Here is a 57,671-nt window from a genome sequence, read left to right as displayed (position 1 = left end):
TGGACACGTTCCCTCAGACCGGAGTCGGAAAGATCTCCAAGAAGGCGCTACGGACCGCCGCGGCCCGGAACGCACCCGTGTCTCCGCCGGCCTGACCCTCCCCGGAACCCTCCGCCGGCCCGACCCTCCCGAGAACCCCTGCCCTGAACGGAATCCCCGCACCATGGCCCTCCCCGCCATCGCCCCGTACCCCATGCCCGCCACCGACGAACTGCCCGCCAACCGGGTCGAGTGGACCGTCGACCCGTCACGCGCAGTGCTCCTCGTCCACGATCTGCAGAACCACTTCCTCTCGGCCTACGATCCCTCCGCCGCACCGATCCCCGAACTTCTGTCACACGTGGCCGAGTTGAAGAAGAAGGCGGCACGCCTCGGCATCCCGGTGCTCTACACCGCGCAAACCCGGCGGCCAGAGCCCGCAAGAGCGCGGACTGCAACAGGACTTCTGGGGCCCGGGCCTGCCGGCCGAACCGCATGCCGCCGCGATCGCGGCGGCCGTCGCACCCGACGAGGGCGACACGGTGCTCACCAAGTGGAAGTACAGCGCCTTCGTCCGCACCGACCTCCTGGAACGCCTGCGCGAGCAGGGCCGCGACCAGATCGTCATCACCGGCGTCTACGCCCACATCGGCGTCCTCATGACCGCGTGCGACGCCTGGATGCAGGACATCCAGGCGTTCGTGGTGGCCGACGCGGTGGCCGACTTCTCCGCCGAGGACCACGCGATGGCCCTGCGCTGGGCAGCCGGCAGATGCGCCGTCGTCACGAGCGCCCGTGCGGTCTTCGAAGGAGACCGGTCGGCACCGTCCTCCGGATACGGCGCGGACGCGCGGACCGGCGCGGCGTAAGCTGCGTTCGACATGGACACGGCGGGGGGGCGCAGCACATGACGGATGAACCGGCACAGAGGTGGGGCTCGACCCTCGATTCGGTCGTGGTGTACGCGCAGGGCGCGATCTGCAGGCGCGTGGCCCGGGGCAGTGTGTCGCCCGACGGCCGGGTGCGGGTGACGGGGCTGCCCCGCTCGCTGGACCCGGGCTCGCTGCGGGCCGGCGTCCTGGGCTCCCCCGGGGTGCGCGTCACCGAGGCCCGGGTGGAAATCGAGGCCGAGCCGGTCGGCTCTCATGCGCCCGACGAGTTGCGGCGCGAGGTCGAGCGGCTGAGCGACGAGCACGCGGCCGCAATGGGACGCCGGGACCGGCAGCTGAGCCTGATCGAGGAGGTCAAGGCTCTCCACCCGGTTCCGCCTGCCCGCAGGCGGGACGATCCGCACCGCCGCACCCCGGTCGACGCCTGGCTGGAGCTCGCCGGCTTCGTGGACGAACGGCTGGCGGGGCTGCACAATCGGCTCGTCGAGCTGGAGGAGGCGCTGCGCAACGTCGAGCACGAGCTCGACGGCGCCGCCGACAGGCTCGCGCGGGCCTCCACCGACGCGCCGTCGGCGCACGTGGAGACCACGGTCTGCGCGGTACTGACCCTCGTCGGCGCCGATACCGGCACCGGTGGCGCGGAGGTTGAGGTGGAGCTGGAGTACGGGGTGCCGGGCGCCGTCTGGACGCCGGCCTACCGTCTCGGTCACCGTCACGGCGAAGGCCGCGGCCGTCTGATGCTGCGCGCCTCGGTCGCCCAGCGGACCGGCGAGGACTGGACCGGGGTGCGCATCGCCCTGGCCACCGCCGATCTCCGGCGCCGCACCGACCTGCCGAGGCTCCGCTCGATCCGGATCGGACGCAGCCAGCCCGCACCCGCGCCCTCCGGCTGGCGCGAGCCCCCGGCCGGGCTCGTCGACCTGTTCTCCGGGTACGACTCGGCAGGTCCCGGCCCGGCCCCGGCCTCCGCAGCCGCGGCTCTCGTGGGCGGCTACGCCCCCGCGGCCGCCGCGGCCGAGCCGGCTCTGCCACCGCCGCCTCCCCCTCCGCCGGCCCCGCAGGGCTACGGCGCTCCCCCGGCCGCGTTCCCGGCGCCCGGCGGCGCTCCCACGGAGGCCTTCGGCGGCGGGATGCCCGCCCCCGCGCAGCCGGCCGGTGCCCGGCCCCGTTCCGCCGGCAGGTCCTTCGCGGGTGCCCCCGGCGCGATGATGCCCGCGGCTCCCGGTGGGGCCGTGCCGACGCTCCCTCCGGCACCGGCAGCCGGTCCGCCGCAGCCGAGCGGCGCCGAACTCGACTACGACGGACTCGTCCTGTGCGGCCCCGAGGAGACGGGCGGTCGCAGGGGCCGGCTGTTTCCCGGCTCCGCCTTCGACCCGGTGGCGGCCGAGTACCGCCGCCGCGCAGAGGCGGTGGCCGCGCTGCCGCTGCCCGGTCAGGCCGTGCGGCCCCGTGAGTCGGCGGGTTCCTTCGACCACCGCTTCGATGCCACCGCTCGCTCCGACATTCCGTCGGACGGCACCTGGCACACCGTCACCGTCGGCGAGATCCCGGTCGGTCTGCGTACCGAGTACCTCTGTGTGCCGTCAGTGGAGCAGACCGTGTACGCGACGCTGGTGCTCTCCAACTCCACCGACCAGGCGCTGCTGGCCGGCCCGGTGGAGATCACCGTCGACGACGACTACCTGCTGACGACGGCGCTGCCCACGCTCGCACCCGGCGGGGTACGCCGGGTGGGGCTCGGGCCGGCCGAGGGCATCCGGGTCACCCGCCGTACGAACCTGCACGAGTCCACCTCGGGCCTGCGCAACAACACCACCGTGCTCGACCACCGCGTCCATGTGGAGCTGGCCAACGGGCTCGCGAGCCCCGTCACCGTGGAGGTCCGCGAGCGGGTGCCGGTCTCCTCCGAGCCGGACGTCCGGATCGAGGAACGGGCCGACTGGACGGCGCCCGAGGAAGGCACCGGGCCCGACCGAGACGCACCGGGCACCCGCGTCTGGCGGCTCGATCTGCCCGCAGGCGCCACCGCCGCCCTGGACGGCGGTTACGAGATACGCATCCCGACCGGCAAGGCCCTGGTCGGCGGCAACCGCAGGAGCTGACACACACCATGTCCACGGCCCCGAAGCCGATCGCCCTCCCCGTCACCGCCGTCACCTGTCTCGAGGACCGCGCCCACGTCGAGCGCGCAGTCGTGCTCGACCTGGCGGCCGGGGTCCAGCGGCTGCGTCTCGGGCCGGTCAGTGCGCTGGCCGTCGACCGGACACTCCATGCCGAGCTGACCGCCGAGCACCCCGCGACCGTGCTCGACGTACGGATCGTCCGCAGCTGGACGCCACGCGCGCCGCTGCCGCCCACCGGGGACGACTCCGCCTTGCGCCACCGCGTACACGACCTCGAAGAGGAGCGGCTGGCCCTGGGGCAGCGACGCGACCGGCTGAAGACCCGGCTCGACCTGCTCGGCCGCCTCGCCACCGATCTGCTGCGGGAAATCGGCGAGGGCGCCGGCTCCGGGGAGACCGAAGGGGCCCGCTGGGCCCGGGAACTGGACCGGGTGGACGCCGAGCGCGACGAGCACGGCGAGCAACTCCGCACCGCGGAGGCCCGGCTGACCGCCCTCGCCGCCGAACTCAGGGCAGCCGAGCGGGCCATGCAGCTCGCCGAGGAGGAGCCCGCCGAGCTGATCGGTCATGTCGAGCTGACCGTGGAGTCCGCGGTCGCCGGGCCGGCCGGACTGCGGCTGAGCCACCTCACCCCGTGCGCGCTGTGGCGCCCCGCCTACCGGGCCGTGCTCGACGGGGACTCCCTGACGCTGGAGACCGACGCGATGGTCTGGCAGCGCACCGGCGAGGACTGGTCGGACGTGCGGCTGACACTTTCGACGGCCCGCTCGGCGCCGGCCACCGTTCCGCCGCGGCTGAGCGAGGACCGGCTGACGCTCAAGGACCGCTCCGCGGCGGAGCGCCGCACGGTCGACGTCGAGCTGCGCGAGGAGGAGATCGGGATCCTCGGCCCGGCCCCGGTGCTCGGTCTGCCGGGGGTCGACGACGGCGGCGAGGCGCGGGTGCTGAGATCACCCGCGCCGGTCTCGGTGTCCGGTGACGGCCGCGCCCACCGGGTGCCGCTCTCCGCGTTCACCACGGCCGCGCCCAGCGAGTACGCCTGCTCACCGGAGTTGTCCCCACTGGTCACCCAGGTGGTGCGGTTCGACAACCTGTCCGGCCACGCGCTGCTCGCCGGGCCCGTGGACCTGGTGCGCGGCAGCGGCTTCAGCGGCCGCGGCACGCTGGTCTTCACCGCCCCCGGCGCCCCCGCCGAACTGGCCTTCGGCAGCTGCGACGACTACCGGGTGGTGCGGCATTCCGAGGAGTCCCGCGACTCCACCGGGATCACCCAGCGGACCGTGGTCACCCGCACGGTCCGGCTGCACCTGTCCCGCTTCTCCGCCCCGGGGGAGCAGGACGAGCGGGTGGTCGTCCTTCGGGAGCGGGTCCCGGTCTCCGAGGTCTCGGCGGTGGAGATCCGGCTGCGGAAGGGTTCGTGCTCCCCGGCGCCCGACGCGGTCGACGCGCAGGGCATCGCCCGCTGGGACGTCCCGCTCCCGCCCGGTGGCCGGCGCACGGTCACCCTGGTCTACGAGGTGTCGGCGAGCGCCAGGGTCACCGGGCTCTGAGTCCGGTGGACGGCTGCTCGCGATGTCACAAAGTGGCCGGGGCGGAACATCCGTGGCCCTTCGCCGATCGCTCGGCGAATGCCCGCAGTGCCGCACGTTCGTAGGCGAGGTCCGCGTCGCTTCTGGGGTAATCGAGGCGCTCGCGCGCATCGGCCGACGGCTGCAGGGTGAACAGGGCCCGGCCGTCGGGGCACTTGGCCGATGTCCAGCTCATCCGGCCGCCGGGGTCACGCTGATGTGCGGGTGTGCCGGAGTCCGGTGCGCCCTCGAAGGAACGCTGCGCGGCGAGGAAAAACTGCTCCTGCGCATAGGGTCCGAAGTCCGCTTCGAGTTCATAGCGCCTCCTGTGGTCGGCGTCGGCGAGCAGGCACGTCTCGTGCGGGGCGCCCCCGCGGGCCGTCTCGGTGGCGATCGCCATGCCGTGTGCGGCGGGAATGCCGGAGCAGGTCCCGTCCGCCGTGCCGAGCGGCTCGTAATCGTCCTCGGTCACCGGCAGGTCGAGGCTGCTGACCGGCTTCCCGAGCTCGGCCCCGCAGTGCCGGGCCTTCGAGACCCTGGACGCGGTGGAGGTGGCGATCCTGGTGAGCTCCGGTCTTTCGGCCGGGTCGTCCAGTGACGTGTGGCCAGTTGTCGTGACGGATACGTACAAGCCCTTGGCACTGCTTGTCCCGGTGCACTTCAGGACCAGACTCGTGGTCACGTCCTCGTACTCGGCGGCACTGAAGAGATCCGCCTCTGCGTCGTCTCCCGGGTCGGCTCCGAAGAGCCCTGTCCACCCGTGGCCGACCGGCACGGCGAACGCCCGCGGAGCGCCCGTGAAGAGGGAGTCCGGGCGCTTCCCGGTCTGTGGGATGTCGAGGATGCGGATCTCGACGGTGCCGCCGTCGTACACGTCCACCTCACAGCCCACCAGGCCCGCGCCGCGTCCTTCGTTCTCGACCTCGACGGCCCCCTCTCCGAGGACGCCGCGCAACACGTTCCGGTCGAGCAGACCGTCGCAGGCTCCGTCGAGCGCCGACTCGTCGCTCCAGCGCTGGAAGTCGCCGTGCACCTGGAGATACCCGGCGACGACGACGGCCGCTGCGACCAGGGCCACGACCGCCCGCAGGACGTTCCGTCTCACCGCCATCCCTCCACCTCTCCCAGGATCCTGGATTCATGACACCCCTGCTGCCGGGGCCAGCCGTCGGGGTCGGCGAGATAGCTGTCCATCAGCTTGCGGGCGTCGTTGGAGTACTTGGTCCGCTCCGTTTCAGTGAGCGTGTACGCACTGAGGTCGTTTGTCTCCATGCGGACGGTGACCCGGTGGTACGTGCTGCCCGCGGCGCACTCCGACCCTGCCCACAGGGCGAGTTCACGCGACCCCGAGTCCGGGATGTCCCTGGTCCGTTTCCCATCGCGGAAGCCGAAGCTGTCACCGGAGTGTTCGTACTGGGCGTCGGCCGACTCCCTGAGCGGCCCGGACCAGCTCGCCGCCGAAACCTCGACGACCGCACCGTCGGGTGGTGTCGGATCGGTTTCCATCGGGTTCATGCGGTCCAGGACGGTGGCGGTGCAGACGCTCACCAGCCGTGAGTCCTGCAGATCACCGCTCGCTGTCCACTTGCCGGGGAAGCCCGCTCGCCTGCCGACCCCACGGCATTTCTTCACGCCCAGACCCGGCTCGTCGATCCCCACGACCTCCATGTTGCCGCCGTCCGCGTCCCTGGTGACATGGGCCTCGTACGTGTCGAGGACCCGCGTGGGCGGCTTCAGCGGGGAGCCGCCGCACTTCTGCGCGGCGGTGATCCCGTTGGCGACCTGGACCGCGGTACGGAAGTCGTAGAGATACCCGGCCGGCTTCCCCTTGCCGGGAACAGGCAGATCGACATCGGCCGTGACGTACATCCCGGACACCTCGCGAGCCCGCCCCGCCAGCCCGCCGGGGCACTCGGCGACGACCCATGTCCGCCCCCGCTCGTCCACCCGGCCGGTGAGTCCGCGCGCCTCGTACCCGTCGTTGTCGACGCCGGGCAGGATGTCCTCGGCCCGCAACGTCATCGGCATCTCGGAAATGAGCGCGACGGCCTGCACCCGCACCGATCCGTGCCCCGGCCAGGTGACGGAGCAGTTCACCAGGGAGTGGCTGTCCTCACCGGGTTCGAGCACGGTGCCGTACTGGCTCACCTCGCCCGCGACGTCGTCGGGCACGAGGCCCCGCAGCTCCTCGTACGGCAGCAGTCCCGCACAGGCACGCTGCAACTGCGCCCGGTTCGCCGCCGAATGGCCGTGCCCGTCCGAACGGTCGACGCCCGAGAAGAACACCACCACCCCGGTGACGAGCAGCAGGAGCGGCAGCCCTATGAACAACGGTTTGCGCAGCCTTGACGGCACCCGGCCCACGGAGCCCCCTCCCCAGTACCACTGGCAGATCCGGTCATCACCGGTGGATCAAAGAAGGGAACCTATCAGAGCCCGTAGCGCCCTACGGCCGGGTGTCCCGGTGGGGGTTCGGACGCCGGGTCGCCGGAGCGCGGGCACGCCGGTCGTCGGGACAGGGCTTCGATCACGTCACCGGTCTGCGCATTGCCACTAAACGACGGCTTAAGGGCCCACCAAGGTTCCGATAAGCGCGCAGTGCGAGTTTGCCGACATGGATTATCCCGAGGTCCGGCTGGCCGGCGTGGGGACTTCCCTGCCCGGGCCGCCGATCGACAACGCCGCTCTCGTCAAACGGTTCGACCTCCCCGCCGTGTGGGAGCAATGGATCGAGACGTTCGTGGGCACCAGCTCCCGATATTTCTCGGTCGACATCACAACCGGAAAGTTGGAACATTCCCTCGCCGACCTCGGTGTGCAGGCCGCCACCAGGGCACTGGCGTCCGCGGGAGCCGCTCCCGGCGACATCGACCTGATCATCATGGGTACCGCTACCCCCGACCTGCTGATGCCCGCCACGGTGAACGTGATCGCGGACCGGCTCGGCATCAACGACGTTCCCAGCTTCCAGCTGCAGTCCGGCTGCACCGGAGCGATCCAGGCCCTGAGCCTGGCCATGAATCTGCTGACTACCGGCCAGGCCCGGACCGCTCTGGTACTGGGCGGCGAGACATGCGCCAAGTTCCTCGACCTGGACATGGACCTGCGGAACGCCTCTTTCAACATGCAGGTCAACGCACTGCTGTTCGGCGACGGCGCAGGCGCCTCGGTGCTGACCACCGCACCGGTCCCGGGTGCCCCGGTACTGCGCCGGGCGTACACCCGGCTGGTGGGCCACAACCGCCCACCGGGCCAAGTGGTGAAGTGGTTCGGCTCGGTGGACCAGGGCGCCGGCGAGGAGCCCGTGGTCGAGGACTTCAAGGCGATCGAGCTCTCGGCGCCGAAGATGGCCACCGAGGTGCTGGACGAGCTGCTCGACGACCTCGACTGGGACCGCTCCGAGCTCGACTACGTTCTGCCGCCGCAGCTGTCCGGTCGGATGACCGACCGGGTGATCGAGGCACTCGCGATCCCGAGTGCCAAGCCGGTCAGCCGGGTTGCGGAGATCGGCAACACCGCCAACGCCATCCCGTTCTTCCAGCTGGAGCAGGTCCTCGGCGGACTTCAGCTGGGCGACCGGGTGGTGGGGGTGAGTGTGGAGGCCAGCAAGTGGATCAAAGCCGGGTACGCGCTGGAGCTGCCCTACGACGGTCGACAGGAGAACTGACATGGCGGTCGACACCGCGGTGGAAGAGGTTGTCAGCATCTACCGGGACGTGCTGGGACTCGACACGATCGGGGCGCACGACCAACTGCCGGACCTGGCCATCGAGTCCATGCAGGTGATCAGGATCGCGACGGCGGTGTACGAGCGGCTCGGCATCGAGGTACCGCTGGAGGTCCTCATCGAGTCCCGTACCCCGATGAGCGTCGCGAACGCGCTCGCCCGGCCGGAAGGGGACGGGTCCCGTTGACCGAGGTGATCACCACGCAGGCGGTCTCCGGACCGGCAGCGGACACCGACCTCCGGCAGATGATGCTGATCCGGCACTTCGAGTGGAAGCTGCTGGAGCTGTTCGAACGCGGCGAACTGAACGGCACCACACACACCTGCCTCGGACAGGAATACGTGCCGGTCGCCCTCACCCCGCTGCTGGACTCGAGGGACTTCGTGTTCAGCAACCATCGCGGCCACGGACACTACCTGGCACGGTTCGACGACCCCCGCGGCCTGCTCGCCGAGATCATGGGCCGGGACGGCGGGGTCTGTCACGGTGTCGGCGGCAGCCAGCACATTCTTCGGGACCGCTATCTGTCCACCGGAGTGCAGGGCCAGAGCCTGCCCGTGGCCACCGGCGTCGCACTCGCCCTCAAACGACTGGAGCCCGGAGCGCTGGCCTGCGTCTACATCGGCGACGGCACCTGGGGGGAGGGTGCCGTCTACGAGGCGCTGAACATGGCCGCGCTGTGGCAGCTGCCCCTCCTGGTCGTCGTGGAGCACAACGGGATCGCCCAGTCGACGCCGACCGAGGCGCAGATGTCCGGCACCATCGCGGGCCGCGCCGAGGCCTTCGGCCTGCGTCACCACCGGGTGGAATCCATGGATGTCGACGAGATCAGGCGGCAGTTGGCGCCGGTGGTCAGCCGCGTCCGCGAGACCTGTTCGCCCGTCGTGATCGAGGTCGAGACCAACCGGGTCGGCCCGCACAGCAAGGGCGACGACTCGCGTCCGCCCGCCATTGTGGAGCGGGCACGGGAACGGGACTGGTACCGCCGGTACGCCGCCGAGTTCCCGGACCGGTGGGCGCACTGGGACAACGCCATGAAGTCCTTCGTGGACAGCGTCGCCGTCGAGGTGGCCGCCCTCCCGCCCGCCGTCTGGAGCGACCGATGACCATGGTGGCGACGAACCAGAGCCCGCGCGTGTCGGCCAATCTCAACCAGGCCCTGCACAGCTACCTCGCGGCCAATCCGGACGCGCACCTGCTCGGCGAGGACGTCGCCGATCCCTACGGAGGCGCCTTCAAGATCACCAAGGGGCTGACCGACCGGTTCGGGGATCGGGTGCTGTCCACGCCGCTGAGCGAGGGCGGAATCGTCGGGGTGGCCGGAGGGCTCGCCCTCAGTGGCATCCCCGCGATCGTGGAGATCATGTTCGCCGACTTCGTCTGCCTGGCCTTCGACCAGATCGTCAACTTCGCCAGCAAGTCGGTCTCGATGTACGGGCGACGCGTACCCATGCCGCTCCTGGTGCGCTGCCCCACGGGCGGGGGCCGAGGTTACGGTCCGACGCACAGCCAGAGTCTGCACAAGCACTTCCTCGGTGTTCCCGGCCTGTCCCTGTACGAGGTCTCGCCCTTCCACGACAACGAAACCCTGCTGCCCCGGATCATGGCCGACGCGCGGCCGGCCATGCTCTTCGAGGACAAGGTGCTCTACACCCGCCGGATGTTCACCGGCGGTGTGGTCGACGATCTGTTCTCCTTCGACCTGCCCACCCCGGACGTGGCGAGGGTCTATGTGGACGACCCGGAGCACTACGACTGTGTGCTCATCGCGCCCGGCGGAATGGCGCATCGGGCCCTCCAGGCCGCGCGCACTCTCCTGCTGACCGAGGAGATCTCCTGCCTGGTGCTCGTCCCCTCACGGCTGTACCCCTTCGACCCGGCATCGCTGCTGCCGCTGCTGCGGCGGACCGATGTGATCGCGGTGGCCGAGGACAGTACGGCCGGTGGCACCTGGGGCAGCGAAGTCGCCCATCAGCTCCACCAGCACCTGTGGGGTGCACTCCGGCGCCCGGTAGTGCTCACACACGGAGCGGACAGTGTGATCCCCACGGCCTCGCATCTCGAACAGCAGGTCATCGTCCGTGACACCACCATCGTCCAGGACCTCGTGGAGGCTGTCCGTGGCTGACGTCCTGGTTCCCAAGCTGAACAACAACGACACCACCTACGTCCTGGTCGAGTGGCTGGTGGAGGACGAGACGGAGGTCGCCGTCGACGACGCGGTGGCCACGGTGGAAACCTCCAAGGCGAGCGAAGAACTGGTCTGCACCGAAGCCGGCGTCCTGCGCCACGTCGTCCCGGCCGGCTCGGAATACGCACCGGGCACGGTGATCGCCCGGGTAGTCCCGCCGGGAACCCCACGAGCCGGCGCGGCGGACACGGCGGGGGCGCTGGACTCGGGGAGCACGGCGACCGCCGAGGTCCGGTCGGCGATCACCGCCCCGGCCCGCGCGATGATGGACGAGCTCGGCATCTCCGAGGCCCAGGTCCACGCGCTCGGCCTGAAGGTCGTACGCAGTTCGGACATCGAGCGGCTCGCGGCGTCCGCGGCGGACGGCACGAAGACGCACAAGCTGCCCGCCGGGCAGCGCGCAGTCGCGCGCAACGTCACCGACTCGCACAGCACGATCCCTGCCGCCTACACCGCGATGCTGGTGGACGTGGGCGCCGCGCTCGACCTGGCCCGTGCCACCGCGAGGCAGCTGCGCAAGCTCGTCGGCGTGCCGGAACTGCTCGTCGCGGCGGTGGCCACGCTGCACAAGCGGTTTCCGCTGTTCTTCGCCCACCCTTCGGACGAGCACACGGCGAGGCTGTCCGGCGCCTGCCACGTCGGCGTCACCATCGACGTGGGCAAGGGGCTCTACGTCCCGGTGGTGCGCAACGCCGACCAGCTCTCGGTCGGCGAGATCGCCGCGGTCACGACCGGCTTCCGTACCAGCGCGCTGCGCGGTTCGTTCCGGGAGCAGGATCTCGCGGACGGCACGATCGCGGTGACCCTGCACAACGATCCGGACGTGACACTGGCCGTCCCGTTCATCTTCCCCGGCCAGACCTGCGCGCTCGCTCTGACGGGTGCGCGCACCGAGGTCGTGGCCGCCGCGCCCGGCGAGTTCACCACCCGGACCGTCACGAACATCGGCCTTGCGTACGACCACCGGTTCATCAACGGACACGACGCGACTCTGTTCCTGCGTGCCGTCAAGGAAGCACTGGAGTCCCCCGATTGCCTCGCTGAAGGGTCATGATGACAACCGAGCCGATAGCTGAGCGGACGTCCTCGCCGATCGCAGTGATCGGTGTCTCCTGCCGCTTGCCGATGGCCCCGGATCCGGTGAGCTTCTGGCGGCTGCTGCACGACGGCGTCAGCGCGGTCGGCGAAGTGCCTGATGGCCGGCCGTGGGCCGGGGCGATACGGCACGGGGCGTTCCTCGACTCGGTGGACGAGTTCGACGCACCGTTCTTCGGCATCTCGCCACGCGAGGCGACGACGATGGATCCGCAGCAGCGTCTGATGCTGCAGCTCGGGTGGGAGGCCGCCGAGGACGCCCGGATCCTGCCCGGGGACTTGCGGGGCAGCCGGACCGGGGTGTTCGTCGGCGCCATCTGGGACGACTACGCGCGGCTGCTGAGCCGTTCCGGGGAGCCCGTCACCCCGCAGACGCTCACCGGGACCAGCCGGGGCGTCATCGCCAACCGCCTCTCGTACGCGCTGGGTGTCCACGGGCCGAGCCTGACCGTCGACACGGCCCAGTCGTCCTCGCTCGTGGCCGTGCACCTCGCGGTCGAGAGCCTGCGCCGGGGAGAGTGCACGCTGGCCATCGCCGGAGGCGTGAACCTGAACATCCTTCCGGAAAGCGCCGGGCTCGCGGAGAAGTTCGGCGGTCTGTCCCCTGACGGGCGCTGCTACACCTTCGACCAGCGCGCCAACGGGTATGTCCGCGGTGAGGGCGGCGGCGCGGTCCTGCTGAAGCCGCTGTCCCGGGCTCTCGCCGACGGCGACCCGGTCTACTGCACGATCCTCGGCAGTGCGATGAACAGCGACGGCACCACGGACGGGCTGACGGTACCGAGCCCGGCAGCGCAGGCCGCGGTGATCCGCGCCGCGTACCGGCGGTCCGCTGTGGACGTCTCGGACGTGGGGTATGTGGAGCTGCACGGCACGGGGACGCGGCGCGGCGACCCGGTCGAGGCCGAGGCGCTGGGCACTGCGATCGGCCGCGACCGGCATCCGGACCGGCCACTGCTCGTAGGGTCCGCCAAGACCAACGTCGGCCACCTCGAAGGGGCCGCGGGCATCGTGGGTCTGCTGAAGACCGTGCTGAGCCTCGAGAAGAGGCAGCTGCCCGCGAGCCTGAACTTCTCCGCGCCACCGCCCACCATTGCGCTGGCGCAGCTGGGGCTGCGCGTGCAGTGTTCCCGGGGTGACTGGCCCCGGCTGGACGAGCGGCCGCTCGTCGCGGGGGTCAGCTCGTTCGGCATGGGCGGCACCAATTGCCATGTCGTCCTGGCCGAGGCCCCGCGGGCGGCGGAACAGCCGGCGCGGGAGGAGCCGCTGGTCCCGGTCTGGCTGCTGTCCGCCAAGACCGCGGCCGCGCTGGGCGGGCAGGCCGGCCGGCTGCTGGAGACGGCCGGGAGCGCACCCGTGCCGGACATCGCCTGGTCGCTGGCGAACACCCGGACCGCATTCGAGCACCGGGCCGCGGTCGTCGGCACGGACCGGGCCGAACTGGTGGCCGGACTGACCGCGCTGGCGACGGGTATGCCGTCGGCGGCGGCCGTGCAGGGTGTGGCGGACGGCGGACGCACCGCGTTCCTGTTCTCGGGGCAGGGCGCGCAGCGGGCCGGGGCGGGACGCGAGCTGTACGAGCGGATTCCGGCGTTCGCGACGGCGATGGACGAGATCCTCGGCCACTTCGACCCGAGGTTGCGGGAGGTGATGTTCGCGGCGGCGGACAGCCCTGACGCCGCGTTGCTCCACGAGACCGCGTTCACCCAGGCGGCCCTGTTCTCCCTGGAGGTCGCGCTCTTCCGGGTGCTGGAGAGCTGGGGCGTGCGGCCCGACTACCTGTTGGGGCACTCGATCGGGGAGCTGGCCGCCGCCCACGTCGCCGGGGTGCTGTCGCTGGCCGACGCCTGCGTGCTGGTGGCGGCTCGTGGCCGGCTGATGCAGGCCGCCCGCGCCGACGGCGCCATGGTCTCGCTCGCCGTGCCCGAGGCGGACGTGCGGTCCTCCCTCCCGCCCGGCGTGGACATCGCCGCCGTGAACGGCCCGGCCGCCACCGTCATCGCGGGCGACGCGGACGCGGTCGTCGCCTGCGCGCAGTCGTGGGCCGAGCGGGGCCACAAGACACGGCGGCTACGGGTCAGCCACGCCTTCCACTCCGCGCACATGGACTCCGTACCGGACGAACTGAGCAGGATCGCGGCCGAATTGACCTACCGGGAACCACAGATCCCGGTGATCTCCAATGTGACGGGGGCCCTCGCGGGCCCGTATCAGCTGTGCTCGCCTGACTACTGGGCCCGGCACGTGCGGGAAGCGGTCCGGTTCCACGACGGCGTCGGCACACTGCGGGAAGAAGGCGTCACACGCTATCTGGAGCTCGGTCCCGACGCGGTCCTCGCGCCGATGGCGCACACCGCACTCGACGACGCGGACTCCCTGTTCGCCGCTACGATGCGCCGCGACCGCCCCGAACCCACCACGCTGTTCACCGCGCTCGCCCAGGCGCACACCCGGGGCCTGCCGGTCGACTGGGCGACACTGCTGCCGGGCAATCCCGTCGCCCTTCCCACCTACGCCTTCGAGCGCCACCGCTACTGGCCGGGCACGAGCGCTCCGTCCGCCACCGCGGAGGAAGCGCCGCGGGACCTGCTCGGCGTCGTCCGGGCGCACACCGCGGCCGTCGCGGGACTGCCGACCGGGCAGGCGGTTGATCCCGAGCAGTCCTTCCGCGACCTGGGATTCGACTCGATGATGGCTGTGGAGCTCGCCGGACGGCTGACCGCGGCCGTTGGGGTACGGCTGCCCGACACGCTCGTCTACGACTGTCCGACACCGGCGGCGGTCGCCGCGCATGTCTCCGGCGAACTCGGCGGAGACACCGGACTCCGCGGGGTCGCGGGGACTTCGGGCCTTCGACCCGCGGCGGCGCCGGACGAGCCGATCGCGATCGTCGGGATGGCCTGCCGCTACCCGGGCGGGCTGCGCTCGCCGGAGGATCTGTGGAAGCTGGCCGCGTCCGGGACCGACGCGATCGGCGCGTTCCCCCGCGACCGCGGCTGGGACCTGGCCGGGCTGTACGACCCCGATCCCGGGCGGCCGGGGCACAGCCATGTCCAGGAGGGGGGGTTCTTGGACGCGGCCGCCGAGTTCGACGCCGACTTCTTCGGGATCAGCCCCCGTGAGGCGGCGGCGATGGATCCTCAGCAGCGGCTGCTGCTGGAGACCGCATGGGAGGCTGTGGAACACGCGGGCATCGCCCCGGACACCCTGCGCGGTTCCCAGGTCGGCGTCTTCGTCGGGGCCACCGCCCAGGACTACGGCCCGCGTCTGCACGAACCCGCCTCGGGACACGACGGCTATCTGCTCACGGGCAGCACGCCGAGTGTCGCGTCCGGCCGGATCGCGTACGCACTCGGTCTTTCGGGTCCGGCTGTCTCCGTGGACACCGCCTGTTCGTCGTCATTGGTCGCGATGCATCTTGCCGGGCAGTCGATCCGGCAGGGCGAGTGCTCGATGGCGATCGTCGGGGGTGCGACCGTGCTGGCCACGCCCGGCATGTTCGTGGAGTTCAGCACCCAGCGCGGTCTGTCGCCGGACGGCCGGTGCCGCGCGTTCGCCGCGGGCGCCAACGGGACGGGCTGGGCCGAGGGCGTCGGTGTCGTACTGGCGGAGCGGCTGTCCGACGCGGTGCGCCTCGGCCACCCCGTGCTCGCCGTGATCCGGGGGTCCGCGGTCAACCAGGACGGGGCGAGCAATGGCCTGACGGCGCCCAGCGGCCCCGCCCAGCAGCGGGTCATCCGGGCCGCACTGGCCAACGCCGGACTCCGGCCCGCCGACGTCGACGCCGTGGAGGCACACGGCACCGGAACCACCCTCGGCGACCCGATCGAAGCACAAGCACTCCTGGCCACCTACGGCCAGGACCGCGAAACCCCCCTCTGGCTGGGATCGCTGAAATCAAACATCGGCCACACCCAGGCCGCCGCGGGAATCGGCGGCGTGATCAAGATGGTGCAGGCCATGCGGCACGAGCTGCTGCCGCGCACCTTGCACGTGGACGAGCCGACTCCGCGGGTCGACTGGTCCTCCGGCGGGGTCAGGCTGCTCACCGAGGCGGTGCCCTGGCCGGCCCGCACCGATCGGCCGCGACGTGCCGCGGTGTCGTCCTTCGGGATCAGCGGCACGAACGCCCACCTGATCCTGGAGGAGCCGTCCGCCGCGGAGGAATCCACGGCGAGCACGACGGCCGGGCCTGTGCCGTGGAAGCTGAGTGCGCGCACGCCGGAAGCGCTGCGTGCGCAGGCACGGCGGCTGCACGACTGGGTCGCCGGCAGCGCCGAGCGCCCGGTGGACATCGCCTACAGCCTCGCCTCCGGGCGGACGCAGTTCACGCACGGTGCCGTGGTGCTGGGCAGCGAACGGGAGGACTTCCTGCCGGGCCTGGCGGCGCTGGCCGACGGCACCCCTGCCTCCGATGTGTTCCAGGGCACCCAGCGGACCGGGCGCACGGTGTTCGTGTTCCCGGGTCAGGGATCCCAGTGGACCGGCATGGCCCTGGAACTCGCCGAACAATCGGACGTCTTCGCCACCGCCCTCGACGAATGCGCCCAAGCCCTGGAAACCTTCGTCCCCTGGAAACTCCACGACATCCTCGCCGGCGACCTGAACACCGTCGACACCGTCCAACCCGCCCTCTTCGCCGTCATGGTCAGCCTCGCCCGACTCTGGCAACACCACGGCATCCACCCCGACGCCGTCATCGGCCACTCCCAAGGCGAAATCGCCGCCGCCCACATCGCCGGAGCCCTCACCCTCCACGACGCCGCCCGCATCATCACCCTCCGCAGCCAAGCCCTCACCACCCTCGCCGGCACCGGCGCCATGGCATCCGTCATGCTCCCCGCCCACACCCTCGACCTACCCCCCGGCATCGACATCGCCGCCATCAACGGACCCACCCACACCATCCTCTCCGGCGACCCCCACACCCTCGAAACCCACATCACCCACCACCGCAACAACGGCACCCAAGCCCGCCTCATCCCCGTCGACTACGCCTCCCACTCCACCCACGTAGAACCCCTCCACAACACCCTCAACAACCTCCTCGCACCCATCCAACCCCAACCCACCACCATCCCCCTCTACTCCACCGTCACCAACCAATGGACCGACGGCACCACCCTCAACGCCGAATACTGGTACCAAAACCTCCGCCGAACCGTCCGCTTCGGCCCAGCCATCGAAACCCTCGCCACAACAGGACACGACATGTTCGTCGAGGTCAGCCCGCACCCGGTGCTGGCGGCCACCGTCGACGACACCGTCGGGGCCGACTCCGTGGCGCTGAGCACGCTGCGCCGTGGTGAAGGCGGTGCGGACCGGTTCCGCTCGGCGCTGTGCGAGGCCGGAGCACATGGCGCACCGGTGGACTGGACGCCGCTGTTCAGCGGCGCTCAGCGGGTGGACCTGCCCACCTACCCCTTCCAGGGCCGGCGGTTCTGGCTGGCTCCGCCCGTCACCGGGACGGACGCGTCGGCGCTGGGGCTGTCGGTGGCCGGGCATCCGCTCCTGGGTGCCACTGTGGACATCGCCGACGAGGACACCACCGTGCTCACCGGTGTGCTGTCCCTGCAGGCGCAGCCCTGGCTCGCCGATCACGCGGTCCTCGGCACCGTGCTGGTACCGGGAGCGGCGTTGGTCGAACTGGCCCTGCACACGGGCGACCGGCTCGGCTACGGCCGGGTCGACGAGATGACGCTGGAGGCTCCTCTCGTCCTGCCCGGCGACGGCTCGGTGCAACTGCAGCTCGTCGCCGGTGCCGCCGACGGCGACGGCAGGCCGCTCACCGTGCACTCGCGTGCGGCGGACGGCCCGTGGACCCGCCACGCGGCCGGACGCCTCACGGTCGCGGACGAAGCTCCGGCCCCGATGACGGCGTGGCCGCCCGCCGGGGCGAGCCCGGTCGACCTGACGTCCCTCTACGACCGGTTGCTGGCCCGTGGTTACGAGTACGGTCCGGCGTTCCAGGGCGCACGGGCGGGCTGGCAGCTCGGTGACGACACCTTCATCGAGGTAGCGCTGGCCGAGGAGCAGCAGGACGAAGCGGGCACATTCGGTGTGCACCCCGCCCTGCTCGACGCGCTGCTGCACCCCGCAGTCCGTGCTGCTGCGGGCGAGGCCGGTGGTCCCCCGCTGCTGCCCTTCTCCTGGAGCGGTGTCACCCGGTACGGCCGAGGACCTGCCGAGTTGCGCGTGCGGGTGTCCACAGCCGGGGCGGACACCGTCTCCGTCGCCGCCTACGACACCGAGGGCGCACCTGTCCTCGGTGTGGAGGCGATGTCCATGCGGCCGTTCCGCACGGCTGCCACCGGATCGTCGCTGTACACGATGGACTGGGCGCAGGTCCCGGCGGACCGGCCGAGGCCTGACATCGAGGTGTGCCGGGTCGACGGGGCGGACCCGCATGACGTGGTCGGCCGCGTGCTGGACGTGATCCGGTCAGCCACCGGCCCCGTCGCCTTCGTCACGTGCCACGCACTGGCCGTGCGTTCCGGGGACCCGGTGTCCGGCCTGGCCACATCACCCGCCTGGGGTCTCGTGCGGACCGCGCAGTCCGAGAACCCTGACCAGTTCCTCCTGATCGACGTCGACGAGTCCACCGAGGAGGCGGTGGCCGTCGCCCTGGCCACCGGAGAACCCCAGGTCGCGGTCCGCGAGGGGGTCCCGTACGCGCCGCGGCTGACCCGGGCGACGGAGTCCGGCGACGGCCTGGCCCTCGATCCGGACGGCACCGTGCTGATCACCGGGGGCACCGGCACGCTCGGCGCGTTGGTCGCGCGACGCCTGGTGTCCCACCACGGCGTCACCCGGCTGCTGCTGGTCAGCCGCCGCGGCGCAGATGCTCCGGACGTGCCGGAGCTGGTCGCGGAGCTGTCCGGGCTCGGCGCGCAGGTTTCCGTCGCCGCGTGCGACATCACGGACCGCGAGGCCCTCGACGCGCTGCTGTCCGGCGGCGACGACATCACCGCCGTGGTGCACGCCGCCGGTGTCCTGGACGACGGCACCCTCGGCAATCTGACCGGGCAACAGATCGACCGGGTGCTGCGCCCGAAGATCGACGCGGCGTGGAACCTGCACGAACTCGTCGGCGACCGGGCGGCGTTCGTGCTGTTCTCCTCCGCGACCGCGCTGCTCGGCAGCCCCGGCCAGGGCAACTACACCGCCGCCAACGCCTACCTGGACGCGCTGGCCCAGTACCGGACGGCCGCCGGCCTGCCTTCGGTCAGCCTGGCCTGGGGGCTGTGGGCCGTGGCCAGCGGTATGACCGGACATCTCGACGAGAACGAGCGTGCCCACGCCGCACGGAACGGCCTGCGGTCGATGGCGACCGAGGACGCGCTGGCCCTGTTCGATGCCGCGCTCGCGACCGGAGCGCCGGTCGTGGTTCCCGCCGAGCTCGACCTCGCGGACCTGCGATCCCGTCCGGAGGGTGTGCCCGCGGTTCTGCGGGGCCTCGTCCGTGTGCCGGTCCGCCGGGCGACACGGACCGGCTCGTGGGCGGAGCGCATGGCCGCGCTCGCACCGGCCGAACGGGAGACAGCGCTGCTCGGCACGGTCCGCGGGCAGGTGGCCGCGGTGCTGGGTCACGACGATCCGGACGCGATCGACACCGAACGCGCCTTCAGCGATCTCGGATTCGACTCGCTGACCGCGGTCGAGCTGCGCAACCGGCTCGGTGCGGTGACCGGTCTGCGTCTGCCGCCCACCCTGGTCTTCGAGTTCCCGACCCCGGGCGAGCTCACGGCGCATCTGGGCGCCCGGGTGCTCGACTCCGGGCAGGACGTCACCGCCGCACCGTCCGGGCCGCTCACCGACGACCCGATCGCCGTGGTGGGCATGGCGTGCCGCTATCCGGGCGGGGTGCGCTCGCCGGAGGATCTGTGGGAGCTCGTCGCCACGGGCCGCGACGCGATCGGAGACTTCCCGGACAATCGCGGCTGGGATCTGAGCAGCCTCTTCGACACGGATCCCGGACGGGCCGGAACGTCGTACACCCGCCGGGGTGGATTCCTCTACGACGCCGACCAGTTCGACCCGGCGTTCTTCGGGATCAATCCGCGGGAAGCGTCGGCGATGGACCCGCAGCAGCGGTTGCTCCTCGAAACCGCGTGGGAATCCTTCGAGCGGGCCGGGATCGATCCCGCCTCGGTGCGCGGCAGTCAGACCGGTGTGTTCCTCGGCCTGATGTATCACGACTACGGCAGCCGGCTGCGTCAGGTGTCCGAGCAGCTGGAAGGGTATCTGGGCAACGGCAGCCGGGGCAGTGTGGCCTCCGGCCGGGTGGCGTACGTCTTCGGGCTGCAGGGTCCTGCGGTCACGGTGGACACCGCTTGTTCCTCGTCCCTCGTCTCTCTGCACCTTGCCGCGCGGTCGCTGCGCGACGGGGAGTGCGATGTCGCGCTCGCCGGCGGGGCGGCGGTGATGTCCGAGCCCGACACGTTCGTCGAGTTCAGCCGGCAGCGTGGACTCGCCCCGGACGGCCGGTGCAAGTCCTTCGCCGCAGCCGCGGACGGCACGGGCTGGAGCGAGGGCGTCGGTCTCCTGGTGCTGCAACGCCTGTCGGACGCGCGCCGGGCGGGACGGCCCGTGCTCGCCGTGATCCGGGGGTCCGCGGTCAACCAGGACGGGGCGAGCAATGGCCTGACGGCGCCCAGCGGCCCCGCCCAGCAGCGGGTCATCCGGGCCGCACTGGCCAACGCCGGACTCCGGCCCGCCGACGTCGACGCCGTGGAGGCACACGGCACCGGAACCACCCTCGGCGACCCGATCGAAGCACAAGCACTCCTGGCCACCTACGGCCAGGACCGCGAAACCCCCCTCTGGCTGGGATCGCTGAAATCAAACATCGGCCACACCCAGGCCGCCGCGGGCGTGGCCGGGGTCATCAAGATGATCATGGCCGCTCGGCACGGTGCGCTTCCGCGGACACTGCACGTGGACGAGCCGAGCCCGCATGTCGACTGGTCCTCGGGCAAGGTGAGGCTGCTGACCGAGTCCACCGAGTGGCCCCGCGGCGACCGTGCGCGCCGTTTCGCGGTGTCGGCGTTCGGGGTGAGCGGCACCAATAGCCATGTAATCCTGGAGGACGGCGATCCGGAACCCTCGGGTGAGGTCGGGCCGTTCGCCGCGCCGGTGCCCTGGGTGGTGTCGGCACGCACCGAGACCGCGTTGCGCGATCAGGCCGAGCGGCTGCGCGAGCAGGTCGCCGACGACGCGGATCCGGTCGACGTCGGGTACACGCTGGCGGCCGGACGAGCCGACCTGGAGCACCGTGCGGTGGTCCTGGGCCGCGACGTCGCCGGGCTGCGCGCGGGGCTGGGGTCCCCGGACCGCAGTGGCGTCGCCGATACGCCGGGGCGCACGGTGTTCGTGTTCCCGGGTCAGGGATCCCAGTGGACCGGCATGGCCCTGGAACTCGCCGAACAATCGGACGTCTTCGCCACCGCCCTCGACGAATGCGCCCAAGCCCTGGAAACCTTCGTCCCCTGGAAACTCCACGACATCCTCGCCGGCGACCTGAACACCGTCGACACCGTCCAACCCGCCCTCTTCGCCGTCATGGTCAGCCTCGCCCGACTCTGGCAACACCACGGCATCCACCCCGACGCCGTCATCGGCCACTCCCAAGGCGAAATCGCCGCCGCCCACATCGCCGGAGCCCTCACCCTCCACGACGCCGCCCGCATCATCACCCTCCGCAGCCAAGCCCTCACCACCCTCGCCGGCACCGGCGCCATGGCATCCGTCATGCTCCCCGCCCACACCCTCGACCTACCCCCCGGCATCGACATCGCCGCCATCAACGGACCCACCCACACCATCCTCTCCGGCGACCCCCACACCCTCGAAACCCACATCACCCACCACCGCAACAACGGCACCCAAGCCCGCCTCATCCCCGTCGACTACGCCTCCCACTCCACCCACGTAGAACCCCTCCACAACACCCTCAACAACCTCCTCGCACCCATCCAACCCCAACCCACCACCATCCCCCTCTACTCCACCGTCACCAACCAATGGACCGACGGCACCACCCTCAACGCCGAATACTGGTACCAAAACCTCCGCCGAACCGTCCGCTTCGGCCCAGCCATCGAAACCCTCGCCACAACAGGACACGGCGCGTTCGTCGAGGTCAGCCCGCACCCGGTGGTCATGATGGCGATTCAGGAATCCGTGCCGGAGCAGACGATCGTCGTGGGGTCGCTGCGGCGGGACGACGGCGGCCTGGACCGGTACCTCACATCGGTGGCCGAGGCGTACGTCCGTGGTGTCGACGTGGACTGGACGGCGGCGACCCCGGGAGGCCGCCTGGTCGACCTGCCCACGTACGCGTTCCAGCGCCGGCGCTTCTGGCTCGACGACTCGTCGCCCGCGGACGTCGAAGCAGCCGGTCTCGACGCGACCGGGCATCCCCTGCTCGGAGCCGCTCTGCAACTCGCGGACAGCCAGGGGCTGCTCCTCACCGGGCGGCTCGGTCCGCGGACCCAGCCCTGGCTCGCCGATCACGCCGTGCACGGCACGATCGTCCTGCCCGGCACGGCGTTCCTGGACCTGGCCCTGCACGCCGGACGCCACAGCGGATGCCCGCACGTCGACGAGCTGACCCTCACCGCTCCCCTGATCATGCCGGAAGACGGCACCGTACAACTCCAGCTGGTGGCCGGCGATGCGGACGACCGCGGGCGGCGTTCCATCACCGTGCACTCCCGCACCGACGAGAACGCGCCGTGGACCGAGCACGCGACCGGAGTGCTGGGGCCCGCGGAGCCCACCGCACCGCAGGAGGCGGATTCCCACTGGCCGCCGCGGGGAGCGACAGCGGTCGATCTCGAGGGCGCCTACGACCGGCTGGCCGGCCTGGCATACGAGTACGGGCCCGTGTTCCAGGGCCTCAAGGCATTGTGGCGACGCGACGGGGAGCTGTTCGCCGAGGTCGCCGTCGACTGCGACACCTCGGGCTTCGACATCCATCCCGCCTTGTTGGACGCAGCCCTCCACCCGCTGATCCTGGCCGACCGCACGGACGTCGTTCTGCCGTTCTCCTGGCGCGGTGTGTCCCTGTGCTCCACGGGCGCGTCGACGGTACGGGTGCGGCTGAGGCCGACCGGCGAGGACGAGGTCGCGCTGACCGTGACCGACCCCACGGGAGCACCCGTCGTGGTGATCGAGTCGCTGGCGCTCCGCCCTGTCGCCCCGGAACGCCTGCGGGGCGAGGGCGCGGGCGAACTGTTCCGCATGGACTGGATGCCGGGCCCGGTGTCCGGCGCGCCGGTCCACGTCGCGACGCTGGACGAGCCGGGTGGCGACCTCGCACCGGACCTGGTGGTCTGGCCCGTCCCGCCTACCGCGGAGGGTCCGGACGGCGTGCACGCCGCGGTCGCGCGAGCCCTGGGGGTGGTCCAGGACTGGCTCGCCGACGACAGCGTCTCCGGCTCGCGGCTGGTCGTGCACACCTCGGGTGCGGTGGACGGGTCGGACCTGGGCCATGCGGCGGTATGGGGTCTGATCCGCTCCGTGCAGACGGAGCACCCCGACCGGGTCGTACTGGCCGACCTGGACGACGCCGACGCGTCCCGGCAGGTGCTTCCCGGTGCCGCGATCACCGGGGAACCGCAGGTCGTGGTGCGCGGCGGCAAGGTGACCGTGCCCCGGCTCGGCCGGGTACCCGCGGTGGACGCGACGCCGTCGGCACCGGCCGGTCCGGTCCTGATCACGGGTGGGACAGGCACGCTGGGCGGCTTGGTCGCACGGCATCTGGTGACCCATCACGGTGTCGGACGCCTCGTACTGGCCAGCCGCACCGGCCGGGCGGAGGAACTGGCCACCGATCTGGCCGAGCTGGGAGCCGAGGTCACGGTAGTGGCGTGTGACGTGTCGGACCGCGCGGCACTGGCGGATCTGCTGACGCGGCACGCCGTACGCACGGTGATCCATGCCGCCGGGGTACTCGACGACGCGCCGGTCACCGCCCTGACGCCGGAGCGGGTGTCCGCGGTGCTCAAGGCGAAGGCCGATGCGGCGTGGCACCTGCACGAACTGATTCCTGATGACACAGCGTTGGTGCTGTTCTCCTCCGTCGCCGCGCCGCTCGGTACGGCGGGGCAGGCCGGCTACGCAGCGGCCAACTCGTTCCTCGACGCCCTGGCCCAGCGGCGGCGGGCCCACGGGCTGCCGACGGTCGCGCTGAACTGGGGCCTGTGGTCCGAGGCGAGCGGCATGACCAGAGGGCTCGGGGACACCGACGTCGTCCGGCTCTCCCAGAGCGGTGTCGCGGCCCTGAGCACTCAGCGTGCGCTGGCTCTGCTGGACGACGCGCTGGCCCGACCGGAGCCTGTGCTGGCGGCGTTCCGGCTGGACCGGCGCGCCCCGCACGCACCCGCCGTCCTGCGGACTCTGATTCCGCAGACGCTGCGCCGGGCCGCGACCGACGTCCCGGCCGGGTCACTGGCCGCGCGGGCCGCCGCTCTGCCGGCCGAGGAGCGCGACCGGTTCCTCGTCGACCTGGTCCGCCGCGAGGTCTCGACCGTGCTCGGGCACGCGGAGACCGTCGACGCGCGGCTGCCGTTCAAGGATCTCGGCTTCGACTCGCTGACCGCGCTGGAGCTGCGTAACCGGCTGTCCGCGGCGGCCGGAATCCGGCTGCCTGCGACGGTGACGTTCGACCACCCGACGCCGGATGCGCTCGCCGCGCTGCTCGGCCGTGAGCTGTCCGGCGCGGACACGCCGTCGATCGCCGTTCCCGTACCGTCCGGCGAGGGTTCCGGCCCGGACGACGATCCGATCGCGATCGTGGCGATGGCATGCCGCTATCCCGGCGCCGATTCGCCGGAGGCACTGTGGGATCTGGTGGCCGAGGGCGTCGATGCCGTCGGCGATTTCCCCGCGGACCGCGGCTGGGACATCGACCGACTGTACGACCCGGACCCCAGCAAGCCCGGCACCACGTACACCAAGCGGGGCGCCTTCCTGCCTGAAGCCACCGCGTTCGACGCGGAGTTCTTCGGTATGAGCCCGCGCGAGGCGCTGGCGACCGATCCACAGCAGCGGCTCCTGCTGCAGATCACCTGGGAGGCACTGGAGCGCGCCGGTATCGACCCGGCCACGCTGCGCGGCAGCCGCACCGGGGTGTTCGCGGGGATCATGGCCAACGACTACGGCACACTCGTGCGCGATCCCGGCCTGGAGGGCTACCTGGCGATAGGCAACGCGAGCAGCGTCGCCTCCGGCCGTGTCTCCTACACGTTCGGGCTCGAAGGACCGGCGCTCACCGTGGACACCGCGTGTTCGTCGTCGCTCGTCGCCGTCCATCTCGCCGGCCAGGCCCTGCGCAGGGGCGAGTGCACGCTGGCACTGGCGAGCGGTGTGACGGTCATGTCGTCGCCGGCGTTCTTCGTGGAGTTCAGCCGGCAGCGCGGTCTGTCGCCGGACGGCCGGTGCCGGTCCTTCGCCGAGGGCGCGAACGGCACCGGCTGGTCCGAGGGGGCGGGGGTGCTGGTGCTGGAACGACTTTCGGACGCCGTACGCAACGGTCATCCGGTGCTCGGCCTGGTCCGCGGGAGCGCCGTGAACCAGGACGGTGCGAGCAACGGCCTCACCGCGCCCAACGGCCTGGCCCAGCAGCGGGTGATCGCGGACGCCCTGGCCGCCGCCGGGCTCGCGCCGTCCGAGGTGGACGCCGTGGAGGCCCACGGCACCGGCACGGTGCTCGGCGACCCGATCGAGGCGCAGGCGCTGCAGCAGGTCTACGGGACCGGCCGGGCGCACCCGCTGTCGCTCGGCTCGATCAAGTCCAACATCGGCCATTCGCAGGCGGCCGCGGGCATGGCCGGCATCATCAAGATGATCATGAGCATGCGGCACGGCACACTGCCCAGGACCTTGCACGTCGACGAGCCGACCCAACACGTGGATTGGGAAGGCGGCGGACTCACCCTGCTCACCGAGGCTCAGCCGTGGCAGAGCGAACGGCCGCGCCGCGCGGGTGTGTCGTCGTTCGGGATCAGCGGAACGAACGCGCACGTGATCCTGGAGCAGCCGCCGTCGACGGCCGAGCAGGCGGCACCCGCCACACCGCCGGCGGCCGCCTACGTCCTGTCGGGGCGCGACGACACGGCGCTCAGGGCGCTGGCCGGACGGCTGCACGACCACTTGGCCGCGCGGCCGGAACTGAAACCGGCCGACATCGGGCTCACCCTGGGCACGGCCCGCTCGTCCCTCGACGAACGCGCCGCGATCGTCGCGACCGACCCGGACGACCTCGTCCGGGGCCTGGCGGCCGTGCGTGACGGCCACGGGCAGGCGCGGGTCGTCCGGGGCCGTGCGGCGGACGGCGGGACCGCCTTCATGTTCTCCGGCCAGGGCAGCCAGCGCGTACGCATGGGCGCTCAGCTCCACGAAACCCACCCGGTGTTCGCGGAGGCGTTCGACGAGGTGTGCGCCCACTTCGACCTGCCGCTGCGGGAGGTCGTCTTCGGCGACGCGGCCGGGGACGGGAAGGAGGACGAGGACAGGCTCGCCCGGACGGAGTACGCGCAGCCCGCGCTGTTCGCCGTCGAAGTGGCCCTGTACCGGCTCATCACGTCGATGGGCGTACGACCGGATGTTCTCATCGGACACTCCATCGGTGAGATCACCGCCGCCCATGTCGCCGGTGTGCTCAGCATGGCCGACGCCTGCGCCCTGGTCGCGGCGCGGGGCAGGCTCATGCAGCGGCTCCCTGTGGGCGGAGCGATGGTCTCCCTGCCCATGGCCGAGCAGGAGGTGCGCGAACTGCTCACCGAAGGCGTCGACATCGCCGCGGTCAACGGACCACGGGCCACGGTGGTCTCCGGCAACGAGGACGAGGTCCTGCGCCTGGCGGAACTGTGCGCCCAGCGGGGGCTCAAGCCCCGCCGCCTGCGGGTGAGCCACGCCTTCCACTCCCACCACATGGATCCCATGGTGGAGGAGTTCCGCGCGGTCGCGGAGGGCCTGACCTACGCGGAACCGACGATCCCGGTGGTGTCCAACGTGACCGGGACCCTCGCCACCGAACTCTCCTCACCCGACTACTGGGTCCGCCATGTCCGCGAGGCGGTCCGTTTCGAGGACGGCGTCCGGCATCTGGCGGAGCGGGGAGTCACCACGGCGATCGAGATCGGTCCCGACGCGGTGCTGAGCCCGCTGGGCGAACAGTGCGTGGACGGTGTCGCGTTCGGCTGCGTGCTCCGCCGCGACCTGCCGGAGGCCGAGTCGTTCGCGCTCGCCGTCGCCCACGCCTACGTGAACGGCCGCGCGGTGCTCTGGCCCGCGGTGTTCCCCGGCGGCCGTACCGTACCGCTTCCCACGTATCCGTTCCGGGGCAAGCGCTTCTGGCCCGTGGCGCAAGGCGGTGACCTGTCCGGCTCCGGCCTCGGCGAGGCCGGGCATCCCCTGCTGGCCGCGACGATCGACCTTCCCGGCCATGAGGGCACCGTCCGCACCGGCATCCTGTCCACGCGGTCCTCGACGTGGCTCGCGGACCATGTGGTGGGCGGCAGTGTGGTGGTTCCCGGCACGCTCTTCGCCGAACTCGTGGCCGACGCCGCCGACGCCGCCGGCACCGGCGTCAAGGAGCTGACGTTCCAGGCTCCGCTGGTGCTGGCCGAGTCGGGCTCGGCACAGATCCAGGTCGACACCGGGGGGCCGGACGAGTCCGGTTGCCGCCGGGTGGCCGTGTACGCACGGGCCGACGAGGACGCCCCGTGGACACAGCATGTGCACGGCACCCTCGGTCCCGTCGGGGCGGAGATGACCTGCGAGGTCCTGCCCCCGCCCGACGCCACCCCGATCGACGTCGACGGCCTTTACGAACGTCTGTCCTCGCTCGGACTGGACTACGGTCCGGCTTTCCGGGGTCTGGCGGCGGCCTGGCGGCACGGCGACTCCTGGTACGCCGAGGTCCAGTTGCCCGAGGACATCGACACGACGGGCTTCCACGTCCACCCGGCGCTGCTCGACGCCGCCCTGCATCCGCTCGCGGATGCCGCGACGACACGGCTGCCGTTCTCCTGGACCGGGCTCACAGTCCACGGCGCGGCGACGGACACCCTGATGGTCCGCCTGACCGAGACCGGCACGGACACGGTGTCCGTTCTCGCGGCCGATCCTTCCGGGGCACTCGTGCTGTCCGCCGAGTCGTTGGTGGTGCGCGAGGTGGCCGTGGACCGGATGGCCCCGGCGCGGCCCCTGTTCCGACTCGAGTGGGCCAGGACCACCGCGCCCGCCCCGTCCGAGCCTGTGGCTCACCGGGTGGTGTCGCTGCACGGCACCGGCCTGCGTACGACGCTGGCCCACGCCCTGAGCGAAGCCCAACGCGCCGAGGACGGCCTCACCGTCTTCCTCACCCACAACGCCGTCGCCGTCACCCCCGGCGAAGACATCCACGACCTGTCCGCCGCCGCGGCATGGGGCCTCATCCGCAGCGCCCAGTCCGAACAACCCGACCGATTCATCCTCATCGACACCGACCACCCCGACCCCGACCTCACCACCGCACTGGCCACCGGCGAACCCCAACTCGCCCTACGCGACACCACCCTCTACACACCACACCTCACCACCGCACCAACCACCTCCACCAGCATGCCCTTCGACCCCGACGGCACCATCCTCATCACCGGCGGCACCGGCACCCTCGGCACCCTCATCACCACCCACCTCATCACCACCCACCAAGCCCGCCACATCCTCATCGCCAGCCGCCAGGGCCCCCACGCCCCCAACGCCCCCGCACTCCAACAACTCGGCGCACGCATCACCCCCTGCGACGTCGGCGACCCCGACCAACTCGCACAACTCATCGCCGACATCCCCGCGGAACACCCCCTCACCGCCGTCATCCACTGCGCCGGACAGATCCACGACGCCACCCTCCACAACCTCACCACCGACCACCTCGACACCGTCCTCGCCACAAAAGCAGAACCCGCCCAACACCTCCACGAACTCACCCGCCACCACAACCTCGCCGCCTTCGTCCTCTTCTCCTCAGCCGCCGGCACCCTCGGCAACCCCGGACAGGCCAACTACGCAGCAGCCAACACCTACCTCGACGCACTCGCACACCACCGCACCGCCCACGGCCTGCCCGCCACCAGCATCGCCTGGGGCCCCTGGGCCGAAACCAGCACCATGACCACCAACCTCGACAACAACCGCCTCAACACCCTCGGCATACAACCACTGCCCACCGACGAAGCACTGCGCCTCTTCGACACCGCGTTCAGCTCCCCCCACGTCGTCGCGGTGCGTTTCACCGGCCGTGCGCCGAAGCTCACCCGGCCGCCCACGACCCGGCGGGCCGGGCGGGAACCGGCACTCGCCGACAGGCTGGCGGGGTTGAACCCCCGGGAACGCGATGAGCTGCTGCTCGATCTGGTGCGCGCGGAGGCCGCCGCCGTACTCGGCTACGACAACTCGCGGCAGATCGTCGAGGACCGTCTGTTCACAGAGCTGGGGTTCGACTCGCTCACCAGCCTCGAGCTGCGCAACCGGCTCAACACCGTGGCCGGGCTGCACCTGCCGGCGACCGTGCTGTTCGACCACCCGACGCCTCACGCGCTGGCCACCCGGATCCACACCGTGCTGGGGGTCGAGCAACTGCTGCTGGGAGCAGCTGAATTGAGCACTCTGGAGGCCGATCTGCCATCAATCAAGGCGGACGGCCCCAGCCGCAGCAAGGCTGTGGCGCGCCTCCGGGAACTGCTGACGCGACTGACCACGGGTGACGAGCCCGAACCGGTCGACGGCCGCCTCCAGGGGGCCACCGACAGCGAGATCTTCGACTTCATCGACAACGAGCTGGGTTCCGTATGAGCAGGAGTGACATGGCGAACGAGGACAGGCTCCGCGACTACCTCAAGCGCGTCACCAACGATCTGGCAGAGACCCGCCGCCGTCAGCGGGAGCCGATCGCGGTGATCGGCATAGCCTGTCGTTACCCCAGCGGAGTCAGCACACCGGACGAGCTCTGGCAGCTCGTCGCCGGTGGCACGGACGCGACCACCGACTTCCCCGCGGACCGGGGCTGGGACACGGACCGGCTCTACGATCCCGATCCCGAGCACCCCGGGACCTCGTACGTACGCAGGGGAGGATTCCTGCACGACGCCGCGGACTTCGACGCCGAGTTCTTCGGCATCAGCCCGCGCGAGGCCACCGCGATCGATCCCCAGCAGCGGCTGCTGCTGGAGACTACCTGGGAGGCGATCGAGCACGCGGGCATCGGCCCCGCCACCCTGCGCGGCACCGCCACGGGTGTCTTCACGGGACTGATGTACGGCGATTACGGCGGCCGGTTCCAGGAGTTCCCCGAAGAGTTCGAGGGATATGTGGCCAGCGGCAGCGCGGGCAGCATCGCCTCCGGCCGGGTGGCGTACACCTTCGGACTGGAGGGCCCGGCCGTCACGGTCGACACCGCCTGTTCGTCGTCGCTCGTCGCCATCCACCTCGCCGCCCAGTCGCTGCGCCGCGACGAATGCGCCCTCGCCGTCGCAGGCGGAGTGACCGTGATGGCGACCCCGCGCACGTTCATCGAGTTCAGCAGGCAAGGCGGGCTGTCACCGGACGGCCGGTGCAAGTCGTTCGCGGCGGCGGCAGACGGCACGGGCTGGTCGGAGGGGGCCGGGGTCCTGCTGTTGGAGCGGTTGTCCGACGCGCAGCGCAACGGTCATCCGATCGTGGGTGTCATCCGGGGCACCGCGGTCAACCAGGACGGTGCGAGCAACGGGCTGACCGCGCCGAGCGGGGTCGCACAACAGCGCGTCATCGCCGCCGCGCTGGCCGACGCCGGCCTGCAGCCGTCCGAGGTGGACGCGGTGGAGGCACACGGCACGGGCACCACGCTCGGCGACCCCATCGAGGCACACGCGCTCGAGGAAGCCTACGGACGCAACCGGACCAGCCCACTGTGGCTGGGAACGATCAAGTCCAACATCGGCCACACCCAGGCCGCGGCAGGCGTCGCCGGCGTCATCAAAATGATCATGTCGATGCGCCACGGAGTCCTGCCCAAGACCCTGCACGTCGACGAACCCACCCCGCACGTCGACTGGAACACCGTCACCCTCCTCACCGAACCACGCCCCTGGCCCCACACCGAGGACCACCCCCGCCGGGCAGGCGTCTCATCGTTCGGAATCAGCGGCACGAACGCCCACATCATCGTCGAGCAGGCCCCCGACCAGGAAACATCCACCGGCGGACCCGCAGGCCCCTGGCTGCTGTCCGCGAAGACCGAGCCCGCGCTGACGGAATACGCACGACGCCTCAGCGAACATGTGAGCGCCCACCCGGACGCGGATCCGGCGACGATCGCGCGCACTCTCGCGAGCCGTGACGTGTTCGACCATCGTGCGGTGCTGCTCGATCCCAGCCCCGAGGCCCTGCACGCACTGGCCGACGGCACCCCCCACCCCGGCCTCGTCACCGGCACCACCACCACCGGCACCACCGCATTCATGTACTCCGGCCAAGGCAGCCAACACACCGGCATGGGCCGCGAACTCTACGAGCACTACCCCCTCTACGCACAAACCCTCGACCACGTCTGCGCCCACTTCGACTTCCCCCTCCGCGACATCATCTTCACCAGCGACGAACTCCACCACACCGGCTACACCCAACCCGCCCTCTTCGCCACCGAAATCGCCCTGCACACCCTCCTCACCTCACACGGCCTCCACCCCGACATCCTCATCGGCCACTCCATCGGCGAAATCACCGCAGCCCACATCGCCGGAGCCCTCACCCTCCACGACGCCTGCACCCTCGTCACCGCACGCGCCCGCCTCATGCAAGCCCTCCCCCCCAACGGCGCCATGGCCGCCATCGAAACACCCGCCCACACCCTCCAACTCCCCCCCGACGTCAACATCGCCGCCATCAACACCCCCACCACCACCATCATCTCCGGCAACACCCAAACCATCCACACCCTCACCAACCACTACAAACAACAAGGCCACCGCACCAAACTCCTCACCGTCAGCCACGCCTTCCACTCCCACCACATGGACCCCATACTCGACGAATTCCGCACCATCGCCGAACAACTCACCTACCACCCACCCACCACCCCCATCATCTCCAACCTCACCGGACAACCCGTCACCCACTACACCCCCGACTACTGGGTCCGCCACATCCGCGACACCGTCCGCTTCCACGACGGCATCCACCACCTCACCACCCACGGAACCACCCGCTACATCGAAATAGGACCCGACGCCACGCTCAGCACAACGGTGCCGGACGGAGCTGTTGCGACCATGCGGCGCGGCCGCCCCGAGGCCCAGCACCTCAGGAGGGCGTTGGCCACTGCCCACGTGCTGGGCGCGCGCGTGGACTGGCCGACGGGGCCCGGTGCCCCGCGTCCCGAGCTGCCGACGTATCCGTTCCAACGCAGGCGGTACTGGCTGGACGCACCGTCGACGGCGGCGGGCGGATGGTCCTCCACCGGGCATCCGCTGCTGTCGGCGACGACCGAACTGGCCGACTCGGAGACGTTCCTGTTCACCGGCCGGGTGTCCCCGCGCAGCCACCCGTGGACGGCCGACCACGAGGTTGCGGGGAGCACGGTGATGCCGGGCACGGCCCTGCTCGAACTGGCGCTGCATGCCGCGCAACGTACCGGATGTTCCCAGGTCGAAGAGCTGACGCTGGAGGCACCGCTGGTGCTGCCTGTCGAAGGTGTCCTGCTCCAGGTCGTGGCCGGCACACCGCACGAGGACGGAAAGCGTCCCCTGACGATCCACGCACGACCGGACGAGGACACCCCTTGGACTCGTCACGCGAGCGGCGTGCTCTCTCCGCGAGCCCCCGAGGCAGAAGCCGCGGACTGGTCGCCGGCCGAGCCGATCGACACGGACGACCTCTACCTGCGGCTGGCCGAGCTGGGGCTGAACTACGGTCCGGCATTCCAGGGGCTTCGCGCCGCATGGGTCAACGGCGACACGGTGTACGCGGAGGTCGAGCTCCCCGAGCAGACCGACATGCGCGGGTACCACGTTCACCCGGCTCTGCTGGACGCCGTCCTTCATCCGCTGGCCGACTCGGGCGCCCTGCGGCTCCCCTTCAGCTGGACGGGCGTGACGTCGTACGCGACCGCGCCCCGGTCGCTGCGGGTCCGTATCGCCAAGACCGGGGACGACACCTTCCGGCTCGATATCAGTGACACCGCGGGCCGCCCTGTCGCCGCCGTGGGCTCACTCGCCGTCCGCCCGTACACCCCGGGTGGCGGACTGCACCGTCTGGAGTGGAAGAAGGCTGCCGCGCCCGCCCCGTCCGAGCCTGTGGCTCACCGGGTGGTGTCGCTGCACGGCACCGGCCTGCGTACGACGCTGGCCCACGCCCTGAGCGAAGCCCAACGCGCCGAGGACGGCCTCACCGTCTTCCTCACCCACAACGCCGTCGCCGTCACCCCCGGCGAAGACATCCACGACCTGTCCGCCGCCGCGGCATGGGGCCTCATCCGCAGCGCCCAGTCCGAACAACCCGACCGATTCATCCTCATCGACACCGACCACCCCGACCCCGACCTCACCACCGCACTGGCCACCGGCGAACCCCAACTCGCCCTACGCGACACCACCCTCTACACACCACACCTCACCACCGCACCAACCACCTCCACCAGCATGCCCTTCGACCCCGACGGCACCATCCTCATCACCGGCGGCACCGGCACCCTCGGCACCCTCATCACCACCCACCTCATCACCACCCACCAAGCCCGCCACATCCTCATCGCCAGCCGCCAGGGCCCCCACGCCCCCAACGCCCCCGCACTCCAACAACTCGGCGCACGCATCACCCCCTGCGACGTCGGCGACCCCGACCAACTCGCACAACTCATCGCCGACATCCCCGCGGAACACCCCCTCACCGCCGTCATCCACTGCGCCGGACAGATCCACGACGCCACCCTCCACAACCTCACCACCGACCACCTCGACACCGTCCTCGCCACAAAAGCAGAACCCGCCCAACACCTCCACGAACTCACCCGCCACCACAACCTCGCCGCCTTCGTCCTCTTCTCCTCAGCCGCCGGCACCCTCGGCAACCCCGGACAGGCCAACTACGCAGCAGCCAACACCTACCTCGACGCACTCGCACACCACCGCACCGCCCACGGCCTGCCCGCCACCAGCATCGCCTGGGGCCCCTGGGCCGAAACCAGCACCATGACCACCAACCTCGACAACAACCGCCTCAACACCCTCGGCATACAACCACTGCCCACCGACGAAGCACTGCGCCTCTTCGACACCGCGTTCAGCTCCCCCCACGTCGTCGCGATCAACATGAAGCCGAGGACGGCCGCGCCTCGCCGGCGTCCTGCGGCAGCCTCGTCGTCCGCGGGCCGGCTCGGGAGGCTTCCGGAGAAGGAGCGGCTCCCGGCCGCGCTGAACCTCGTACGCATCGAGGTCGCCGCCGTGCTCGGGCACGGTTCGACGGATGCGGTGGACACCGAGAAGGCCTTCAAGGACCTCGGGTTCGACTCGCTCACCGCGGTCGAGCTGCGCAACCGGCTCAGCACCGCCCTCGGCTCCCGATTGCCGGCGACGGTCGTGTTCGACCACCCCAACGTGAGCGCGCTCGCTGCGTTCCTGGTGCAGGAGCACAAGGCGGTCACCGCCGCCGTACCGCGCGCGAAGAGCGACGAGCCCATCGCGATCGTGTCGATGGCGTGCCGGTATCCCGGGAATGTGCGCACTCCGGAGGACCTGTGGGAGCTGGTGGCCTCCGGGACCGACGCCATCGGGGAGTTCCCCACCGACCGCGGCTGGCAGGTCGATGAGCTCTACCATCCCGATCCGGACCACCCCGGTACCTCGTACGTACGCCGGGGCGGGTTCATCCACGACGCCGCCGACTTCGACCCGGACTTCTTCGGGATCAGTCCGCGGGAGGCCACGGCCATGGACCCGCAGCAACGGCTGCTGCTGGAGACGGCATGGGAGGCGTTCGAACGCGCGGGCATCGATCCCACCGGCCTGTCCGGCACCAGGGCCGGGGTGTTCAGTGGGGTGATGTACGGCGACTACGGCGCCCGGCTCTACCTGCGCCGCTCACCGGGCAAGTTCGAGGGTTTCCTGGGCAACGGCAGCGCGGCCAGTGTGGCGTCGGGGCGGGTCGCCTACACCTTCGGCCTCCAGGGCCCCGCCATCACCATCGACACCGCCTGCTCCTCCTCACTCGTCGCCGTCCACCTCGCCGCACAAGCCCTCCGCAACGGAGAATGCACCCTCGCCCTCGCCGGCGGCGTCACCATCATGGCCACCCCCGCACTCTTCATCGAATTCAGCCGCCAACGCGGCCTCTCCCCCGACGGACGCTGCAAACCCTTCTCCGACAACGCCGACGGCACCGGCTGGTCCGAAGGCGCCGGACTCCTCCTCCTCGAACGCCTCTCCGACGCCCAACGCAACAACCACCCCGTCCTCGGCCTCATCCGCGGCACCGCCATCAACCAGGACGGCGCCAGCAACGGCCTCACCGCACCCAACGGACCAGCCCAACAACGCGTCATCACCGACGCCCTCACCAACGCCGCACTCACCCCCCACGACATCCACGCCATCGAAGCCCACGGCACCGGCACCACCCTCGGCGACCCCATCGAAGCCCAAGCCCTCGAAAACACCTACGGACCCCACCGCACCACCCCCCTCTGGCTCGGCTCCATCAAATCCAACATCGGCCACACCCAAGCCGCCGCAGGCGTCGCCGGCATCATCAAAATGACCATGGCCATGCACCACGCCACCCTCCCCCAAACCCTCCACGCCAACACCCCCACCACCCACGTCGACTGGCACAACCTCACCCTCCTCACCCAACCCCAACCCTGGACCACCCCCAACAACCAACCACGCCGCGCAGCCATCTCCTCCTTCGGCATCAGCGGCACCAACGCCCACATCATCCTCGAACAACCCACCAACCAACCCACCACCAACCCCAACCCCAACCACACCACCCCCTGGACAATCTCCGCCAAGACCGAACCCGCCCTGAGCGCTTACGCGGGCCGCATCGCGGACCATCTCGCCCTGCACCGGGACGCGGATCCCGCGGCCATCGCACGGACCCTGGATTCCAGGGCGGCGCTGGAGCACCGCGCGGTCGTGCTCGATCCGGACTCGGCCGAGGAGAGCCTGCGGGCTCTTGCCGAGGGCCGGCCGCACCCGAACCTGGTCACCGCGTCCGCCGTCTCCGGCAAGACGGCCTTCATGTTCTCGGGACAGGGCAGCCAGCACGTCGGCATGGGCCGCGAGCTCTTCCACCGCCACCCGGTCTACGCGCAGACCATCGGCGAGGTCTGCGCACACTTCGACTTCCCGCTCTGGGACATCCTCTGCTCCGACGGCGAACTGCTGGACCGGACCGAGTACGCCCAGCCCGCGCTCTTCGCCACGGAACTGGCACTGCATCGGCTCCTCGAAGATCAGGGAATCAGCCCGGATGTCCTGATCGGACACTCGATCGGCGAGATCACCGCGGCCCACATAGCCGGTGTGTTCTCACTGCCGGACGCCTGTGCCCTGGTCGCCGCGCGCGGACGGCTCATGCAGGCACTCCCTCCGGGCGGCGCGATGGCCTCGCTCCCGCTGCCGGAGGAGGAAGTCCGTGCGCTGCTGACCGACGGAGTGGATGTCGCAGCCGTCAACGGGCCGGAGTCCACGGTCGTCTCCGGCGACGCGGAGGGCGTGGCCAGGCTGGTGGAGGTCTGCTCCGACGGCACGCGCAAGCCCCGGCAGCTGCGCGTGAGCCATGCCTTCCACTCCGCGCACATGGACGCCATGCTCGACGAGTTCCGCAGGGTCGCCCGCGGGCTGACCTACCACGAGCCGACGAGGCCCCTCGTCGCCAATGTCACCGGCGCATTGGGTACGGACCACGCCGACCCCGAGTACTGGGTCCGGCACGTCCGCGAGGCGGTGCGCTTCCACGACGGGCTGCGCACGCTCGCCGAGTACGGTGTCCTGCGCTATGTCGAGGTGGGCCCGGACGCCGTGCTGACCCCGGCCGTGCGCGAGACCTTCGGCGACGCGGTAGTGATTCCGGTACAGCGCCGCGACCGGCCTCAGTGCCACATGTTCGCCGCCGCTGCCGCCGAGGTGTTCGCGACGGGGGTCGCCAAGCCGCGGACGGACACCGGCATCGGGGTCGGGGTCGCCTTGCCGACCTATCCGTTCCAGCGCACGCGGTACTGGCTCGACGCACCGGATCCGAGCGACGACGCAAGGGCCGTCGGACTCGCGGAAGCGGGCCATGCACTCCTCAGCGGTGTCACGGAGACGGCGGGCACCGACCAAGTCCTGTTCACGGGACGGCTGTCCCTGCGGACCCATTCGTGGCTCGCGGACCACTCGGTGGCCGGAACCACTGTGCTGCCCGGCACGGCGCTGCTGGACCTCGCTCTGCATGCGGGAGACCACGTCGGCTGTTCATACGTGGAGGAGCTGCTGTTGCAGGCACCGCTGGCCCTCCCGGACCAGGCCGGAATCCCGGTGCAGGTCGTCGTCGCGGGTCCGGGCGCGGACGGCCGCAGGACGGTGGAGATCCACAGCCGGCCGGACGGCACATGGGTGTGCAACGCCACCGGGGTCCTGGCCCCGAGTTCGCCGCCCGCCCCTCACAGCGAGCGGACCTGGCCGCCGATGGATGCCGAAGCGGTCTCCGTCGGCGCCCTCTACGACGAACTCGCGGATGTCGGCCTCGAATACGGCCCGATGTTCCGGGGGCTGAAGGCGGCGTGGCGTCAGGACGACACCGTGTACGCCGAGGTCGCCCTGCCGGAGGATGCCGCCACGGCCGGATTCGGTCTGCATCCCGCGTTGCTGGACGCGGCTCTGCACACCGGGGTGCTGCTGGACGGCCTGGATCGGCTCAAGTTGCCGACCGCCTGGCACGGAGTGACCCTGCACGCCGTCGGGGCGACCGCGTTGCACGTCGAACTGACCCGCGTGGGCGACGACGAGGTCCGTATCTCCGTGGCCGATCCGGAGGGCGCGCCGGTCGCGGTCGTGGAACGGCTGTCGCTGCGGGAAGTGAGCCCCGATCAGTTCGCGTCCCGCGACAGCGATCCGGGCAGACTGCTGGAGCTCGCCTGGGCCCGCGTCCCGGCGGGCCCCGGGCAACCGTCGGTCACCGCCGTTCTGCCGGATCTCGCCGAAGTCCCCGGCGACGTACCCGAGTTCGTCGTCTGCCGGGCACCGGCCGAACTGCCGGCCGCGCTGCACCTGGTACAGGATTGGCTGGCCGACGAGCGGTTCGGCCGGTCGCGGCTGGTGATCCTCACCCGGGACGCGGTGTCCGCCGTCGACGGGGACCGGGTCTCCGGTCTGGCCGCCTCGGGCGTGTGGGGCCTGGTCCGGTCCGCGCAGACCGAGAACCCGGACAGGTTCGTCCTCGTGGACACCGACGGCAAGGGCCGGTCCGAACAGATCCTCGCCGCCGCGCTGGCCACCGGCGAGAGCCAGTTGGCGCTGCGCGAGGGTGAGATCCTCGTACCCGGCGTGACCGGGTCGGCGCCCGAACTGTCCGTTCCCGACGACGGCGCTCCATGGCGTCTCGAACTGGCCAGGGCCGGGACACTGGACGGTGTCGCCCTGGTGCACCGTCCGGAGCTGGACGAGCCGCCGGCTTCCGGGCAGGTCCGGATCGCGGTACGAGCCGCCGGTCTGAACTTCCGGGACGCGCTGATCGCCCTGGGGATGTACCCCGATCCCTCGACCCCGATCGGCAGCGAGGCTGCCGGAGTGGTGACGTCGGTCGGGGAGGGCGTGACCGACCTGGTCCCGGGCGACCGGGTCATGGGCCTGTTCCCGTGGGCGGCCGGACCGGTGGCGGTGACCGACCACCGGCTGGTCACCACGATGCCCGAGGGCTGGTCGTTCGCGGAGGCAGCGGGCTTCCCCGTGGTGTTCATGACCGCGTACCACGGTCTGTTCGACCTGGCCGGAATCCGGCGTGGCGAACGGCTGCTGGTACACGCGGCGGCCGGTGGTGTCGGGATGGCGGCCGTGCAGCTGGCGAAGCACCGGGGTGTCGAGGTCCTCGGCACCGCCGGCCCCGCCAAGTGGGGGGTGCTCCGGGACCGGGGACTGGCCGAGGACCACATCGCCTCGTCACGGACGGTCGACTTCGAGACCCGGTTCGCAGCCCTGACCGGTGGGGAGGGTGTCGACGTCGTCCTGAACTCGCTCACCGGCGAGTTCCTGGATGCCTCACTGCGACTGCTGCCGCGCGGTGGCCGTTTCCTGGAGCTGGGCAAGACCGACGTACGCGACCCGGAGACCGTCGCAGCCGCCCATCCCGGGGTGGATTACCAGCCGTACGACCTGCTGGACGCCGGCCCGGACCGCATCAAGGAGATGCTGGTCGCGCTCCGGGACCTGTGCAATGACGGCGTGCTGCAGCCGTTGCCGGTGACGGCATGGGACGTACGCCGGGCACCGGAGGCGATCCGGTTCCTCGGTCAGGCCCGGCACGTGGGCAAGGTGGTACTCACCGTGCCGCGACGGCTGGATCCCGAAGGAACGGTGCTGATCACCGGCGGTACCGGCGCGCTCGGCACCCTGGTCGCCCGTCACCTGGTGACCGAGCACGGCGTGCGCCACCTGCTCCTGGCAAGCCGCCGCGGGGCGGGCAGTCCCCTCGTGGACGAGCTGGCTCCGCTGGGTGCGCACGTCGATGTCGTCGCCTGTGACGCGGCGGATGCCGACCGGCTTGCCGAAGTGCTGGCCGGCATCCCGGCGGCGCATCCACTGACCGGGGTGATCCACTGCGCGGGAGTCCTGGAGGACGGCGTGGTCACCGGGATGAGCGACGAACAGTTGCGCATTCCGCTGCGTCCCAAGGCGGAGGCAGCGCTGAACCTGCACCGCCTCACCCGGGACGCGGATCTGGCGGCCTTCGTCCTGTTCTCCTCGGCCGCCGGTGTCTTCGGCAATGCGGGGCAGGCCAACTACGCCGCGGCCAACGCCTCGCTCGACGCGCTCGCCCGGTACCGGAGCGTGCGGGGCCTGCCGGCGCTGTCGCTGGCCTGGGGTCTGTGGGCCGAGGAGAGCGCGATGACCGGGCGGCTGGCCGGGTCAGACTTCGACCGGCTGGCGCGGACCGGGTTCAGTGCACTGAGCGCGGGACAGGGGCTCACCCTGTTCGACGCGGCCATGGACAGCGGCTCCGCGCTGCTGATCCCCCTCGCGCTGGACATGGCGGTGCTGCGCACCATCACGGACCTTCCACCGGTGCTCCGCGGACTGCTGGGCAGCCGCTCGTCCAGGCGGACCGCCACCGCCGGTCGGGAAACCGAGCCACTGGGTGAGCGGCTGGCCAGGCTTCCCGAGAAGGACCGGTTCGAAGCCCTGCTCACGGTCGTGCTCGACGAGACGGCGTCGGCGCTCGGCCACGCGTCCGCCGAGGCGCTCCACGGCGACCGGGCGTTCAAGGAGATGGGCTTCGACTCGCTCACCGCCGTCGAGTTCCGCAACCGGCTCAATACGCTGACCGGTCTGCGGCTGCCGACCACAGTGATCTTCGATCACTCCACACCGGCCGCGCTCGCCACCAGACTGCGGTCCGATCTGGTACCCGAACAGGATCCCGCCGCTCAGGCCTTGGCCGAGCTGGAGCGGCTGGACGACTGCCTCGCCGCAGTGGAACCGGACGAGGCCACGTCCGCGGTGATCGTGCCGCGGCTGCGGGCACTGCTGGGCCGGTTCCAGCAGAAGTCCGGCACGCAGGACCTGAGTACGGCATCGGACGACGAGCTGTTCGGAGCCCTTGACAACGAACTGGAGGTGTCCTGAAGCCATGGGGGACGCGGGCACGACGAACGAGGACAAGCTCAGGGACTACCTCAGGCGGGCGACCGCCGACCTGCGCCAGACTCGTGGCCGGCTGCGTGAGGTGGAGGCCGCTGCCCACGAGCCCATCGCCGTGGTGTCGATGGGCTGTCGCTTCCCCGGGGGGGTGGACTCACCGGCGTCGCTGTGGCGTCTGGTCTCCGACGGCACCGACGCGATCAGCGGGTTCCCCCAGGATCGCGGCTGGGATCCGGACGAGCTGTACGACGCCGATCCGGAGCGTGCCGGCCGGAGCTATGTCACTGTCGGCGGCTTCCTCAGCGACGCGGCCGACTTCGACCACGACTTCTTCGGCATCAGCCCGCGGGAGGCGATGGCGATGGACCCCCAGCAGCGGGTGCTGCTGGAGACCGCCTGGGAAGCGTTCGAACGGGCCGGGATGGCTCCGCCCGCGCTGCGCGGCTCGGACACCGGCGTGTTCGTCGGCGCGATCGCGCAGGACTACGCGCCCCGTCCGCACGAGGTGCCGGATGAGGTCGGCGGTTACCTCATGACGGGCAACACGATCAGTGTGGCATCCGGCAGGCTGGCCTACACGTTCGGGCTGGAGGGCCCGACGCTGACCGTGGACACCTCCTGTTCGTCGTCGCTCCTCGCCATCCACCTCGCCGTGCAGGCGCTGCGCCGCCGGGAGTGCTCGCTGGCGCTCGCCGGCGGCGTGACGGTGATGTCCACCGCAGCGCTGTTCGTGGAGTTCAGCCGCCAGCGGGGGCTGGCCCCCGACGGCCGGTGCAAGTCGTTCGCGGCCGCCGCCGATGGGACCGGCTTCGCCGAGGGCGCCGGTCTGCTTGTGCTGGAGCGGTTGTCCGACGCGCAGCGCAACGGTCATCCGATCGTGGGTGTCATCCGGGGCACCGCGGTCAACCAGGACGGTGCGAGCAACGGGCTGACCGCGCCGAGCGGGGTCGCGCAACAGCGCGTCATCGCCGCCGCGCTGGCCGACGCCGGCCTGCAGCCGTCCGAGGTGGACGCGGTGGAGGCACACGGCACGGGCACCACGCTCGGCGACCCCATCGAGGCACACGCGCTCGAGGAAGCCTACGGACGCAACCGGACCAGCCCACTGTGGCTGGGAACGATCAAGTCCAACATCGGCCACACCCAGGCCGCGGCAGGCGTCGCCGGCGTCATCAAAATGATCATGTCGATGCGCCACGGAGTCCTGCCCAAGACCCTGCACGTCGACGAACCCACCCCGCACGTCGACTGGAACACCGTCACCCTCCTCACCGAACCACGCCCCTGGCCCCACACCGAGGACCACCCCCGCCGGGCAGGCGTCTCATCGTTCGGAATCAGCGGCACGAACGCCCACATCATTCTGGAACAGCCCGATGCCGTCGCCCCGTCCTCGGCCGGCCAGGGCCCGTGGCTGTTGTCCGCGAAGACCGGCCAGGCCCTGCGGGAGTACGCCCGTCAGGTCGCCGGTTACGCCTCCGCGCATCCGGACACCGACAGCTCGGCGATCGGGCGGACGCTGCGTACGCGAGCTGTGTTCGACCATCGTGCGGTGCTGCTCGATCCCAGCCCCGAGGCCCTGCACGCACTGGCCGACGGCACCCCCCACCCCGACCTCGTCACCGGCACCACCACCACCGGCACCACCGCATTCATGTACTCCGGCCAAGGCAGCCAACACACCGGCATGGGCCGCGAACTCTACGAGCACTACCCCCTCTACGCACAAACCCTCGACCACGTCTGCGCCCACTTCGACTTCCCCCTCCGCGACATCATCTTCACCAGCGACGAACTCCACCACACCGGCTACACCCAACCCGCCCTCTTCGCCACCGAAATCGCCCTGCACACCCTTCTCACCTCACACGGCCTCCACCCCGACATCCTCATCGGCCACTCCATCGGCGAAATCACCGCAGCCCACATCGCCGGAGCCCTCACCCTCCACGACGCCTGCACCCTCGTCACCGCACGCGCCCGCCTCATGCAAGCCCTCCCCCCCAACGGCGCCATGGCCGCCATCGAAACACCCGCCCACACCCTCCAACTCCCCCCCGACGTCAACATCGCCGCCATCAACACCCCCACCACCACCATCATCTCCGGCAACACCCAAACCATCCACACCCTCACCAACCACTACAAACAACAAGGCCACCGCACCAAACTCCTCACCGTCAGCCACGCCTTCCACTCCCACCACATGGACCCCATACTCGACGAATTCCGCACCATCGCCGAACAACTCACCTACCACCCACCCACCACCCCCATCATCTCCAACCTCACCGGACAACCCGTCACCCACTACACCCCCGACTACTGGGTCCGCCACATCCGCGACACCGTCCGCTTCCACGACGGCATCCACCACCTCACCACCCACGGAACCACCCGCTACATCGAAATAGGACCCGACGCCACGCTGACCCCGTCGGCCCGGGCCGGCGTCGCCCCTGGCGACCTCGTCGTCGCTGCCCAGCGCCGGGGCAGGTCACAGGTGCGTGACATCGGCCTGCTGCTGGCGTACGCGTACGCGCACGGCATGGACGGCGAGGTGGCCGACAGCGTGGCCGGGCCGGGCGCGGTCACCAATGATCCGGTCGACCTGCCCACGTATCCCTTCCAGCGCAGCTCGTTCTGGCTCGGCCACGGCGGCCGCGGAACGGATCCGGCCGCGGCCGGATTGCTCCAGACCGAGCACCCGCTCGCCGTGGCCGCGATCAGCCTGGCCGACACCGAGCACCTGGTGCTCACCGGACGTCTGTCGCTGAAGGCCCAGCCGTGGCTCGCCGATCACCAGGTCTACGGCACCCCGCTGCTGCCTGGTACGGCCATGGTCGATCTGGCGATCCGCGCGGGTGACCACGCCGACTGCCCTCATCTGGAAGAGCTGACGCTGCTGGCTCCCCTGGCCCTGCCCGTGGCCCGGCCGGTCCAGCTCCAGGTACGGGTGGACGAACCGGACGACACCGGCCGGCGAGCCGTGCGCATCCACTCCCGCGCCGAGTCGGCAACCGCCTGGACGCTGCACGCGAGCGGGGTGCTCGCGCGGGAGACACCCCCCTCGGGGCCGGTCGAACTGCCGGACGACGCCACCGCCATCGATCTCGGGGACCTGTACGGGGACCTGCGCGCGCTGGGGGTCGGCTACGGGCCGGTCTTCCGGGGACTCCGATCGGCCTGGCGGCACGGACAGGACGTCTACGCCGAGGTCGAACTGCCGGACGGCGTCGCGCACAACGGCTTCGGCCTGCACCCCGCTCTGTCCGACGCGATTCTGCACGCGGCGACGTTCCTCGCCGACTCCGGTCAGGTGCGGCTTCCGCTGATATGGAGCGGGGTCAGCCTGTACGCCACCGGCGCCACCGCCCTGCGCGTCCGGCTCACCCGGCTCGCCGAGGACACCCTGGGCATCACGGCCGTCGACCCCACGGGCGCTCCGGTCTTCGCCGTCGCCTCACTCACCGTCCGGCCGGTCGCTCCGCACCAGCTCGGGTCAGCGGGCGCGGCCGGCTCCGAGGACCTGTACCGAATCGACTGGACACCGCTCGCCACGGACGCAGCGGAATCACCGTCCACGCTCGACACCTTCACTCCGGCCGGGCCGCAGGAAGCACTGCGCCGCGTGCAGGAGCGGCTCGCGCAGGGTACCGAAGCCCCGCTCGTGGCCGTCACCCGAGGTGCGGTGGCGGCGCGCGGCGGCGACACCGTCGACGATCTCGACCAGGCCGCGGTCTGGGGCCTGGTCAGGTCCGCTCAGACAGAGAACCCCGGCCGGTTCGTCCTGCTCGACACGGACGGCACGCAGGCCTCCTCCGAGGCGCTGTCCGCAGCCCTGACCACCGGTGAACCGCAGCTTGCCCTGCGCGACGGCGAGGTGCTCGTGCCACGGCTCGCCCGGTGCGCCTCCGCCGGCGAGCTCACGCCGCCCGGACCGGGAGACTGGCGAGTGCACACCAGCGGTGACGGGGCGCTGGACGGTCTCGTCACGGTCCCGGTGGAGCATGGGCCGCTCGGCCCCCGCGAGGTCCGCGTGGCCATGCGGGCGGTCGGCCTGAACTTCCGGGACGTCCTGATCACACTGGGCATGTACCCCGGGGAGGCACTGCTCGGCAGCGAGGGTGCGGGCACCGTCACAGCGGTGGGCTCCGACGTCACCGGCCTCGCACCCGGTGACCGGGTGATGGGGTTGTTCTCCGGGGGGATGGCCACAACCGCCGTGGCGGACGAGCGGTTCCTCGCCCGTATCCCCGACGGCTGGTCGTACGCCGAGGCCGCGGGCGTGCCCGTGGTCTTCCTGACCGCCTATTACGGCCTGCAGCGCCTGGCCGGCGTGCGCGCCGGACAGCGGCTGCTGGTGCACTCGGCCGCGGGTGGTGTCGGCATGGCCGCCGTCCAGCTCGCCCGGCACTGGGGGCTCGACGTGTTCGGCACGGCCAGCACCCGCAAATGGCCGGCGCTGCGACAGCTGGGACTCCCCCAGGACCACATCTGTTCCTCACGGACGCTGGACTTCGAGGACGCGATCCGCCGGGTGACCGACGGCGCGGGCGTCGACGTCGTACTCAACAGCCTGGCCGGGGAGTTCACCGACGCCTCACTGCGGCTGCTGCCCCCCGACGGCCGGTTCCTCGAGCTGGGCAAGACCGACCTGCGGGACCCGGCGGACACGGGCGTGGCGTACCAGCCCTACGACCTCAACGACGCCGGTCCCGATCTCGTCCAGTCCATGCTGGCCGAGCTGCTCGACCTGTTCGCCCGAGGTGTACTGCGCCCGCTCCCGGTAACCGCCTGGGAACTGCCACGCGCGTCGGCCGCCTTCCGCCACCTGAGCCAGGCACGGCACATCGGCAAGGTCGTGCTGACCGTGCCCGCGCCGATGGACCCGGCAGGGACGGTTCTGATCACCGGCGGCAACGGCGCACTCGGTCGCCTGGTCGCCCGGCATCTTGTCGTCCAGCACGGAATGCGGCACCTCGTGCTGGCCGGCCGCAGCGGCGGGATGGACGCGGACCTGGCCGAGGAGATGAAAGATCTCGGCGCCGAGGTGACCGCGGTCGCCTGCGATGTGTCCGACCGCAGAAGCGTCGCGGCGCTGTTGGCGGACATCCGGACGAGACGCCCGCTCACCGCGGTCGTCCACGCCGCGGGCGTGCTGCGCGACTCCATGGTCGAGGCGCAGACCGACGGGCAACTGGACGAGGTGTGGCGCCCGAAGGCCGAGGGCGCCCGGCACCTGCACGAGCTGACCGGTGACCTCGACCTTGCCGCGTTCGTCCTGTTCTCCTCGGTTGCGGGCGTGCTCGGTGCCCCGGGGCAGTCGAACTACGCGGCGGCCAACGTGTTCCTCGACGCGCTTGCGGAGCACCGGCAGGTCCGGGGACTGCCCGCGCGCTCCATCGCGTGGGGTCTGTGGTCCGGCGAGACCGGCATGGGTGCCGGTGCGGACGAGGCCCGGCTGGCCCGCGGAGGCGTGACCCCGATGCCGCCGGAGGAAGGGCTGGCGATGCTGGACGCCGCGCTCGCGCACGGCCCCGCCACGACCGTCGCCGCGCGGCTGAACCTTCCGGCCCTGCGCGACGCACGGCTGGTGCGCAACCTCGTCTCCGGGCCGGCCCGCAGGTCCGCCCGGAGCCACGTCGGGGACTCGTTCGCCGACGAGCTGACCGGGCTGTCCGACGCACGGCGACGGGTCGTCGTGCTCGACCTGGTCCGCCGGGAGGCCGCGGCTGCCCTGGGGCACTCCGGTACCGAGACGATCGGCGCGGACCGGCCGTTCAAAGAGCTGGGGTTCGACTCGCTCACCGCGGTCGAGTTGCGCAACCGGCTGAGCACCGCCACCGGCCTGCGCCTGTCCGCCACCCTGCTGTTCGACCACCCCACCGCCGAGGCACTGACGTCGCAGCTGCTCCAGCAGTTGCCGGGTGGTGCGGACCGGGCGGCCACCACAGCGACCACGGCCGCAGTGAGTGACGAGCCCATCGCGATCGTGTCGATGGCGTGCCGGTATCCCGGGAATGTGCGCACTCCGGAGGACCTGTGGGAGCTGGTGGCCTCCGGGACCGACGCCATCGGCGACTTCCCCACCGACCGCGGCTGGGAGACCGGCGCGCTGTTCGACGAGGATCCGGACAAGCCCGGCACCACTTATGTGCGCCAGGGCGGGTTCGTCCACGACGCGGGCGCGTTCGACGCCACGTTCTTCGGGGTCAGTCCGCGGGAGGCCACGGCGATGGACCCGCAGCAACGGCTGCTGCTGGAGACGGCGTGGGAGGCGTTCGAACGCGCGGGCATCGACCCCACCAGCCTGTCCGGCACCCAGGCGGGCGTCTACACCGGTGTGGTGTCCCAGAACTACGCGCCGTCGTTCGATGCCGCGCCGGCCGAGGCGGAAGGCTACTTGCTGACCGGGAGCACGACCAGTGTGGCGTCGGGGCGGGTCGCCTACACCTTCGGCCTCCAGGGCCCCGCCATCACCATCGACACCGCCTGCTCCTCCTCACTCGTCGCCGTCCACCTCGCCGCACAAGCCCTCCGCAACGGAGAATGCACCCTCGCCCTCGCCGGCGGCGTCACCATCATGGCCACCCCCGCACTCTTCATCGAATTCAGCCGCCAACGCGGCCTCTCCCCCGACGGACGCTGCAAACCCTTCTCCGACAACGCCGACGGCACCGGCTGGTCCGAAGGCGCCGGACTCCTCCTCCTCGAACGCCTCTCCGACGCCCAACGCAACAACCACCCCGTCCTCGGCCTCATCCGCGGCACCGCCATCAACCAGGACGGCGCCAGCAACGGCCTCACCGCACCCAACGGACCAGCCCAACAACGCGTCATCACCGACGCCCTCACCAACGCCGCACTCACCCCCCACGACATCCACGCCATCGAAGCCCACGGCACCGGCACCACCCTCGGCGACCCCATCGAAGCCCAAGCCCTCGAAAACACCTACGGACCCCACCGCACCACCCCCCTCTGGCTCGGCTCCATCAAATCCAACATCGGCCACACCCAAGCCGCCGCAGGCGTCGCCGGCATCATCAAAATGACCATGGCCATGCACCACGCCACCCTCCCCCAAACCCTCCACGCCAACACCCCCACCACCCACGTCGACTGGCACAACCTCACCCTCCTCACCCAACCCCAACCCTGGACCACCCCCAACAACCAACCACGCCGCGCAGCCATCTCCTCCTTCGGCATCAGCGGCACCAACGCCCACATCATCCTCGAACAACCCACCCACCAACCCACCAACCCACCAACCACCAACCCCAACCACAACCACAACCACAACCACACCACCCCCTGGACAATCTCCGCCAAGACCGAACCCGCCCTGCGAGCCCAGGCCACGAGACTGCACGCGTTCACCGCGACGCAACAGGACGCCCAACGGGTCGGCCGGTCGCTCGCCACGACGCGCGGTTCGTTCGAGCACCGGGCAGTCGTGGTCGGCACCGGCACCGACGAGCTCCGAACGGGGCTCGCGGCGCTCGCACACGGCCAGGAGGCCGCGAACCTGGTCCACGGTGTCCGCCGGGAACCGGGCCTGAGCGTCTTCGTCTTCCCCGGTCAGGGCTCCCAGTGGGCGGGCATGGCCGTCGAGCTGTACGAGGCGTCGGAGGTATTCCGCACCCGGCTGGACGCCTGCGCGGACGCGCTCACGCCGTACACCGACTGGTCGTTGCTCGACGTGCTGCGCCACCGCGCGCTGGACCGGGTCGACGTGGTGCAGCCCGCGCTCTTCGCGGTCATGGTGTCGCTTGCCGCACTCTGGCAGGCACACGGCATCCGACCCGACGCGGTCATCGGTCATTCACAGGGCGAGATCGCCGCGGCGCACGTCGCCGGTGCACTCTCCCTGCCGGACGCCGTCAAGGTCGTGGCGCTGCGCAGCCAGGCCCTGCTGCAACTGTCCGGCGAGGGTGGCATGGCCTCGGTGTCGCTGCCCGTGCAGCAGGTCGAGGAACGGATCCGGGGCAGGGGAATCTCGGTCGCGGCGGTGAACGGACCGGGCACGACCGTGGTCTCCGGTGACGTCGCGGCAATCGAGACGCTGCTGGCCGAATGCGCGGACGACGGCGTGCACGCGCGCCGGATCCCGGTGGACTACGCCTCGCATTCCGCGCATGTCGAAGCCATCGAGGAAAGAATTCTGGAGGACTTGCGCGACATCACCCCCCGTTCGACCGACGTCGCGTTCTATTCGAGCGTCACCGGGGGCACGGTCGACACACGCGGGCTCGACGCCGCCTACTGGTACCAGAACCTGCGCCGGACCGTGCGGTTCGGCGAGACGGTCACCGCTCTGGCCGAGGACGGTCACGGCACGTTCGTCGAGGTGAGTCCCCACCCGATCCTCACCGCGGGGATCCAGGACACCATCGGTGGCGAGGCGATCGTCGTGGGCTCGCTGCGCCGCGACAACGGCGGTCTCGACCGGTTCCTGCTGTCGGTGGCCGAAGCGTATGCCCAGGGCGCCGAGGTGAGCTGGGAGGCCGCGTTCGACCCGGTGCCCCCGGTCGGCCTGCCGACCTATCCGTTCCAGCGCGAACACTTCTGGATGACCGCCAAGCGCCGCAAGGCCGCTTCGGCGGGACTCGACGCGACCGGTCACCCGCTGCTCACCACCAGTGTCGAACTCGCCGACGGACAAGGCGCGGTCAGCGCGGGGCAGTTGTCTGTGGCCGACCAGCCGTGGCTGGCGGATCACGAGGTGTTCGGCACAGTACTGGTTCCCGGCACGGCCTTCGTCGAGCTGGCAGCGTCCACCGGTCAGCCGGTCGACGAACTTGTCCTGGAAAACCCGCTGTCCCTCGACGCGGACACCGTCCGCCTCCAGCTCACGGTCGGGCCTCGGGACGCGTCCGGCCACCGGGAGTTCGGCATCCACTCGCGACGGGAGGACGGCCTCGCCGAGTGGACGCGCCACGCCACCGGCCGGCTCGGCGCCCGGGCCGCCACCCCGCCGCCCCGGCCGCCCCAGGTGTGGCCACCTGCCGGCGCGGCCGAGGTCGACCTCACGGACCTGTACGCCGACCTGTCGACGCGCGGATACGACTACGGCCCGGCGTTCCGGTGCCTGCGAGCGGTGTGGAGGCTGGGTGAGGACCTGTACGCCGAGGCCGCCCTGCCCGAGGATGCCGACATCGCGGGGTTCTGCCTGCACCCGGCGCTGTTCGACGCCGCCCTGCACGCGGCGCTCGCCGTGGACCGCACCGAGCTGCGCCTGCCGTTCTCATGGACCGGCGTCACCTGGCACGGGCCCGGTTCCTCCGAGGTGCGTGTCCAGCTGTCGCCCGTGGGCGACGGCGAGCTGAGCGTTGCCGTCATGGACGGGGCCGGTGCGCCTGTCGTCACCGTCGCCGCCCTCGCCACCCGTACGGTGACGCCGCAGGAGGCGGCCAGGCTCAGGTCCGTCGACCGGGCGCTGCACCGTCTGGAGTGGACGGAGGCGGCCGCGCCCGCGGCGGCCGAACCGGTGGCTCATCGCGTCGTGCCCGTCCACGGCACCGACCTGCACGCCACGCTCACCGACGCCCTGAGCGAAGCCCAACGCGCCGAGGACGGCCTCACCGTCTTCCTCACCCACAACGCCGTCGCCGTCACCCCCGGCGAAGACATCCACGACCTGTCCGCCGCCGCGGCATGGGGCCTCATCCGCAGCGCCCAGTCCGAACAACCCGACCGATTCATCCTCATCGACACCGACCACCCCGACCCCGACCTCACCACCGCACTGGCCACCGGCGAACCCCAACTCGCCCTACGCGACACCACCCTCTACACACCACACCTCACCACCGCACCAACCACCTCCACCAGCATGCCCTTCGACCCCGACGGCACCATCCTCATCACCGGCGGCACCGGCACCCTCGGCACCCTCATCACCACCCACCTCATCACCACCCACCAAGCCCGCCACATCCTCATCGCCAGCCGCCAGGGCCCCCACGCCCCCAACGCCCCCGCACTCCAACAACTCGGCGCACGCATCACCCCCTGCGACGTCGGCGACCCCGACCAACTCGCACAACTCATCGCCGACATCCCCGCGGAACACCCCCTCACCGCCGTCATCCACACCGCGGGCCGACTCGACGACGCGACTCTCCCCAACCTCACCCCCGACCACCTCGACACCGTCCTCAGCCCCAAAGCCGACGCCGCCCACCACCTCCACCGGCTCACCCGCCACCACGACCTCGCCGCCTTCGTCCTCTTCTCGTCCGCGGCCGGCACCCTCGGCACCCCCGGACAGGCCAACTACGCAGCGGCCAACGCCTACCTCGACGCACTCGCACACCACCGCACCGCCCACGGCCTGCCCGCCACCAGCATCGCCTGGGGCCCCTGGGCCGAAACCAGCACCATGACCACCGACCTCGACCAGAGCCGACTCACAGCAACCACCGGGGTCACACCGCTCACAACACCCCAAGCGCTCCACCTCTTCGACGCCGCATTCGCGTCCCCCCACACCGTCGCGATCACACTCAGCGCCGCAGCATTGAGCCGCAATGCCGAGGCGGGTGTGCTGCCCGGGGTGCTGCGCGGGATGGTGCGGAGGCCGGTCCGCACGGGCCCGGAAGCGCCGGGCAGGGCCGTCCTCTCCGAGCAGGTGGCCGGGCTTTCCGACACGCAACGGCACGAGGTCGTGCTCGACGCGCTGCGCGCTCATGTGGCCGAAGTCCTCGGACATCGGGACGGGAACGCGGTGGAGGTCAACCGCCAGTTCACCGAGCTCGGTTTCGACTCGCTCACCGCGGTGGCACTGCGCAACCGGCTGGCCGTGGCGACCGGGCTGCGACTGCCATCGACCCTCGTGTTCGACCACCCCACCCTGGTGTCCCTGGCCGACCATCTGGCCGGCCGGATGGCGACGGATACCCTGCCCGCCTGGGCAACGGACCTGCAACGCCTGGAGCCGGTGCTGGCCGGGCTGACCGCCGAGCAGGCCGACCGGTTCGGGGTGCCCGCGCTGCTGCGGCAGCTGCTCGCCTCATTCGACACCCGGGCAGCCGCACCGGCCACCCGTACCGCGGACCGGATCGAGTCGGCATCGGCCGAGGAAATCTTCGACTTCATCGACACCGAACTCGGCCGGGCCACAAATTGACACGCGGAGGAACAGGCACCATGGCACAGGAAGAGAAGCTGCTGGACTATCTCAAGTGGACGACGGCAGACCTGAAGGAGACCAGACAGCAGCTGGCCGACCTGCAGGCAGGGCTGTGCGAGCCGATCGCCGTGGTCGGCATGGCCTGCCGTTACCCCGGGGCCGTCGAGACGCCGGAGGCGCTGTGGGACGTCGTCGCGGACGGCACCGAGACGATCAGCGAGTTCCCCTCCGACCGGGGCTGGGACACCGACGCCCTTTACCATCCCGACCCCGAGCACCAGGGCACGTCCTACACCCGTAGTGGCGGATTCCTGCACAACGCCGCTGACTTCGACGCCGAGTTCTTCGGCATCAGTCCGCGTGAAGCAGCCTCCATCGACCCGCAGCAACGCATCCTGCTGGAGGTCAGCTGGCAGGCCCTGGAACATGCCGGGATCGACCCCACGACACTGCAGGGCACAGCGACCGGCGTCTGCACCGGGCTGATGTACGGGGACTACGCCTTGCGCCTGGGCAAGGCGCCGGACGGCTTCGAAGGGCTGCTGGGCAACGGCAGCGCGGGCAGCATCGCGTCGGGCCGGGTGGCCTACTCCTTCGGGTTCCAGGGCCCTGCCATCACCGTCGACACCGCCTGCTCGTCGTCGCTCGTCGCCATCCACCTCGCCGTCCAGGCCTTGCGCCGGGGCGAGTGCACGCTGGCCCTTGCGGGCGGTGCGACGGTCATGTCGACACCGTCGCTGTTCGTGGACTTCAGCAGGCAGCGGGGCCTGTCGCCGGACGGCCGGTGCCGGTCGTTCGCGGCCGCCGCCGACGGCACCGGCTTCTCCGAAGGCGCCGGGATCCTCCTTCTGGAACGGCTCTCGGACGCCCGGCGCAACGGGCGCCGGATCCTCGGTCTCATCCGGGGCAGCGCCGTCAATCAGGACGGCGCGAGCAACGGACTCACCGCACCCAACGGACCGGCACAGCAGCGCGTGATCGCCGACGCGCTCGGCAACGCCGGGCTCACCGCCCAGCAGATCGACGCGGTCGAGGGACACGGCACGGGCACCACGCTCGGGGACCCCATCGAGGCACACGCGCTTCAGGAGGCGTACGGCCGGCACCGGGCGACTCCGTTGTGGCTGGGGTCGGTCAAGTCCAACATCGGCCACACCCAGGCCGCGGCGGGCGTCGCCGGCGTCATCAAGATGATCATGGCGATGCGGCACGGGGTCCTGCCCAAGACCCTGCACGTCGACGAGCCCACCCCGCACCTGGACTGGCAAGCCGGCTCGGTGCGGTTGCTGACCGAACCGCGCCCCTGGGACGTCTCCGACGGACAGCCGCGGCGCGCCGGCGTGTCGTCGTTCGGGATCAGCGGGACGAACGCGCACATCATCCTGGAGGAGGCCGTCGAGCCGCCGCAGCCCCCCGGCGGCGAGCCCGTCCCGTTGGTGCTGTCCGCGCGAAGCGGCGAGGCACTCCGGTCCTACGCCGGCCGGCTGGCCGTCTGCGCCGGCACCGACCCGGCAGCCGTCGCCCGGACCCTGGCCGACCGGGCCACATTCCGTCATCGCGCCTTCGTCACCGACCTCGTCTCGGCACGGCCCGCCCTGGAGGCACTGGCCCAGGGCCTGCCGCACGCGGGCCTCGTCACAGGGACCGCGGTCGCGGGCAGGACCGCGCTGGTCTTCTCCGGACAGGGCAGCCAGCGCACCGGGATGGGCCGGGAACTGTACGACCGGTACCCGGCGTTCGCCCTCAAGCTCGACGAGACCTGCGCCCACTTCGAGCTGCCGCTGAAGAAGGTCATGCTCGGCGACGACGCCGATGAGCTGGACCGGACGCAGTACGCCCAGGCAGCGCTGTTCGCCTTCCAGACCGCGCTGTACTCGTTGCTGCGTTCCATGGGCGTGGTGCCGGACATCCTCATAGGCCACTCGATCGGCGAGCTCACGGCCGCACACGCGGCAGGTGTGCTGTCCCTGGCCGACGCCTGCGCGCTGGTCGCCGCGCGCGGCAGGCTCATGCAGCAGCTGCCCCCCGGTGGCGCGATGATGTCCCTGCCTCTGCCGGAGGAGGCCGTCCGGCCGCTGCTCACCCCGGGCGTGGACATCGCGGCGGTCAACGGCCCGGAATCCACCGTGATCTCCGGTGACGAGGACGAGGTGCTGGCCCTGGCCGAGTCGTGCGGGCGACCGGGCCGCAGACCCAGGAGGCTCCGGGTCAGCCACGCGTTCCATTCCGCGCACATGGAACCGATGCTCGACGCGTTCCGTGCCGTGGCCGAGAGCCTGACCTACGCACCGCCCGCGATACCGGTCGTGTCCAATGTGACCGGCGCCCTGGCCACGGGCCTCGACTCGGCCGACTACTGGGTCCGGCATGTGCGTGAGCCGGTCCGGTTCCACGACGGGATCCGGTATCTCGATGGGGCGGGTGTCACCAAGTACCTTGAGATCGGACCGGACGGCCAGCTCACCCCGCTGATCCAGCAGGCCGTACCGGAGGCGGTCTGCATCGCCGCACTCCACCGCCGTCGCCCGGAGGTCCCGTCCCTGGCCCGCGCCATCGGAGAGGCCCACGTGCACGGCGTCCCCGTGTCGTTCGGCGCCGTCGGCGGCCCGCGCGCCGAACTGCCCACCTATCCCTTCCAGCGCAAGCGGTACTGGCTCGACCGGACCGCGGTGACCGGACCGGCCGCCGATGGGGAGGACGGTCGGTTCTGGGCGGCCGTGGACCGTCAGGACGGCGAGCAGCTGGCCAGGATGCTCGGCGGCACCGGGCTTCCCGAGGACGCACTGGCCGCGCTCGCGGAGTGGCGACGACGCAAGCAGTGCTGGTACCGGCTTTCGTGGCGGCGTCTCCCCGACACTCCGCAGGCCCGGCTGAGCGGCGGCTGGCTGGTGGTCAGTGGCCCCGACGACGAGTCCGGCGAGCTGGTCGAGACCCTGAACCGGCACGGTGCCGGCGCGGTGGTCGTCGAGACCACGGACGACCACGAGGAACTCATTCGCCGTATGAAGCCCACCGGCCAGGTCGCAGGAGTCATCGCACTCCCCGGCGCGGACATGGGCGAGGTGGCCGACGCACTCGGCGCGCTCGACATCTCGCCCACGCTGTGGCGGCTCACCCGCTCCGCGGTATCGGCCACCGGCTCCGACCCGGTCACGGCGCACGGGCAGGCCGCGCTCTGGGCCGATCCCGACAGCCGATTCGTGGACTTGCCCACTCACCTCGCCGGCCTGGGCGCACGGCTCGCCGGAGTGCTGAGCGGTGACGAACGCCGTGTGGCCGTCCGCGCCTCGGGCGCCTACGCACAACGGCTGGTCCGCGCGACCCCCGCCGCTCCGCGCCGCACCTGGACTCCGACCGGGACCGTCCTGGTGAGCGGGCATGCTCCGGCGCTCACCGAGTGGCTGGCCGGCCTCGGCGCGGACGTCACAGGCGATACGGCAGACCCATCGGCGACCGCCGTGTTCCATGCCGGCGACACACGCACGGCGTGGCAGTTGCACGAGCGCACCCTCGACCGCAATCTGACGGCGTTCGTCCTGGTGGCCCCGTTGTCCGAGCCGGACCACGTCCTGGCGAACGACGCACTGGCACGCCACCGCCGCTCGCTCGGTCTGCCGGCCACGGCCATCGCCTGCAACCCGTCGGCGGGGCAACCGCAATGGCCCGGCGCCCGCTCGTTGTCCACCGGAACGGCGGTCGCGGCACTGCGGCGGACGCTCGAGAACGACGAGGTCTCGGTCGTGTTCGCCGACGTGGACTGGGACGCGGCCGGAGCGGAGCATCCCGTGTTCTCCGGCCTCACCGGGAGCCGAGCGGCGAACGGGACCTCAGTGCTGCTGACCCGTCTCGCCGAACTGCCCGAGGCGGAGCGGGAGGCCGCGTTGCTCGATGCGATCCGCACACACACGTCCGATGTGCTCGGCCACGACTCCACGCATGTCATCGGTCCGGACGACAGTTTCCTGGAGGCCGGTGTCAACTCACTGGCCGCGCTGGAGCTGCGGAACAGACTGTGCGATTTGACCGGTCTGCCCCTGCCGCCCGTGGTGATCTTCGACATGCCCACTCCGCGGGCCCTGGTCGCCTTCCTCCAGACCGAACTGGCCCGTACCGAGTGAGCCATGGGGCGTTGACAACGCATGAGGCCCGCGATCCCTGGGGATCGCGGGCCTCATGCGTTGTGGGTCAGGCGACGGGCTCGCCGAACCAGGTCCGCAGCGCGCCGTGCAGGCCGGGCACGTCCGGCTCGGCGGCGTCCGCCCACACCACGTAGCCGTCGGGCCGGACCAGCACCCTGGTGGCGTCGACGGCCGCCACCGGGGGCGCGGAGACGGGGGTGACCCGCTCCGTCCACCCGGCCAGGTCCTCCGTCGGCGACGAGCCGGTGAAGTCGATGAGTACACCCCGGCCTGCTCGCAGCGCGCCGTCGTCCGCCCCGCTGTCCGGGAGCCGGCGGCCCAGCAGCGGGTGCTCGCCCGGGTAGGGGACCGGATACTGCAGGCCGAGTGCGGAGATCAACCCCACGACGTACTGGCTGACCTCCTCGTACCGCAACAGCTCGGCCAGCAGCTCGCGAAGCGGGCCCACCTGCTCCAGCGGGTGCAGCAGCGCGACCTGGGCGAGGGTGTTCCTGCACAGCCACTCGCCGACCGGGTGCCGCTCCTCGTGGTAGGTGTCGAGCAGTCCGGGCGGCGCCCAGCCGAGTACAGCGGCGGCCAGCTTCCAGCCGAGGTTCACCGCGTCCTGGACGCCCGTATTGAGGCCCTGGCCGCCGAACGGCATGTGCACGTGCGCCGCGTCGCCGGCCAGGAACACCCTGCCCTTGCGGTAGTCGGCGGCCAGCAGGGTCGCACCGCCGAACCGGGACAGTATGTTCTGTTCACCGAACTTCAGATCGACGCCCGCGACCCGCAACGCGCTGTCCCTGAACTCCTCCGTCGTGACCGGCGGGTCGCCCTCGGGCGGGCGGGCGCCGAACTCCAGCACGGTCGCCCGGTGCACGCCCGGGGCCACCGGCAGGTGCGCGTACATACCGGTCGGATGCAGATCGGGCCCTACCCGGTCGCCCTCCCGGTCGATCAGCGACGCGTCACCGGTGAGCCCGTTGAACGTGAACGGCGCCTCACCACCCACGAATTCGATCTCGGCGAGCTTGCGCGTGGTGCTGCCGCCGCCGTCGCACCCCACCAGATAGACGCCGCGCAGACTGTACTCCCCGCTCGGGGAGCCGACGGTCACTGTCACACCCGTCTCGTCCTGCGCGAGGCCGGTCAGCCGGTGCTCGCGGCGGACGTCCACGCCGAGTTCGACGGCGCGCTCCGCCAGCCGGTCCTCGACCTCGCGCTGCGGCACCAGCAGGGCCACCTGGTCGTCGTCGACGATCCCGATGAGTTCGACCAGGCCGAAATTGTAGGTCGGCACCCGAGTGCGTCCCTCGAACCAGTTCAGCCCGCGCTGTCGGAACGCCTCCACAGAACGGGCCTGGAGGGTCATCGACCGCGACCACTCCGGTGGCACGGCGAGCCGCTCGAGGACCACGCTTTCGACGCCGGCCAGGCCCAGCTCGCAGGCGAGCATCAGTCCGGTCGGCCCACCGCCGACGATGATGACTGGATCGGACATGAGTCTCCTTCGTTGCTGGACAGGATCAGTCGGCCGGTGCGCCGAACCAGTGGCACAGTGCGGCGCGGAGCCCGTCGGTGTCCTCGCCGCCGGGGTCGGCGTATCCGACGTAGCCGTCCGGACGGACCACGACCACGGCCGCGCCGACCGGTTCCACCGGCTTGGCACTCACCACGTCCACCCGGGACGCCCAGCCCGCGGCCACGCCGACGTCCGCGGTACCGCCGGACAGGTCGAGCACGACCCCACGCCCACCGGCCAGCGTGGCCGCCACGCTCGTCGATCCGGCCGCGGTGACCAGCTCCACCTGGGGGCACACCTCTCCGACCAGGGGATGGCTGTCCTGCGCGGGCATCGGATAACGGAACGCGGTGGTCATCTCCAGCAGATGACGATTGACCACTCCGAGCTTGAGCAGCTCGCCGAAGAACTCCCGGAGCGCCTGAATCCGGTCCATCGGGTACACCAGC

General features: G+C 71.2%; 15 protein-coding genes and 2 pseudogenes (2 of these 17 running past the window's edge). 13 read left to right on the top strand and 4 right to left on the bottom strand.

The features are described from left to right. The 4 genes and pseudogenes from OHA19_RS35645 to OHA19_RS35630 form a co-directional block, all read left to right on the top strand. Positions 1-95 carry the 3' end of a (2,3-dihydroxybenzoyl)adenylate synthase gene (locus OHA19_RS35645; protein WP_405709558.1) on the top strand. The gene continues 1,543 nt to the left of window position 1, outside the view, so 95 of the gene's 1,638 nt are visible here — the last part of the coding sequence; its start codon lies beyond the left edge, outside the window; it ends in the stop codon at positions 93-95. 68 nt (positions 96-163) lie between these two features. Then, positions 164-848 (top strand): annotated as a pseudogene (locus OHA19_RS35640) (isochorismatase family protein). A 38-nt stretch (positions 849-886) separates the two neighbouring features. After that, on the top strand, positions 887-2,971 hold the full coding sequence (locus tag OHA19_RS35635) for a DUF4139 domain-containing protein (protein ID WP_405752903.1): 2,085 nt from the start codon (positions 887-889) through the stop codon (positions 2,969-2,971). An 8-nt stretch (positions 2,972-2,979) separates the two neighbouring features. Then, the gene (locus tag OHA19_RS35630) at positions 2,980-4,542 is read left to right on the top strand and encodes a DUF4139 domain-containing protein (RefSeq protein WP_405709567.1); all 1,563 of its coding nucleotides are present in this window, start codon (positions 2,980-2,982) and stop codon (positions 4,540-4,542) included. Positions 4,543-4,567: 25 nt separating this feature from the next. Here OHA19_RS35630 and OHA19_RS35625 read toward each other — a convergent pair whose 3' ends face one another. Together OHA19_RS35625 and OHA19_RS35620 are read right to left on the bottom strand one after the other, a co-directional pair. Continuing rightward, positions 4,568-5,665: a hypothetical protein gene (locus OHA19_RS35625; RefSeq protein ID WP_405709569.1), complete on the bottom strand. Its 1,098-nt coding sequence runs from the start codon at positions 5,663-5,665 to the stop codon at positions 4,568-4,570. After that, positions 5,662-6,924, bottom strand: a complete 1,263-nt coding sequence (locus OHA19_RS35620) for a hypothetical protein (protein ID WP_405752900.1) — start codon at positions 6,922-6,924, stop codon at positions 5,662-5,664. Before OHA19_RS35620 ends, OHA19_RS35625 begins: the two co-directional genes overlap by 4 nt. A 250-nt stretch (positions 6,925-7,174) precedes the next feature. Here OHA19_RS35620 and OHA19_RS35615 point away from each other — a divergent pair, with 250 nt between their 5' ends. From OHA19_RS35615 to OHA19_RS35575, 9 genes and pseudogenes are all read left to right on the top strand, one after another. Further along, entirely contained in the window at positions 7,175-8,227 is a 1,053-nt protein-coding gene (locus tag OHA19_RS35615; protein ID WP_405709573.1) for a 3-oxoacyl-ACP synthase III family protein, read from the top strand. A gap of 1 nt (position 8,228) precedes the next feature. Then, entirely contained in the window at positions 8,229-8,474 is a 246-nt protein-coding gene (locus tag OHA19_RS35610; protein WP_405709576.1) for an acyl carrier protein, read from the top strand. 5 nt (positions 8,475-8,479) lie between these two features. Continuing rightward, positions 8,480-9,394 carry a thiamine pyrophosphate-dependent dehydrogenase E1 component subunit alpha gene (locus OHA19_RS35605; RefSeq protein WP_405721227.1) on the top strand — a complete coding sequence of 305 codons (915 nt, stop codon included), beginning with the start codon at positions 8,480-8,482 and terminating at the stop codon, positions 9,392-9,394. After that, positions 9,391-10,416, top strand: a complete 1,026-nt coding sequence (locus OHA19_RS35600; protein ID WP_405709579.1) for an alpha-ketoacid dehydrogenase subunit beta — start codon at positions 9,391-9,393, stop codon at positions 10,414-10,416. Before OHA19_RS35605 ends, OHA19_RS35600 begins: the two co-directional genes overlap by 4 nt. Continuing rightward, positions 10,409-11,533 carry a 2-oxo acid dehydrogenase subunit E2 gene (locus OHA19_RS35595; protein ID WP_405709582.1) on the top strand — a complete coding sequence of 375 codons (1,125 nt, stop codon included), beginning with the start codon at positions 10,409-10,411 and terminating at the stop codon, positions 11,531-11,533. Before OHA19_RS35600 ends, OHA19_RS35595 begins: the two co-directional genes overlap by 8 nt. Next, on the top strand, positions 11,533-29,418 hold the full coding sequence (locus OHA19_RS35590) for an SDR family NAD(P)-dependent oxidoreductase (protein ID WP_405752897.1): 17,886 nt from the start codon (positions 11,533-11,535) through the stop codon (positions 29,416-29,418). The genes OHA19_RS35595 and OHA19_RS35590 overlap by 1 nt, the downstream gene beginning before the upstream one ends. A gap of 11 nt (positions 29,419-29,429) precedes the next feature. Further along, a complete protein-coding gene (locus tag OHA19_RS35585; protein WP_405709588.1) occupies positions 29,430-40,424 on the top strand; it encodes an SDR family NAD(P)-dependent oxidoreductase in 10,995 nt (3,664 codons plus the stop codon). A gap of 4 nt (positions 40,425-40,428) precedes the next feature. Further along, complete coding sequence (locus OHA19_RS35580) at positions 40,429-51,576, top strand: SDR family NAD(P)-dependent oxidoreductase (RefSeq protein WP_405752894.1); 11,148 nt, start codon at positions 40,429-40,431, stop codon at positions 51,574-51,576. Positions 51,577-51,614: 38 nt separating this feature from the next. Continuing rightward, positions 51,615-55,697, top strand: a pseudogene (locus OHA19_RS35575) (type I polyketide synthase); the annotation flags it as partial. A 67-nt stretch (positions 55,698-55,764) separates the two neighbouring features. Here the strand turns inward: OHA19_RS35575 and OHA19_RS35570 are convergent. Next, positions 55,765-57,201 (bottom strand): FAD-dependent monooxygenase, encoded by a 1,437-nt coding sequence (locus OHA19_RS35570; protein ID WP_405709594.1) that lies wholly within the window; start codon positions 57,199-57,201, stop codon positions 55,765-55,767. Positions 57,202-57,226: 25 nt separating this feature from the next. Continuing rightward, positions 57,227-57,671, bottom strand: partial view of an FAD-dependent monooxygenase gene (locus OHA19_RS35565; RefSeq protein WP_405709597.1) — the 3' portion only. It continues 1,022 nt past the right edge of the window; only the last 445 of its 1,467 coding nucleotides appear in the window; its start codon lies beyond the right edge, outside the window — the gene reads right to left on this strand; its stop codon occupies positions 57,227-57,229.

This window comes from Streptomyces sp. NBC_00012 (assembly GCF_045040875.1).
GTDB lineage: Bacteria > Actinomycetota > Actinomycetes > Streptomycetales > Streptomycetaceae > Streptomyces.
Note: the sequence above shows the minus strand (reverse complement) of the source record. Positions and strands in the feature narration are given on the sequence as shown.

Excerpts from the sequence above, each read along its gene's own strand:
- OHA19_RS35635 (WP_405752903.1), top strand. The coding sequence starts at position 887 with ATGACGGATGAACCGGCACAGAGGTGGGGCTCGACCCTCGATTCGGTC.
- OHA19_RS35630 (WP_405709567.1), top strand. The coding sequence starts at position 2,980 with ATGTCCACGGCCCCGAAGCCGATCGCCCTCCCCGTCACCGCCGTCACC.
- OHA19_RS35615 (WP_405709573.1), top strand. The coding sequence starts at position 7,175 with ATGGATTATCCCGAGGTCCGGCTGGCCGGCGTGGGGACTTCCCTGCCC.
- OHA19_RS35610 (WP_405709576.1), top strand. The coding sequence starts at position 8,229 with ATGGCGGTCGACACCGCGGTGGAAGAGGTTGTCAGCATCTACCGGGAC.
- OHA19_RS35600 (WP_405709579.1), top strand. The coding sequence starts at position 9,391 with ATGACCATGGTGGCGACGAACCAGAGCCCGCGCGTGTCGGCCAATCTC.
- OHA19_RS35590 (WP_405752897.1), top strand. The coding sequence starts at position 11,533 with ATGACAACCGAGCCGATAGCTGAGCGGACGTCCTCGCCGATCGCAGTG.
- OHA19_RS35585 (WP_405709588.1), top strand. The coding sequence starts at position 29,430 with ATGGCGAACGAGGACAGGCTCCGCGACTACCTCAAGCGCGTCACCAAC.
- OHA19_RS35580 (WP_405752894.1), top strand. The coding sequence starts at position 40,429 with ATGGGGGACGCGGGCACGACGAACGAGGACAAGCTCAGGGACTACCTC.
- OHA19_RS35570 (WP_405709594.1), bottom strand. The coding sequence starts at position 57,201 with ATGTCCGATCCAGTCATCATCGTCGGCGGTGGGCCGACCGGACTGATG.